The sequence below is a fragment of the Streptomyces sp. NPDC026500 genome (assembly GCF_055567635.1).
This window is the reverse complement of sequence record NZ_JBVHQB010000005.1, coordinates 455741-513205: the sequence shown is the minus strand read 5'-3', so window position 1 is coordinate 513205 and position 57465 is coordinate 455741. Positions and strand designations below refer to the sequence as shown.

Below are 57465 nucleotides of genomic sequence, written 5' to 3'. Positions count from 1 at the left end.
CAGTTCCGCACCGGTGCCGACGGCATCACGTTCCCCGCCGTCCGGCGCACCGCGCACTTCTCCGACAGCCAGGTCGTCACCGCGCTGACCACCGCCAAGGACTACCTCGTCGAGTCGTCCCTCGACCCGAGCGTGCTGACCGGAGGCGCCACCCGGCCCGTGCGGATCCTGCTCGACCCTCGGCAGCTCGACCAGTTCGACCAGAGCTTCGACCGCCCGACCGCCGACGGACGGCACGCCCCGACCGGCTGGCTGGTCCGCTTCGACGCGACCCGGGCGCAGCTCGCCGACAAGGGGATCCGGGTGCAGGGCACCCTCCAGGCCGCCGAGTTCGACGCGAACACCCTGGAGGTCGTCGCCGACCACACCTTCGTCTACGCGCTGAAGCCGACCGGCGCGAACGCCCAGGCCAAGGCCTCCCTGTTCACCGTCCGGCGTGAGCTGACCTTCCGCTTCGACCGCGACGACCTGCGCATGCACCAGGCCGAACTGGCGGTGTCCTACGTCCAGGCCGGCCCGCTCGCCTGCTCCGACGACTCGGTGAGCAGGCTCCGTCCGCTGCTCGCGGGCGAGACGGCCAAGGCGGGCGGCCCCGCCGACACCGACCCGTACGCCACCGGCAGCGCGACCGCGCTGTGCGGTTCGCTGGCCAAGAGCGCGCAGCCGAAGCTGTAGCCGGACCGCCGGACGGGCCGGGCCGCCGGACGGCGCCGCGGGGTCGGGGCGGCGGTACCCGGCGGGGCGATCAGTCCCTGCCGTCGGCGTCCTCGTCGTCGGAGCGGCCCTCACGCGGCGGCTGCTCGGCACCGGCTTCCGTGGCGTCCGTGGCGTTCCCGGTGTCCTTGGGCGCGCCGCTCGCGAAGCCCCCGAAGCCGCGCCGTACCCGGCCCCCGAGGTCGCCCGCGCCGCCCGCGATGTCGCTGACCAGCTTCATCAGCGGATCCTTGGAGTTCTTCATGTCGCTGGCGTAGCTGGCAGCCGACTGCCGGAACGAGTCCGACACCGAGGTGTCCTTGTCCGCGTCGCGCCGCGGGTAGTGGCCGTCCATGATCCGCTGGTAGTCGCGGGACTCCGCCCACTTCTTCAGCTCGGCCGCGCGGACCGCGGTGAAGGGGTGCGTGCGCGGCAGCACATTGAGGATCTTGAGCACGGAGTCCCGCAGGTCGCCCGCCGACTCGTACTCCTCGGCCTGTTCGAGGAACGCGTCCACGTTCATCTCGTGCAGATGATTGCCGCCCGCGATCTTCATCAGGCCGCGCATCGAGGCCCGCAGGTCTTGGCCGACCAGGAGCCCGGCACGGTCCGCGGACAGCTCCGACTTGCGGAACCACTCGCGCAGTGCGGTCACGATCGCCATGATCGCGAGGTTCCCCAGCGGGATCCAGGCGACCCGGACCGCGAGGTTGGTGAGGAACAGCAGGATCGTGCGGTAGACGGCGTGACCGGACAGCGCGTGGCCGGCCTCGTGGCCGATGACCGCCCGCATCTCCTCCTCGTCCAGCAGCTCGACGAGCCCGGTCGTCACCACGATGATCGGATCGTCCAGGCCGATGCACATCGCGTTCGGCTGCGGGTCCTGGTTCACGTACATCGGCGGGACCTTCTCCAGGTCCAGGATGTAACAGGCGTCCCGCAGCATGTCGTTGAGGTGCGCGAACTGGGCGTCCGAGACGCGCACCGAGTCGGACAGGAAGAGCAGCCGCAGGCTGCGCTCGGGCAGCAGGCCGCTCAGCGCCTTGAAGACCGTGTCGAAGCCGCTGAGCTTGCGCAGGGCCACCAGAGCCGAGCGGTCCGCCGGGTGTTCGTACGCCCGCGAGGAGATCCCCGCGAAGCGCCTGCGCTGCCTGCTCGGCACCTTCTCGTGCCCGTTCTGGTCGTGGCCGTCGTCGGACATGTGTTCCCCCATGTGCGTCTGAGTGCCCTATGTGCCCCCAAGGCAGAGCCCAGCCTAGGCGGAGATACCGTTGACGGGCAGTACAGAGAAGGAGTCGTACGACATGGAGCACATCCCCGCGGCCGCATGGCTCACGGAAGCCGCCGACGCGGCAGGCAAGCAGGGTCCGGGCGATCTGCTCCGCGTCGTGCTGATCGTCATGATCATCGGCGTGGTCCTGACCGCCTGGTTCCTGCTGCGCGGCTACAAGCGCGACGACTGAGCCGTCGGCGCCGGCGGTCGGGTGAGGCAGGGCGAAGGCGTCGGCCGGAGCGGTCGCCGCAACCGGCGTCCCCAACGGCGGAGTCGGCGTGTTCACGGCCGAGGCGCCCGCATACGATGGGCCGACGTCTTCATCCCGCGTCCCCACTCTCGACTTCGCGCGAGCGGGGGACCCCCATCGGATAGGTCCTGCCGAGATGAGCTTCCAGCACACCGCCGCACAGTTGGTCACCGTCGCCGCCGAGGGCGAGAACGGCGGCAACCACGAAAGCCTCAGCCCGTACCTGACCGGCGGCGGGGCCCTGTTCATCCTGCTTCTGCTGCTGTGGATCACCACGCGCTTCAACCGCGACCGCTGAGCCCCCACAGGGCCCGCTCGGGGCCCCTGTCGGCCGGAGCCCGTCGGCCGGGCCGGTAGGGTCTGCACGCATGGGAGAGCAGGACATGCCTACCGGTCCGGCGAGTGACACGGAGAGCGGCGCCGTCGGCGGCGCCACGGGCAGCGCGAGCGGCACGGCCGGCGGTACGGCGAAGCGTCTGACGACCGGCCCCGGCAACGGCCCCTCGAATCCGGGCAAGCGCCGGCTCGGTGTCATGGGCGGCACCTTCGACCCGATCCACCACGGACACCTGGTCGCGGCGAGCGAGGTCGCCGCGCAGTTCCACCTCGACGAGGTGGTGTTCGTGCCGACCGGGCAGCCGTGGCAGAAGACCGACCGCAGGGTCACCCCGGCCGAGGACCGCTATCTGATGACGGTCATCGCGACCGCCGAGAACCCGCAGTTCTCGGTCAGCCGGATCGACATCGACCGCGGCGGCCCGACCTACACGACGGACACGCTGCGCGACCTGCGCGCGCTCAACCCGGACGCGGACCTCTTCTTCATCACCGGCGCCGACGCGCTCGGCCAGATCCTCACCTGGCGCTACACGGAAGAACTGTTCTCCCTTGCGCATTTCATCGGGGTCACCCGGCCCGGTCACACCCTGACCGACCCGGGACTCCCGGAGGGCGGTGTCTCGCTCGTCGAGGTTCCCGCGCTCGCCATCTCGTCCACAGACTGCCGTGCGAGAGTCGCCAAGGGCGACCCCGTCTGGTACCTGGTGCCGGACGGTGTGGTGCGCTACATCGACAAGCGTGAGCTGTACCGCGGCCAGTGAGCCGAGAGGGGCACCCGGTGAACGACCGATACGACGGATACGCGGGCGGCGACCCGTACGAGCTCGTCGGCTACGACGAGTTCGGGCAGCCTGTGTACCGACAGGTCCCGCAGCAGCCTGCCCAGGGGTACGACGGCTACGGCGCCCAGCAGCAGGGCTACGGCTACGACCCCTATGCGACGGGCCGTCAGGAACCTGTCCAGCCCTACGACACAGGCCGGCAACCGCCCGTGTCGCCCTATGACACCGGACAGCACGAAACGGTGTCGCCCTATGACACCGGACAGCACGAAACCGTGTCGCCCTATGACACCGGCCGGCAGCCGTCCGTCCCTTCCTTCGACCCGTTCGGCACCGGTGCGCCCCGAGCCGGCGGGACCGGGACCACCTCGACGCCGTACGACCCCTACGGGCGGACCGCCGACACGGCGGGCAACGCGAGCACCGGCCGGCAGCCCCGGGCCGCCGAGCAGACCGCTTACATCCCCCAGCAGGCCGGGCCGCAGCAGGCCCGACCGCAGGCGCAGGACGGGCCGGCGAAGGACGGCGCTCCCCGGGCCGACCGGGACTACCGCACCGAGCAGTTCGCCTTCGTCGAGGAGCAGGAAGCCGAGTCCGAGGACGTCATCGACTGGCTGAAGTTCACCGAGAACCGCACCGAGCGCCGCGAGGAGGCCAAGCGCCGCGCCCGCAGCCGGGTCGTGTCCCTGGTCGTGGTCGTCGCCCTGGTCGCGGTCGGCGGCGCGGGCTACCTCTGGTACGCGGGCAAGCTGCCCGGCACCGCCTCGCACGCCAAGCCGGGGACCACGCCGGCCGTCACCGCGCAGAAGCGCGACGTGATCGTCGTCCACCTGCACAACACCAAGGGCGGCGGCACCTCCACGGCCCTGCTGGTCGACAACGCCACCACCGAGCAGGGCACCACCGTCCTGCTGCCCAACTCCCTCGCCCTGACGGACGACGACGGATCGACGACCACGCTCGCCAAATCCGTCGACGGCGACGGCTCGTCCGGGACGCGGGACGCGCTCGACACCGTGCTCGGTACGAACATCCAGGGCACCTGGCGGCTCGACACCCCCTACCTGAACAACCTTGTCGAGCTCGTCGGCAACATCGAGGTCACCACCAACACCGAGGTGCCGGACCCCGACGCCAAGAAGAAGAGCGACCCCCCGCTCGTCAAGAAGGGCACGGACCAGACCCTCAGCGGCAAGATGGCCGTCGCCTATGCCACCTACCGGGCTTCCGGCGAGGCCCAGAACGCGCAGCTGGAGCGGTTCGGACAGGTCATGCAGGGAGTGATGCGCAAGCTGTCCTCGGACAAGCAGGCCGCGACCACCACCGTGCAGACGCTGGCCCAGATCCTCGACCCGTCCCTGACCGACCAGGACCTCGGCGCCTTCCTCGCCAAGCTCGCCGACCTCGCCAAGGGCGGCGACTACAAGACCGCGCTGCTGCCCGTGCAGCAGGACGGCACACTGAGCGCGAGCGGCTCCAGCAGCGTGATCAAGGACGTCCTGGGCGGTACGGCGAAGAGCCCCGACGCCGGCTCCGCGGTCCGCGTCGGCATCGAGAACGCCACCGGCGTCAAGGCGGCCACCAACCAGGCCCGTATCGTCCTGGTCAACGGCGGCTACACGTTCCTGGACTCCGGTACCGCCGGTGCCGCCCGGAGCGTGTCGCAGATCACCTACGGCGATCCCGCCAAGAAGGCCGACGCCGTCGAGGTCGCCAAGACCCTGGGTCTGCCCACCAGCACGGTGAAGAAGGGCACGGTCACCAGCAGCGCGGACGTGTCCGTCGTTCTCGGCCAGGACTACAAGGTCAGCAGCGGTTCGAAGGGGTGACCGGCATCACGCCCCGGGGTCACCCGGGGCGTGGCCGGAGAAACGCGTGGGGTGTCCTCGGCGGTCCGTGAGACCCTTGAGTCATAACTGACCGCCGACGGAAAGCCGCGTAGTGACCGCCACGGACCGCTCCATCGAGCTCATCAACACCGCCGCACAGGCGGCCGCAGACAAGCTCGCGCACGACATCATCGCCTACGACGTCAGCGATGTTCTCTCCATCACCGACGCCTTCCTGCTGGCGTCCGCGCCCAACGACCGCCAGGTCAAGTCGATCGTCGACGAGATCGAGGAGCGCCTGAACAAGGAGCTCGGCATCAAGCCGGTGCGCCGCGAGGGCGACCGCGAGGCTCGCTGGGTGCTGCTCGACTACATCGACATCGTCGTGCACGTCCAGCACAGCGAGGAGCGCGTCTTCTACGCCCTGGAGCGGCTGTGGAAGGACTGCCCGGAGCTGGACCTGCCGGACGAGGCCAAGGCGACCCGCGGCAAGGGCGCCGAGCACGCCAAGTTCCAGGCCGAGGAGGACTCCGCCGACATGGGGGAGCTGCGGTGAGCGCCGAGGCCCGGAAGACGGCGGGCGCGAAGGGCGAGCGGAAGCCGGGCAGGGGCCGTCGCGTCATCCTGTGGCGGCACGGCCAGACCTCCTGGAACGTGGACCGCCGCTTCCAGGGCTCGACGGATGTCGAGCTGACCGAGACGGGCGTCGGGCAGGCCCGGCGCGCCGCCCGGCTGCTCGCCTCGCTGAGGCCCGACGCCATCGTCGCGTCGGACCTCCAGCGCGCCGCCGCCACGGCCGCCGAGCTGGCCGAGCTCACCGGCCTGGACGTCACCCACGACGAGGGCCTGCGCGAGACCTACGCGGGCGTCTGGCAGGGGCTGACGCACGAGGAGATCATCGCCCGCCACGGCGAGGAGTACGCCGCGTGGAAGCGCGGCGAGCCGGTGCGCCGCGGCGGGGGCGAGCTGGAGACCGAGGTCGCCGACCGCGCCGCCCCCGTGGTGCTGCGGCACGCGGAGAAGCTCCCCGACGACGGCACCCTCGTCGTCGTCAGCCACGGCGGCACGATCCGCACCACCATCGGCCGTCTGCTCGGCCTGGAGTCCCAGCACTGGGAGAGCCTCGGTGGCCTGTCCAACTGCTGCTGGTCCGTCCTCGGCGAGGGCGCCCGCGGCTGGCGGCTCCTGGAGCACAACGCCGGCACACTGCCGGAGCCGGTGCTCGGCGACGACGACTGAGCGGCGCCGGGCGGCCTTCCGTCCGGTCGCGCGGGCCCGGCGGGACCGGATTTCACTTTCCGGCTGGTCGCAGGCTAAAGTTCTTCTTGTTCGGCCCGCAGGGCGGGAAGAACGCAAGGGGCTATAGCTCAGTTGGTAGAGCGCCTGCATGGCATGCAGGAGGTCAGGAGTTCAATTCTCCTTAGCTCCACAAACCGACTCTCTGTCGAGTTGTCGGACATTGCTGAAGAAAGATCCCGTTCCCGTCAGGGAGCGGGATCTTTCGTTGTTCATCCCCGAGTTGGGGACCTCGGTCGTGAAGAACGCGCGGGGGCGGGCGCAGTTGGAGGCCGGCCCGGCCCACGGGTGCCGTGGTCTTCGGCACACTCTTCTTGGACCGGCTTGAGTCACTTGGGGCCCCCGGGGCGTATACCTTTGCGGACGCGCTCCTGGCGTGCGTGTATGCGCCGGCCGCAACAGCCGCGCCAGGTGCCTGTGTCCGGACTGGTACGCAGGCGTCGCTGACCGTATTGCTCCGGCCGTGGCAGAATCAAACGGCCGGAAGGGGGCGCGGCCCGACGGGAGGGAGTAGCGATGCCTGCCAGCATCCTCGAGGAGGTCGACGATCTCCTCGAAGTGGCACTGAACCGTAAGAAAGCCACCCTCCTCGACTGCCCTTCCTGCGGATCGGTCCACGTTGCCCAGGTTCTCGGTGACAACGGTGGAATCTCCTACGTGTGCACGGCCTGCGGCCACAGCTGGAGCTGATTGATGGGTGCGCACAGGCGGAAATGCGATTGGTGCGGCAGTGGTACGCCGATCGTCCGCGACATGGAGCCGGTCAACCACGACTACCAGTACTGGTGTGAGGAGTGCGCGCGGGCGCTGATCATAAAAGGCGACCCCATCGAGACGTACCGCGAGCTGGAGGGTGAGCCGATCTACGCACGGCTCCTCGACGAGCACTGCACCCTCAAGCGGTTCTACTCGTTCGCCACGGCCTGACCCCGAGGACGCCCGGGGAGGCGCAGCCGATTCCCCGGAGCGGGCCGGCAACGTCAATCCGGCGCCGTTCCGCTGCAGTTCCTGCTGCCCGGCCTCTGTGACGCCCGCCACGGCGCATACGCGCGGGCGGACACCACGGCCGCCCTGGAGCGATGTCCGCGCATGAGCGGCCGACGGGCCGCCGTGAGGCCCGAGAGGCCCGCCAGGGGCCGTGTGACGGCCCGGGGGAGTCATCCCTGCCCATTCCCTCCCCGTGCCCCCGCAGTCCCGCGCGGGTGCGGCGGCCCCCGGAGCCCCGTTCGGCCCAACGGGCCTATCCGGGCAGGCGGGAGGGTGCGACAAAGCCTATAAAGTGCGACATGAGCCCTGAATCGGGACAGACGGGAAACGATTTGGTGGTGCACCAGGGGGACCGTGTAATGTTGGCGTCGCCGCCGGGGAAACCGGGCGACACGGTGAATATGCGGCCTCGCCGCGTGGCCACTAGGGGCTATAGCTCAGTTGGTAGAGCGCCTGCATGGCATGCAGGAGGTCAGGAGTTCAATTCTCCTTAGCTCCACAGACGTTGAAAGCGGGCCACCCGATCAGGGTGGTCCGCTTCTTCGTTCTCGAGCGCCCTCGCGGAACGGTCGCACCGCGCCCTCGCGGCACGTGTCGAAGGCGGGCCACCGTTCCTGGTGGCCCGCTCCTTCGTGTCAGCGGCCGCTGCCGAGCGCGCGACGACCGCGCCCCTGGGAGAGGACCGGCAGATTGCGCGCCGGAGCGGAGGACCTGGTGTCCTCCTCGAGGCGCAGGGCGAGCGCCGGGCAGCGACGCACCGCGCGCAGGGCCTTCGCCTCGGCGTACGCGGGCACCGGGGCCTGCGCGACGGTCGGGAAGCCGTCGGCGCCCAGTTCGAAGACCTCGGGGAGGAGATCGGCGCACAGGCCGTGCCCGCGGCACAGCGTCCAGTCGACGAAGATCTTCTGGCGGCTGGGACCCGCCTCCTGCTCGCCAGGGCCGCTCAGGACGCCCATGGGCACCTGACCGTCCTCGAAGAGCGGCAGAACGCCCTCCACGGGCCTTCCGCAGCCGTTTCCGAGGACATGCGCGGCCAGGTCGTCCGTGAACGCCTTCAGGGTCGACTCGATGAACATCGCCGAACCGTCCGGGTGGGAGCAGGCACCGCGCCGCTTCACGGACTTGGCGACCTGCTTCACGGCCTCCAGCGCGGCCGGGCCGCCGCCGTTGAGGATGTCCGCCAGACCGCGCGCCGCGGCGGGCAGACCCAGGTAGCAGGGGCCGCACTGTCCCGCGCTCTCGTCGGCCAGCCACTGCGCCACGCGCAGCGACTCGCCGAGGGGGCAGGTCTCCTGGGTGATGGGGAGGATCGCGCCGGCACCGAGCGCACCGCCCACCGCGGCCAGGGAGTCCCGCGAGACGATCGCCTCGTTGACCGTCGCCGCGTCCAGCCACTTGCCGTGGTAGCCGCCGGTCAGCACGCCCTGCGGCATCGCCGGGGCGCCGGCCAGCTGGAGCACGTATCGCAGGGGTACGCCGGTGGGGACCTCGATCACCATGGGGCGCGCGACCGCGCCCGAGACGGTGAGCATGACGGTGCCCGGCTCGTCGTACAGGCCCGTGTTGCGGTAGCGGTCGGGGCCGATGCGGGCGGCGATGGCCAGCTGCGCGAACGTCTCGGCGTTCGACAGCAGGGTGGGCGCGCCGCCGACACCGGTCTGGGACGCGCTGACCTTGCGGCCCGGCGGTACCGCCGGGCCGCCGTCGATCGAGCGGATCAGGGAAGCGGCCGCGCCGGTCACCATGCGCACCGGATTGCGCTGCACCCGCGCGCGGAGGGGCGATCCCCGCCGGTTGCTCAGCCCGCGCTCGGCCAGCGCGGCCTCCATGGAGCGCTGCGTGGACTCGCGGGTCACGCCGATCACGAGCGTGCGGGCGCCCATGGCCTCGGCGGCCAGCAGGGCGCCGTCGAGGATGAGGTGCGGGGCACGGTTGATGAGCACTGTGTCCTTGCGGCAGGCCGGTTCGTCCTCGCTCCCGTTGACGACCACGACCGGGCGGATGCCCTTCTTGATGGCCGATTCCGCGACTGAGCGCAGCTTCTTCGCGAAGGGGAAGCCCGCCCCGCCGCGGCCCTTCAGATTGATGGCTTCGGCAAGGCCGGCGAGTTGTTCTCCGCCCAGGGGTTCGAGCGGCCCATGCACCTTGAGGTGCATGGGTAGATCAAGACGTTCAACCAGGTCGAAACCCGACGTGAGCTGCGGAAGTCCGACGACGCGGACTTCCGGGACGTCGGGCAGGGCCTCGTTCACTTAAAGCCTCCGGAAGGGGCATTCCATGATTCACCGGAGCCAGGAGCGTCGAAGGCGCCCGGCAGTACGTCAGTCGTGGGACCGCTGTCGTACGTGTCGTTGGTGTTGTACGTGCGGTAGGACGCGTTCGTCTCACCGGTGTTGTACACATCACTCGTGCCGTAGCCGTTGGCGGCCGAATTGCCATAGACCGGAACGGTGTATCCGGTGTCGTTCAGCGGGTCGTACGCCGACGCCGGTGCCTCGCCGACGGGGGGCGGCGAGGGGACGGGCCAGCTGCTCGGGGCGCCGCCGTTGTCGACGCCGGGGAACATCTGGGTGGGCTGCATGTTCACGGGCATCTGGAACTGCTGTGTCCCGGGGGCCGAGGGGCCGTCGCCGGGCGGTGTCACGGCCCGGTAGGCCGCCGCGAAGCCGCCCGTGTCCGCGGGGTCGGGCGCGCCACCGTACTGCGGGGAGGCGGGCTCCGTGCGCTGGGAAGGGACGAAGTTGTCGCCGGCGGACTGCTGGGCGGAGCGCGGCTGCGGCGACTCCATCGCGGCGGCGCGGGAGGCGTCCAGGTCGTCGCGGAACCCGCGGGCACCGGGGCCGCCCCCGCCGATGAGCGCCAGGACCCGCATCGCGACCTTGCGCTTGAAGGGGGCGGGCGAGGTCCTCAGGGCAAGAGCCGCCATGACCGCGAGCAGGCACAGGCTGTAGAGGATCGTGAAGATCGGCTTCGCCGCGCGACCCGCGTAGAGGCCGTGGACGAGTGCCGCGCACCAGGCCGGGTAGGCCAGCATGTGCATCGCGCGCCAACGGGCCGCGACCGGGGCCGGCGAGGCGAAGGCGCTGCGCAGCGCGCCGGTGACGGCCGTGAAGATCATGAGCAGACCGGCCAGGGAGCCGAGGCCGATGAGCCCGGCCGTGCCGGTGAGGCCGAGGCTGAAGGGGATGAGGGCGGAGATCAGGCTCGTGTGGTCGAGCGCCACCTTGACCGTGATGTGCAGAAGCAGGAAGGCGACCGAGGACACGGCGGTCGTCCGGTGCACGGCCTGCGCCACCAGTCGCTGGCGGGTGTTCAGGAAGATCCGGTCGGTCGCGACCAGCCCCCAGATCACGGAGCAGGACAGGGCGACCAGCGACAGGACGCCGGCGCCGAAGTTCAGGAAGTCCTGGACTGCGTTGCCTCCCACCAGCACGATCACGGGTATGAGGAGCAGGACGACAGCCGTAGCCGCCCCGTAGGCCGAACGGCCCACCCGGGGAAGCGAGCTGTTGTTACGACGAGGGTCCATGAGGGGGTACTCCCAAGGGTTCGGGGAAGCGGTCCCGAAGGCGCACTCTAAGTCGAGAAATACCGACGAGTTCCAGGTTTGAGTTATTGCGTTGTTACCAAAGGGCAATGAGGTCTTTGTGTTGTCCGTAAGCGTCCGTTAAGCGAAGTAAAATTTGAACATCGTTCAACGTTTTCCATGGCTGCCGCGGGTGCCGCGGGGTGCCGACCGGCCCCCAAAGCTCGTCGCGGCCCGCGGGGGCACTGCTGTACCCTGACGCCATGCGTGCCGTACGCCTTCTGCTTAGTGAGCCGCGCTGATCAGTCCCGACCGCTGACGAATCGTGGTCGGCATCGGCGCGGCGTCCCCTCCTGTGCGAGGGGTTTTTTCATTTCCGCTGGCAGAGACGATCGATGGAGCTTTGAGGATCATGAGCGAGACGAACACCGCTGCCACCGCCGAGGTGGCCGCGCCGCACCGCTACACGGCCGCCCTGGCCGCTGACATCGAGGCACGCTGGCAGGACTTCTGGGACGCCGAGGGGACGTACGAGGCTCCGAACCCCACGGGTGACCTGGCCGGCGACCCCGAGCTGGCGGCCAGGCCCAAGAAGTTCATCATGGACATGTTCCCCTATCCCTCGGGGGCGGGCCTGCACGTGGGCCACCCCCTGGGCTACATCGCCACCGATGTGTACGCCCGGTACCAGCGCATGACGGGCCACAACGTCCTGCACACCCTGGGCTTCGACGCCTTCGGCCTGCCCGCCGAGCAGCACGCCGTGCAGACGGGCGAGCACCCTCGGATCACCACCGACGCGGCCATCAACAACATGAAGTCCCAGCTGCGCGCGCTGGGCCTGGGCCACGACAAGCGCCGGTCGTTCGCCACGATCGACCCGGAGTACTACAAGTGGACTCAGTGGATCTTCCTGCAGATCTTCAACTCCTGGTACGACGAAGAGGCCGGGAAGGCCCGTCCCGTCTCCGAGCTGGTCGCCCAGTTCGAGAGCGGTGAGCGCGCCGTCCCCGCCGCCGTCTCCACCACGCGCGCGTGGAACGAGCTGAGCGCCACCGAGCGCGCCGACGTCCTGAGCGGCTACCGCCTGGCGTACGCCTCCGACGCGCCGGTCAACTGGTCCCCCGGCCTGGGCACCGTCCTGGCCAACGAGGAGGTCACCGCCGACGGCCGTTCCGAGCGCGGCAACTTCCCCGTCTTCAAGGCCAAGCTGCGCCAGTGGAACATGCGCATCACCGCCTACGCGGACCGCCTGCTGGACGACCTGGACGCGCTGGACTGGCCCGAGGCCATCAAGCTGCAGCAGCGCAACTGGATCGGCCGCTCCGAGGGTGCCCGGGTCGACTTCCCGATCGACGGCGAAGCGATCACGGTCTTCACCACCCGCCAGGACACCCTGTTCGGCGCCACCTACATGGTGCTGGCACCGGAGCACCCGCTGGTCGAGAAGTTCACCCCGGCCGCCTGGCCCGAGGGCACCCACGAGGTGTGGACCGGCGGTCACGCGACGCCCGCCGAGGCCGTCACCGCCTACCGCGCGCAGGCCGCCTCGAAGTCCGACGTCGAGCGGCAGGCCGAGGCCAAGGACAAGACCGGCGTCTTCACCGGCACGTTCGCGACCAACCCGGTCAACGGCGAGAAGGTCCCGGTCTTCATCGCCGACTACGTACTGATGGGCTACGGCACCGGCGCGATCATGGCCGTCCCGGCGCACGACACCCGCGACTTCGCGTTCGCGCGCGCCTTCGAACTGCCCATGCGCTGTGTGGTCGAGCCCTCGGACGACCGCGGCATCGACGCCTCCACCTGGGACGACGCCTTCGCCTCCTACGACGCGAAGATCGTCAACTCCACCGGCGACGACATCTCCCTGGACGGCCTGGGTGTGGTCGACGCCAAGGCGCGCATCACGGAGTGGCTGGAGCGCCGGGGCATCGGCGAGGGCACCGTCAACTTCCGGCTGCGCGACTGGCTGTTCAGCCGTCAGCGCTACTGGGGCGAGCCCTTCCCGATCGTCTACGACGAGGACGGCGTCGCCCACCCGCTGCCCGAGTCGATGCTGCCCCTGGAGCTGCCGGAGGTCGAGGACTACTCGCCGCGCACCTTCGACCCGGACGACGCGAACACGTCCCCGGAGACCCCGCTGTCCCGCAACGAGGACTGGGTCGCCGTCACCCTGGACCTGGGCGACGGCCGTGGCCCGCAGAAGTACCGCCGAGAGACCAACACCATGCCCAACTGGGCCGGTTCCTGCTGGTACGAGCTGCGCTACCTGGACCCGCACAACGACCAGAAGCTGGTCGACCCGGCCATCGAGCAGTACTGGATGGGCCCCCGCGAGGGTCGGCCGACCGGTGGCGTCGACCTGTACGTCGGTGGCGCCGAGCACGCCGTGCTGCACCTGCTGTACGCCCGCTTCTGGTCGAAGGTCCTGTTCGACCTGGGTCACATCTCGTCGGCCGAGCCGTTCCACAAGCTGTTCAACCAGGGCATGATCCAGGCCTACGTGTACCGCGACAGCCGCGGTATCGCGGTACCGGCGGCCGAGGTGGAGGAGCGCGACGGCGCCTACTTCTACCAGGGCGAGAAGGTCTCCCGGCTGCTGGGCAAGATGGGCAAGTCCCTGAAGAACGCGGTCACCCCCGACGAGATCTGCGCCGAGTACGGAGCGGACACCCTGCGCCTGTACGAGATGGCGATGGGTCCCCTGGACGTGTCCCGGCCGTGGGACACGCGCGCGGTGGTGGGCCAGTACCGGCTGCTGCAGCGGCTGTGGCGCAATGTCGTCGACGAGGCGACCGGCGAGGTCACGGTCGTCGCCGCCGAGCCGGACGAGGACACGCTGCGTGCCCTGCACAAGGCCATCGACGGCGTACGCCAGGACCTGGAGGGCATGCGCTTCAACACCGCCATCGCCAAGGTCACCGAGCTGAACAACCACCTGACCAAGGTGGGCGGCCCGGTCGCGCGCCCGATCGCCGAGGCGCTGGTGCTGATGGTGGCGCCGCTGGCCCCGCACATCGCCGAGGAACTGTGGCGCAAGCTGGGCCACAGCGACTCGGTCGTCCACCAGGACTTCCCCGTCGCCGACCCCGCGTACGTCGTCGACGAGGCCGTGACCTGCGTCGTACAGATCAAGGGCAAGGTCAAGGCGCGCCTGGAGGTCTCCCCGTCGATCTCGGACGAGGAGCTGGAGAAGGTGGCGATGGCCGACGAGAAGGTCGTCGCGGCGCTGGACGGCGCGGGCATCCGCAAGGTGATCGTGCGCGCGCCGAAGCTGGTGAACATCGTTACGACGTAGTCGTCACGGCGTGAGAGGCACCGGGCCTCGGTCCGGTGCCCGTGCAGGTCCGGGCCGTGCGACGGCTCGGGGTAGTCCCCTACGGGCAGGTTCGGGGTTCTTCTGGAACTCCGAACCTGCCCGCAGCGTTTACCGTTGAGAGCGCGGCGACAGTTGCCGCGACCGGTCGGAGGAGGAGTGTGATGGGTACCGTGATCACCGTAATCGCCTTGCTCTTCCTGCTTTTCGTGGTGTTCGGCGCGTACGCGACGGTCAAGGTGATCGGCGCCGCCAAACGCGGCGTGGACCGCACGATCTCGCAGGCCCGCCGCACGGTCGAGGACACCACCCTGCGCGCGAAGACCTTCGCCCAGCCCGGCCCACAGGGCGAGCTCGCGCAGCTCAGGCTGTCGCTGCGCACATCGATGCGGGCCACCCAGGACGCGCTGCAGGCGAGCGTGGCGGAGGACGAGTCCCTCAAGGAGTCCCTGAGCCTCTTCGAGCGGCTCAGCGCGCACGGGCGAGAGCTGGACGCCGAGCTGAAGCGCCTGGAGGCCGAGCCCGACCGAAGCACGCTCGCCACCCGGCTGCCGGGCCTGCGCGAGCGCACCCGGCGGATCACGCAGTCGGCGGACTCGCTGCGCTGGGCCGCCCGCGACCGGGCCCACCGCTTCGCTGGGGACGACCTCGACACCCTGAGCGCGCAGATCGACGTGGAGGCCGGCGCGCTGCGTCACTGGACCAAGGAGGCGGGGCCCGCCACCTCCTGGCCCGATGCTCCGACGGCGGACGCGGGCACCTCCGGCGGACAGACCCGGCCCCAGGGTCCGGACTCCCGTCCGGCGGACCAGCCGGGGCGTTCCGCCATCACACCGCCCGGCCAACGGCCCACCTACCCTTGGCAGAAGAAGCCCCGCCCCGAGAGCACGACATGATCCGGCCGCCCCGACCGCAGGTGGAAGGGGCCGGGCTGCCGCCCACCCGCCCCGCCAGGTAACCTCCAGCTCATGTCCCGCCATGTCGCGATCGTCACCGATTCAACGGCCTACCTGCCGCCGCGGACGATGGAGCGCCACAGCATCACGGCGGTTCCCCTGACCGTGGTCCTCGGGGACCAGGCACTCGAAGAGGGCACCGAGATCTCGGCCCGCTCCCTGGCCCAGGCCCTGCAGAAGCGGCGCCCCGTCACGACGTCCCGGCCCAGTCCCGAGACGTTCGCCGCGGCCTACCGCAAGGTCGCCGAGTCCGGCGCAACCGGCATCGTCTCCCTGCACCTGTCCTCCGAGTTCTCGGGCACCTACGACGCCGCGGTGCTCGCGGCGCGCGACGCTTCGCTGCCGGTGCGAGTCGTCGACACCGGGATGGTCGCGATGGCCCTCGGGTTCTGCGCGCTGGCCGCCGCCGAGTCCGCCGAGGCGGGCGGGACCATCGACGATGCGGTCACGGCCGCGGAGAAGAGGGCCGCGGGCACGTCCGCGTACTTCTACGTCGACACCCTCGACTACCTCCGCCGTGGCGGCAGGATCGGGGCCGCACAGGCTCTGCTGGGTTCCGCGCTCGCGGTGAAGCCGCTGTTGCAGCTGAACGACGGCCGCATCGAACTTCTCGAAAAGGTCCGGACGGCGTCCAAGGCGATCGCCCGCCTGGAGGAGATCGTCGCCGACCGGGCGGGCAGCGCACAGGTCGACATCGCCGTTCACCATCTGGCGTCCCCCGAGCGGGCGTCGGCTCTCGCGGACCGTTTGCGGGCACGGGTGCCCGGGCTCGCCGCACTGCATGTGAGCGAGGTGGGTGCGGTGATCGGAGCCCACACCGGACCAGGACTGCTCGGGGCGGTTGTCTCGCCTCGGTGAAATCGCCTCGGTTTGAGGCCGGCCCCTGTGTTGCCCGTGCGCCTCGCTCGTGCGGGTGACGGAGTTATCCACAACTGGGCCGCTTTCCACCGGAATTGAGCAAGATCATCGCGAGGGCGCCGGGATGCCGGATCCTCGTCGCATGGCAATTCGATCAAGCTCACGCACCGCCACACCGACCAGCGGCCCGGGCCGCGGCCCCCTCTCCGACAGCCGCAGTCGCCATCGCCGCCGCGATCAGCGAGGCCGGGCCCGCCGCCACGAGGCATCGGCCGCGGCCCTCCGCCTGCGTGCCGACGCGCTCTTCACCGAACGCACCCAGGGACGGCGGGAGTTGGGGAACGCACCACCGGGTGCGGACCACGATGTCGGGGTTGGCCCCAGGGCGAACACGGCTGTGGGTACGGGCGTTGTGACCGATGTCAGGGGACCTTGGAACCACCAGGCCGGGTCCTACGGCCTCGGGACCGGACCGGACACCGACCGAACCCCGCGGGCAGACCGCTCGACGGCCGGTGGGTCGGCGACCGCGAGTGCGCCGACTGCGCGTGGGCCGGCCGCGAGTGGGCCGGCCGTTGAGCCGGGCACGTGGCGGGACCGGGCCGGGCTTGCCGTGCGGGAGCGGCTGCCGTTGTGGCTGCAGTCGAGATGCGGTCTGGAGCGCAGGAGCGTGGCCGCGCTGACCGTGCTGCTGGTGGTGGCCGCGGTCTTCGCCGTGCAGCACTTCTGGTCCGGCAGGACGCAGCCGGTCCGGGCTCCCGAGGTGATGGGCGCTGCGGCACCGTACGGCGAGAAGCGCGGACCGGACGAGCGGCCGGGCGTGCGATCCGGTACCCCGGCCGGAGCTTCGGGTCCCGCCGGTGCCGCAGGGCCCGCCGGCGTCGCCGGGAGCGTGATCGTCGTGGACGTGGGCGGAAAGGTGCGCACCCCCGGACTCCAGCGGTTGCCGGCCGGTTCCCGCGTCGAAGACGCCCTGCGAGCCGCCGGCGGCGTGCGGCCCGGTACGCACACCGACGACCTCAACCGCGCGCGTCTCCTCGTGGACGGCGAACAGATCGTGGTCGGCGCATCCGCGCCCCCGACAGGAGCCGGCTCGGGCGGTCCGGGGCCGGTCGGCACCGGCGGCTCCCCGGCGGATGCGGCGCCCTCCGCGCCGATTCCCCTCAACACGGCCACCGCCGACCAGCTCGACGGCCTGCCCGGCGTCGGTCCCGTCCTGGCCCGGCACATCATCGACTACCGCACGGCGCACGGCGGTTTCCGCTCGGTCGACGAACTCCACGAAGTGACCGGAATCGGAGACCGCCGCTTCGCCGATCTCCGGAACCTGGTGCGGCCATGAGCCGCTCCGGGAGGAGGGCTGGCCGGGCCCGACCGGTGATGAGCCTGCGGAGTGGCGGGCCGGTGATGAGCACGCGGCGGGGCGGGCCTCTGACCAGGAATGGACCCGACGGGTCTGCCGGGCCTGCAAGGACGGTCCGACCGGGAGGACCGGTAGCCGCGCGAGGGCTGCGAGGGCCCGATGGGGTGCGAGGCCCGCGACGGCCGGTGAGGACGCGAGAGGAGTGCGAGCCCGAGGGGACGGAGGAGCTCGGTGAGCCGGAGGGTTCCCTGACGCAGCCGGCAGGTCTCCCCGGCGCTGTAGGCCGGAGGTCCGTGCACGCCGCCTCCGGGAGTCGGCTCGGGGCCTCGCACCCCAGGGTGGAGGGGGCGACCGATCTCCGGCTCGTGGCGCCCGCCGCGGCGGTCTGGCTCACGGCGGCCGTGACGGTCGGGGTGTCGCCGGGCTGGGCCACGGGCGTCGTGACCGTGTCGCTGGTCGCGGGTGGCGTACTGCTGACGGCGGGGCGGAGAGGCGCGCATACGCGGCGGAGAGGGGCGGGCACGGGGCGGAGAGGCGCGCGCACGGGGCAGGGGCGAGAGGCGGCGCGGCCGGGGTCGTGGCCGTGGGTGTCCGTCGCCGCGGTGCTGCTCTGTGTCGGCGCGGCCGCGGCCTCCGCGGGGCTGCACGGGGCGGACCTGCGACGCGGACCGGTTCCCGCGCTCGCGGAGCGGTTCGCCAACGTTACCGCCGAGGTGGAGATCACCTCCGATCCCCGGCTCACCCGGCCCCGGACCAACGGGGACCGCATCGCTCCGACTGCCGCTCCGACGGCTCTGCTGTTCGACGCCGAAGTCACGCGGGTCACACAGGCGGACGGCACGATGCTGGCCACCCGGACGCCGGTGCTGGTGATCGTCGACTCGCGCTCTCGACGAGGCTCGTCCAGGGAGACCGGTGGGCGCTCGCTCTGGTTGTCACTGCTGCCGTCCACCCGGCTGCGGGTGGCGGCCCGGGTCGTGCCCGCCCTGTCGGACGGGGACGACATCGGGGCGGTGTTGCGGGTGCGGGGGAGCGCGCCGCCTGAGGTGGTGGGAGAGCCGTCCGGTCCGCAGCGGTTCGCAGGCCGGCTGCGCGATGGGCTGCGTCAGGCGACCGACGGCCTGGACGCGGACGCGCGGGCGCTGCTGCCGGGGCTGGTGGTGGGGGACACCTCACGCGTGACGCCGGAGCTGGACGACGCCTTCAGGGCCACAGATCTCACCCACCTCCTCGCTGTCAGCGGAGGCAACCTCGTCATCATCCTCGCGTTGTTCATCGGGCCACCGGGTCTCGCCCAGAGAGCCGAGCGCAGGGGCCTCGCACCCCGGCTCGGTGTCCCGCTCCGGGCGACCGCCCTGCTCGGCGGAGCACTCACCCTCGTCTTCGTGATCGTGTGCCGACCGGACCCGAGCGTGCTGCGGGCGGCGGCCTGCGGATCGATCTCGCTGCTAGCCATCGCGACCGGGCGCCGCAGATCTCTGATTCCGGCGCTGGCCGCCGCGGTTCTGCTCCTCGTGCTGTACGACCCCTGGCTCTCGCGCAGTTTCGGATTCCTGCTCTCCGTCCTCGCGACCGGAGCCCTGCTCACGCTCGCCCCGCGTTGGAGCGCGGCCCTCCAGCGACGTCGTGTGCCTCCGCGTCTGGCCGAGGCGCTCGCCGCGGCCGCCGCGGCACAGGCCCTGTGCGCGCCGGTGGTCGCCCTGCTGTCGGCCCGGGTGAGTCTGGTGGCGGTGCCGTGCAATCTGCTCGCGGAGTTCGCGGTCACGCCGGCCACGGTGCTGGGGTTCGCGACCCTGGCGACGGCCTCCCCGGCGATGCCCGTGGCCAAAGCCCTTGCATGGTCCGCGAGTTGGCCCGCCCGGTGGATCGCGGGCATTGCGCGCACAGGGGCGGCTCAGCCCGGTGGGGGAGTGGACTGGCCGGGCAGTTGGACGGGCGCCCTTCTGCTGGGCCTCGTCACGGTGGTCGTCGTGGCCGTCGGTCGACGGCTGCTGAGGCATCCGGTGCTGAGTGCTGTCTGCGCGGTGCTGTTCCTGCTGGTCGTGGTGCAGCCGCCGCCGCTCACCAGAGTGATCACGGGATGGCCGCCGCCCGGCTGGCGGTTCGCGATGTGTGATGTGGGGCAGGGCGACGCGACCGTGCTCGCGGTGGGTGACGGCAGCGCGGTGGTGGTGGACGCGGGGCCCGACCCGGTGTTGGCCGACCGCTGCCTGAGCATGCTCGGTGTCACCAGAATCCCGCTCGTCGTTCTGACGCACTTCCACGCAGACCATGTCGCGGGGCTGGCGGGCGTGCTCCATGGGCGTTCGGTGGGCGCGATCGAGACGACCGGCTTCGAAGAGCCTTTGGAGCAGGCCGAGTTCGTACGAACGGAGGCGGCCGCACGGCACATTCCCGTGACCCGGGCCGTGGCGGGGGAGCGACGGTGCGCGGGAAGCCTCGACTGGCGGGTGCTGTGGCCGCCGCCGGATCCGGCTCCGCCTCCGGACGGTCCGAACGACGCCAGTGTCACCCTGCTCGTACGGTCCGCGGGGCTGCGGCTGCTGTTGCTCGGCGACCTGGAGCCGCCCGCGCAGCAGGCCTTGTCGAGATCGCCGGTGGCTGCGGAACTGGACGGCGTGGACGTGCTCAAGGTCGCTCATCACGGTTCGGCGTACCAGGATCCGGAACTCATACGCAGGGTGGCTCCGCGGCTCGCGCTCATCTCGGTCGGCAGCGACAACCCCTACGGTCATCCTGCCCCGAGTACGGTCGCGGCACTGCGGGCCGGGGGCGCGGTGGTGCTGCGTACCGACGAGGACGGTGATCTCGCTGTCACCGGTGCGGGCCAGGGGCTGAGTGTGGCGCGACACTGAAGGCATGAAATCCGCACAGGCCGACGCCTACCTTCGCCGTATCGGGGCCCAGCACCCGGCATGGCCCACGTCCGATGTGCTTCGCGAGCTTCAACTGCGCCATCTGCAGACAGTGCCGTTCGAGAACCTGTCGATCCATCTCGGTGAGCAGATCGTGCTGGAGGAGAAGAGGCTGCTGGAGAAGGTGGTGGGCGCTCACAGAGGGGGTTTCTGCTACGAACTGAACGGCGCGTTCGGGGCGTTGCTGGCGTCGCTGGGCTTCGATGTGACCTATCTCGCGGCGCGGGTGTACGGGGACGAGGGAAAGCTCGGGATTCCCTACGACCATCTCGCGCTGCGGGTGCGGACGGTGGACGGGGGTGACTGGCTGACCGACGTCGGTTTCGGGGCGCACAGCCACTACCCGTTGTCGTTCATGGAGCGAGGCGAACAGCGGGACCCTGGCGGGACGTTCCGGGTCGTGGAGTCGGGGCCGGACGCGGCGGGAGTGCGGGGTGCCGGCGGATCGCGGGAACGCGAGGACCTCGATGTCTTCCTGGGAGACAAACGCCAGTACCGCCTGGAGGTACGGCCGCGGGTGCTCGGGGACTTCGTCGTCGGGGCCTGGTGGCACGGCACCTCGCCGCTGTCCCACTTCACTCGGTCACTGGTCTGTTCGCGGGTCACCGAGGACGGAGGGCGGATCACGCTCAGCGGCCGCAAGTTCACCGTGTCGACGGCGGACGGCATCAAGGAGGTGTCGGAACTGGCCACCGACGAGGAGGTGCTCGCCACTTATCGGGAGCGCTTCGGAATCGAACTGGACCGGGTGCCGGAGGTCGAGGGGGCTCAGTAGCCCGGTCGGACAGGTCGCACAGGTAACACCGCTCACACAGGTGCCACCATTCGTTCTGGTCGCACGGGTCGCACAGGTCGCACAGGCCGACCCCGGCGTCGGACGCGTCGCGCGTAGTCGGAAAATGTTCAGGTGAGCGATGTGAGACATGTACTGGTGCTGCCCGACCGTGATGCCGCGGAAGAGGCGGCGGAGGCCGTCGGCGACCGGTTCGGGCTCCTGGAGGAGCCGCAACTCGTCCGGGACGCGCTGGCGGGCGAGGACGATGCCGAGGACGCGCAGTGGCTGGTGGTTCTGACGGACCCCGAGGCGCGGCTGGACCCGAAGGAGCTGGACGAGTTCGCGGCCGCGTGGGACGGCTGGCACGAGGAGCCATAGCCCAAGCTCGGCGAGGGCGAGGGCGAGGGCAAGGCAAGGCAGGGCAGGGCAGGGGAGGGGCAGGGCCAGGGGGCGGGGGCTCACCGGAGATCGTGGCTCGCGGCACGTGTTGTCAGTGGCGCGTGGGATGCTTTCGGTGATGGCCAAGAAGACCGCACAAGACGACCCTCTCGCTCCTGTCACGCTGGCAGTGGGCCAGGAGGATCTCCTGCTCGACCGTGCCGTGCAGGAGGTGGTGGCCGCCGCCAGGGCCGCCGACGCCGACACGGATGTCCGGGACCTCACCCCGGACCAGTTGCAGCCGGGCACGCTCGCAGAACTGACGAGTCCCTCGCTCTTCTCCGAGCGCAAGGTCGTGGTCGTACGCAACGCGCAGGATCTGTCGGCCGACACGATCAAGGACGTCAAGGCGTATCTCGGGGCGCCCGCCGAGGAGATCACCCTTGTGCTGCTGCACGCGGGTGGGGCCAAGGGCAAGGGGCTGCTCGACGCCGCGCGCAAGGTGGGGGCGCGGGAGGTCGCGTGTCCCAAGATGACGAAGCCGGCGGACCGGCTGGCGTTCGTGCGGAGCGAGTTCCGGGCGCTGGGCCGGGCGGCCACTCCGGAGGCCTGCCAGGCGCTGGTGGACTCCATCGGGAGCGATCTGCGGGAGCTGGCGTCCGCCGTGTCGCAGCTGACCGCGGATGTCGAGGGGACGATCGACGAGGCCGTCGTCGGGCGGTACTACACCGGGCGGGCCGAGGCATCCAGCTTCACCGTGGCCGACCGGGCCGTGGAGGGGCGGGCCGCGGAGGCGCTGGAGGCGTTGCGATGGTCGTTGTCGACCGGCGTGGCTCCCGTCCTGATCACCAGTGCGCTCGCACAAGGGGTACGGGCGATCGGAAAGCTGTCCTCGGCGCGGGGCGGCAGGCCTGCCGACCTGGCCCGTGAGCTGGGGATGCCGCCGTGGAAGATCGATCGCGTACGGCAGCAGATGCGGGGATGGACACCGGACGGGGTCGCCATGGCGCTCACGGCGGTCGCGGCGGCGGATGCCGGGGTCAAGGGCGGCGGGGACGATCCCGAGTACGCCCTGGAGAAGGCGGTCGTGGCCGTCGCGCGGGCAGCTCGCTCCGGCCGGCGCTAGCCGCACACAGGATCGGCCCGACCGAACTGCCGCGCACGCAGGGTCGGCCCACCCGGACTTCCGCGGGCGAGGGTCGGCCTGACCGAACGGCCGAACGGCCGAGGGCCCCGCGCGGCACGCGGCCGGCGTTCTGGTCCTGCCCTGGGTCGTGTTCCCGCCTTCGGCCCTGTTCCGTCCCTGGTCCTGGACACATCCCTGCCCCGAGCCCTGCCCGGACGACACCAGCACCGTCGGCTTCACCGCACACCGAAGGCCCCGCTCGTTCTCCCGGGGAAGGGAGGGGCGGGGCCTTCGGTTCAAGCTGTTGGATTCACGCCCGCGTGGCGAACGCAGATCGTGCGTGAATCCGGGGGTGTCGGTCGGGAGCGGGAGAGAGGGCCTGCTCGGGTCCGGCCGACGGTCAAGTCAGGGGTCGAGCTCCGGAGAGCTCAGCCGACTCAGCCCTTGAGGGCGGCGACCTTCGAAGCAAGCGCCGACTTCTTGTTGGCGGCCTGGTTCTTGTGGATGACGCCCTTCGAGACGGCCTTGTCGAGAGCGCGCGACGCGGCGCGCGTGTACTCGGTGGCCTTCTCGACGTCACCCGCGGCAGACGCCTCGCGGGCCTTGCGGATCGCGGTCTTCAGAGAGGACTTGACGGCCTTGTTGCGCAGCCGGGCCTTCTCGTTGGTCTTGATCCGCTTGATCTGGGACTTGATGTTCGCCACGAATGAGCCTTTACAGGTTCAGGCGCGCGAGACAGCACGTCTCGCTCGCCGTTTGATTTTCTTGGGTGCGTCTCCTGCTGAGAGGGCACGAGACACAGCTACCCAGGCTACCAGTCCCCGTACGACCGGCCCAAACCGGTCGCCCGCCCCGGTCGAGAGGCCCCCGAACCGGTCGCGGACGGCCCCGCTCACACAGCCCAAACCGGGCGCAGCTCCCCGCGCGTGGGACCATGGAACCTACGTATCGATCCGACCCGAGGCGACAGGCGCCTCAAGAGACAGGACCCTGCGTGCCCGCGACCCCTAACAATGTGCCCGAGCCGAGCCGTACCGCCCCGGCTCTGATCCGCAATTTCTGCATCATCGCGCACATCGACCACGGCAAGTCCACGCTCGCCGACCGCATGCTCCAGCTGACCGGGGTGGTCGACCAGCGGCAGATGCGTGCTCAGTACCTCGACCGTATGGACATCGAGCGCGAGCGCGGCATCACGATCAAGTCCCAGGCGGTCCGGCTGCCCTGGGCGCCGACCGAGGATCCGGGCAAGACCCACATCCTCAACATGATCGACACCCCCGGGCACGTCGACTTCACGTACGAGGTGTCCCGGTCCCTCGCGGCCTGTGAGGGCACGGTCCTGCTCGTCGACGCGGCCCAGGGCATCGAGGCGCAGACTCTCGCCAACCTCTACCTGGCGATGGAGAACGACCTCAAGATCATCCCCGTACTGAACAAGATCGACCTGCCGGCCGCCCAGCCGGAGAAGTTCTCCGAGGAGCTCGCCAACCTCATCGGCTGCGACCCCGAGGACGTTCTCAAGGTCTCCGCCAAGACGGGTCTGGGTGTCGAGGCGCTGCTCGACAAGGTCGTCGCCGAGGTCCCCGCTCCGGTCGGCGTCCAGGACGCCCCCGCCCGCGCGATGATCTTCGACTCGGTCTACGACTCCTACCGCGGTGTCGTGACGTACGTGCGTGTCATCGACGGGCAGCTCAACAAGCGTGAGCGCATCCGGATGATGTCCACCGGCGCCACGCACGAGCTGCTGGAGATCGGGGTCTCGGCCCCGGAGATGAAGGCGGCCGACGGGCTCGGTGTCGGTGAGGTGGGTTACATCATCACCGGTGTGAAGGACGTCCGTCAGTCCAAGGTCGGTGACACGATCACCACCCTGCACAAGGGCGCGACCGAGGCGCTCGGCGGGTACAAGGACCCCAAGCCCATGGTCTTCTCGGGTCTGTATCCGCTGGACGGGTCCGACTACCCCGAGCTCCGCGACGCCCTGGACAAGCTCCAGCTCAACGACGCCGCGCTGGTGTACGAGCCGGAGACGTCGGCGGCGCTGGGCTTCGGCTTCCGCGTCGGTTTCCTCGGGCTGCTGCACCTCGACGTGATCCGTGAGCGGCTCGAGCGCGAGTTCGGGCTCGACCTGATCGCGACGGCGCCGAACGTGGTCTACCGCGTCGAGATGGAGGACCGCAGCGAGCACATCGTCACCAACCCGAGCGAGTTCCCCGAGGGCAAGATCGACAAGGTGTACGAGCCCGTCGTGCGGGCGACCGTCCTCGCGCCCTCCGAGTTCATCGGCGCGATCATGGAACTGTGCCAGACCCGGCGCGGCACCCTGCTCGGCATGGACTACCTCTCCGAGGACCGGGTCGAGATCCGCTACACCCTGCCGCTCGCGGAGATCGTCTTCGACTTCTTCGACCAGCTGAAGTCCAAGACCCGCGGCTACGCCTCGCTGGACTACGAGCCCACCGGCGAGCAGACCTCCAGCCTGGTCAAGGTCGACATCCTGCTGCACGGCGACAAGGTCGACGCCTTCTCGGCGGTCACGCACAAGGACGCGGCGTACGCGTACGGGGTCCGGCTGGTCGCCAAGCTGCGCGAGCTGATCCCGCGGCAGGCCTTCGAGGTGCCCATCCAGGCTGCCATCGGCTCCCGGGTCATCGCCCGCGAGACCATCCGCGCCATCCGCAAGGACGTCCTCGCCAAGTGCTACGGCGGTGACATCTCCCGTAAGCGGAAGCTGCTGGAGAAGCAGAAGGAAGGCAAGAAGCGCATGAAGATGGTGGGCTCTGTGGAGGTTCCGCAAGAGGCCTTCATCGCCGTGCTGTCCAGCGACGACAGCGGTCCGGCGGCCAAGGGCAAGAAGTAGGCACGCCTAATCCCGGTTTTCAGGGCCCGTCGCGCTTCGGCGCGGCGGGCCCTGTGCTTGTCTCATGGGTGTGTCCTGGAGGAAGAGACGGACCGTCGCCTCTTACGCACCGGCCGGACGCGCTCTAGTCTGATCTCTGCTCGGTAGTTACTCGCGAGTTAAACAACAGCCGCAATTGAGCCAGCCGCACTGCCGCGGGCCCCGGAGGATGTCGTGAGCGACACACAGACCCTGATCGAGAACCGTCCGCCGTCCGTCGCGGCCCTCTTCCTGGAGCGCGTGGCGGCCACACCCGACGCCGAGGCATACCGCTACCCGGTACCGGCCTCGGGCGGCCGGGACGAGTGGAAGTCGCTGACCTGGGCGCAGTCCGCCGAGCGGGTCTACGCCATCGCGGCCGGTCTGATCGAACTCGGCGTAGAGCCGGAGCAGCGCGTCGCGCTCGCCTCCTCGACCCGGGTCGAGTGGATCCTGGCCGACCTCGGCATCCTCTGCGCGGGCGCGGCCACCACGACCGTGTACCCGCAGACCAACGCCGAGGAGTCGGCGTTCATCCTCTCCGACTCCGCGAGCAGGGTCCTCATCGCGGAGGACGCGGCCCAGCTAGCCAAGGCCCGGGAGAAGCGCGCGGAGCTTCCCGAGCTCACGCGGGTCGTCGTCATCGACCCGGAGGGCGTGGAGACCGACGACTGGGTCCTCACGCTCGCCGAGCTGGAGGCGCGCGGTACCGCGTACCTGGAGAAGCACCCTGAGCTGATCAAGGAGCGCGTCGGCGCGATCACCGCCGATCAGCTCGCTACCCTCATCTACACCTCCGGCACCACGGGCCGTCCCAAGGGCGTCCGGCTGCCGCAGGACAACTGGTCGTACATGGCGAAGGCGATCGCCGCGACCGGCCTGGTCGGCCAGGACGACGTCCAGTACCTGTGGCTGCCGCTCGCGCACGTCTTCGGCAAGGTCCTCACCTCCGGCCAGATCCAGGTCGGGCACGTCACCGCCGTCGACGGCCGCGTGGACAAGATCATCGAGAATCTGCCGGTGGTGCGGCCGACATACATGGCCGCCGTGCCGCGCATCTTCGAGAAGGTCTACAACGGGGTCGCGGCCAAGGCACGGGCCGGCGGCGGCGCCAAGTACAAGATCTTCCAGTGGGCCGCCGGGGTCTCCCGCGAGTACGCGAAGGCCAGCCAGGACAACTTCCGTCGTACCGGCTCGGCCTCCGTGCCCTTCGCGCTCGGCGCCAAGCACAAGGTCGCCGACGCGCTCGTCTTCGCCAAGATCCGCGAGGCCTTCGGCGGCAACCTGCGCGCCTGTGTCTCCGGCTCGGCCGCGCTCGCGCCGGAGATCGGCTACTTCTTCGCCGGCGCCGGCATCCACATCCTGGAGGGCTACGGGCTCACCGAGTCCTCCGCCGCCTCCTTCGTGAACCCGGGCGAGGCCTACCGCACCGGTACGGTCGGCAAGCCGCTGCCCGGCACCGAGGTGCGCATCGCGGACGACGGCGAGATCCTGCTGCGCGGCCCCGGCATCATGGAGGGCTACCACGGGCTGCCCGAGAAGACCGCCGAGGTCCTCGAGGCGGACGGCTGGTTCCACACCGGCGACATCGGTGAGCTGTCCCCGGACGGCTATCTGCGGATCACCGACCGCAAGAAGGACCTCATCAAGACCTCGGGCGGCAAGTACATCGCGCCCGCCGAGGTCGAGGGCCAGTTCAAGGCCGTCTGCCCGTACGTCTCCAACATCCTCGTGCACGGCGCCGACCGGAACTTCTGCACGGCGCTCATCGCCCTGGACGAGCCGTCCATCCTGGAGTGGGCGAAGGACAACGGCCTGGCGGGCAGGTCGTACGCCGAGGTCGTCGCGGCGCCCGTCACGGTCGCCCTCGTCGAGGGCTATGTGAAGGAGCTCAACGCGGGCCTCCAGCGCTGGCAGACCATCAAGAAGTTCCGCTTGCTGCCCCGCGACCTGGACGTCGAACACGGCGAGATCACTCCGAGCCTCAAGCTGAAGCGCCCGGTCGTCGAGCGGGAGTACAAGCACCTGATCGACGAGATGTACGCGGGCAGCCGCGAGGCATAGCCCTCGGCCCCGGTCCGTACGGGGGCGGTGGCGCGCAGGACTTCTCCGCGACCGAGCGGTGGAACCCCTCGCGTCCCTGCCCCCGGCGCTGCTCCTGTGCGCTCCGTGTACGCAGGTGGAGCACTGGCCGGGCTTGCTCGCCAGGGCGACGTCCCGCGCCCGGCCGTCGGTCCGGACGCCGTCGTGTGGACCGCCTCGGCCATGCCTCGCCAACTCCCGGACAGCCGCGTCACCTTGGCCCGGCCGCCGGATGCTCGTCGCGCCGCCCGTGCCGGGCCGGCTCCGTGCGGACCCTCTCCAGCCCGGAGCCGAAGCGGGAGCTCCGGTCCATGATCTGGTCGAACAATGCGCCGAGTTCGGCGACCGGTCCGTGGTCTGGTCGAACGTCGTGCTGAGTTCGGCGACCGGTCCGTGGTCTGGTCGAACGTCGTGCTGAGTTCGGCGACCGGTCCGTGGTCTGGTTGAACACCGCGCCGAGTTCGGCGACCGGTCCATGACCCGCCTCGGACGCCCTGCCGAAGTCGCCGTCCCTCGCCGCGGTCGTCGCGGCGAGCGGCGGACGCAGGTCGGATGCTCGAATCTGTCCGTCTTCGAGTACATCCATACCACTGTTCTCACTCATGGCGGCCCACTTCGGTGACTCGGTGCTTATAAGTGCCGCCGGTCTGTCACCCTGGCCGCATCGTCCGAGGTGTATTTCGTCCGAACTGCCCAGGGAGCCGCACAGTGGGGGCCATTCCGACGCAACGGGAGTCCATGGCGTGCGCCCCGGACGCGCCCGCGCACCACCGCGCCGGCCGGGACGTCGTGTCACGTACATCACTGCCGGGCACTCCGCTCGCCCCCGGAGCCGCCCGCCGTTTCCTCCGTGACACGCTCGTGAGCTGGGCCGAACTGGCGCTGCCCGGCGCCGAGATCATCGACGACCGGCTCACCGAGGACGCCGCCGTGGTGGTCAGCGAACTCGTCACCAACGCCGTCGTGCACGCGGGCACCGACGTCGAGCTGCTGTGCCGCCTGGAGTGCGCGGCCGACGGCCCGCCGGGCCCGCTGGTCGTCGAGGTGTCCGACCACCACCCCTCGCGTGCGATACGGGAGGACGGCACCGAACACCCCTACGGAACACCGGAGTACGGGCGTGGCCTGCGCCTCGTCTCCGCACTCTCCGAGGCCTGGGGGATCACCTACCGTCCCGGCGTGAAGACGGTGTGGTCGAGGCTGCTGGTCGACGGGAGCGCCGGCGCGCCGTCCGGTGCGGATGTCTTCGCGGACGCGGGCGACCTGCACCGGTCGGGCGGATCGGCGGAAGCCGAACGTCTCCCCGGAACCGCCGCGTTCGCGGATGCCGAAGACCTTCCCGGATCGGGTGGGTTCATGGACGGCGGCGGTCTCCGGGGACCGGGTGCGTCGGGGGACGGCGACGGGCTCATGGGCGCGGTGGGCGGGACGGAGGGGGCCTGGGCCGACGCGTACGCCGAGGGGCCGGCCACGGGGTACTGGCGACCGAGGGCCGGCGGCGAGTCGTATCCCGCGATATCCGCCTCCGGGGCGCCCCGGGGCACGGCGCGGAGTCACGACTGGCTGGACCGGGGAGCCCTCTCCTTTCTCGCCGAGGCCTCCGACCTGCTCGCCGGGCAGCTCGACGAGGACCTGGTCGCCGCGCTGGCCGGGCAGCTCCTCGTCCCGCGCCTCGCCGACTGGTGCGCTGTGTGGCTCGAGGACGAGGCCACCGACCGGGCGGGTGGTCTCGGCCTCGCGCTCGGCCCCCGCCTCGCCCGCGTCTGGCACGGCAGCGAGAGCCTCATCGAGGGGCTGCGCGGCACCCTGGAGAAGGACCCGCCGCGGCTGCCCGACGCGGTGCGGTCCCGTGCCGTCCCTGTGCCCTGGCCGGGCGAGGCGCTGGGCGCCCGCGGGGCGAGCGGGGCGGCGCTGGCGTACCGGCTGATCGCGGGCGGCCGCCCGCTGGGCACGCTCGTCATCGGGCGGGCCGGACTGCCCGACTTCCCCGACGAGGTCACCGGGCTCGTCGAGGATCTCAGTCGCCGGATCGCCCTCGCCATCGGCGCGGCCCGCCAGTACGCGCGCCAGGCCACCATCAGCCGGGTCCTGCAACGGGGACTGCTGCCGGGCGCGGTCGCCGAGATTCCCGGGGTGCGCAGCGCCCTCGTCTACGAGCCGCTCGACAAGGGCGGGCCGAGCGGCGACTTCTACGACGTGTTCCCGGCCGGCGACGGACGCTGGTGCTTCGCCGTCGGCGATGTCCAGGGAAAGGGCCCCGAGGCCGCCGTCGTGATCGGTCTGGCCCGGCCCTGGCTGCGGCTGCTGGCCCGCGAGGGCTACGACGTCGCGGACGTCCTCGACCGCCTCAACCAGCTCCTCCTCGACGACGCGACAGAGGCGGCGGACGCGGCGGCCCGTGCGCTCGTGGCCGCGGGCGGACCAGGGCTCGGCACCGACCTCGGCCCGCAGACACGTTTCCTTTCCATGCTCTACGGCGAGCTGGTCCCCTTCGACGGCGGAGTGCGCTGCACCCTGGCCTCGGCGGGACATCCGCTGCCGCTGCTGCTGGGCCCCGACGGCGACGTACGGGAGATGGCCCGGCCGCAGACCCTGCTCGGTGTCTTCGAGGACCCCGAGTACACCGCCGAGTCCTTCGAGCTGTACCCCGGCGACACCCTGCTGTGCGTCACCGACGGCGTGACGGAGCGGCGCGACGGGTCCCGCCAGTTCGACGACGACGACGGTCTCGCGCATGCCCTCGCGGGCTGCGTCGGCCTGAACGCCGAGCTGATCGCGGAACGGATCCGCGGGCTGGTCCACGAGTTCGGCACGCGCCCGCCTGAGGACGACATGGCCCTGCTGGTGCTGCAGGCGGAGTAGCCATTGCGTGCCCGCACCTCGGCGTCCCCGCGTGCCCGCACCCCGCTGTCCCGGGCGCTCCGCAGCCGTCCCTTGACTGCCCTGCGCCACGCGCCGGTCCGGGGCCGGTGGCCGGTGCGGCGTGCTGCCCGATCGGTCCGACGGGGCAGCGGCATGGTCGGTCAGGCATAGGACGGCCCGGTCCGGGCAAGGGTCGGCCCGGCCCGCTCCGGGCGGGGGTCGGTCCGGTCCGGGCGGGGTCGGTCCGGTCCGGGCACGGGACGGATAGGTCCGAGCGCGGGACGGAGGGGTCCGAGCGCGGGACGGAGAGGTCCGAGCGCAGGACGGAGAGGTCCGAGCGCGGGGCGGAATCGTGCACCGCGCCCGTACTGGACAATGGATGGCATGCCTTCCGCACTTCCCGACGGTGAGCCCGTCCCCGATGACGGGGCGCTGCCCGCGCACGCCCTGGCCGGGGCGGCCGAGCGGCCCCTCGGGTTCTACCTCCATGTGCCGTACTGCGCGACCCGCTGCGGCTACTGCGACTTCAACACCTACACGGCGACCGAGCTGCGGGGCAGCGGCGGTGTGCTCGCCTCCCGCGACAACTACGCGGACACCCTGACCGACGAGGTCCGCCTCGCCCGCAAGGTCCTCGGCGACGACCCCCGCCCCGTCCGCACGGTCTTCGTCGGAGGCGGTACGCCCACCCTGCTGGCCGCCGACGATCTCGTACGGATGCTGGGGGCGATCCGTGACGAGTTCGGGCTCGCGGACGACGCGGAGATCACGACGGAGGCGAACCCCGAGTCGGTCGACCCGGAGTACCTCGCGACGCTGCGCGCCGGCGGCTTCAACCGGATCTCCTTCGGCATGCAGAGCGCCCGGCAGCACGTCCTGAAGGTGCTCGACCGTACGCACACCCCGGGCCGCCCCGAGGCCTGTGTCGCCGAGGCCCGCGCGGCCGGCTTCACACATGTGAACCTGGATCTGATCTACGGCACCCCGGGGGAGTCGGACGACGACTGGCGGGCATCGCTCGAAGCGGCCCTCGGCGCAGGCCCCGACCACATCTCCGCGTACGCGCTCATCGTCGAGGAGGGCACGCAGCTCGCGCGCCGCATCCGCCGCGGCGAGGTCCCCATGACGGACGACGACGTGCACGCGGACCGCTATCTCATCGCGGACGAGGTGATGTCGGCGGCGGGCTTCGACTGGTACGAGGTGTCGAACTGGGCCACCTCCGAGGCCGGCCGCTGTCTGCACAACGAGCTCTACTGGCGGGGCGCCGACTGGTGGGGCGCGGGCCCCGGCGCCCACAGCCACGTGGGCGGTGTTCGCTGGTGGAACGTGAAACATCCGGGGGCGTACGCGGCCGCGCTGGCCTCGGGCCGCTCGCCGGGCGCGGGGCGTGAGCTCCTCTCCGACGAGGACCGCCGGGTCGAGCGGATCCTCCTCGAACTGCGGTTGCGCGAGGGCTGCCCGCTCTCCCTGCTCCGCCCCGACGGGCTGGCGGCCTCCCGCCGCGCCCTGTCCGAAGGGCTCCTCGAAGCCGGTCCGTACGACGCCGGTCGCGCCGTTCTCACCCTGCGCGGGCGACTGCTGGCGGACGCGGTCGTCCGGGATCTGGTGGACTGAACACCGTCGGCCCGCCCGGTCCCGGCACACCATCGCTCCGGGCTCCGGGCTCCGGGCTCCGGGCTGCCGACGGTCGGCGCCGGAACGCCGGCCCGGCGGTGAGCGCATACCGTCCGTGCGGCGGCACCCCCCCCGGCTCCAGCGCCCCAGTTCCGGCTTCCGGTTCCGGTACCTCCGGCTCTGGACTTCCACGGTCCCGGCGCCCCGGTTCCGGCACCCCCGGTTCCGGTACCTCCACCTCCGTGGTCCGGCGCCTCCGTGGTCCGGCACCCTCACGCTCCGGCACCCCCGCGCTCCGGCTCCCCGGCTCTGGCGGCTCCCGCAGCCCTGGCGGCTCCGGAGCCCCCGTCACTCCGGCGCGGTGACGAAGTCGATCAGTTCCTCCACCCGGCCCAGGAGTTCCGGCTCCAGGTCCTTGTAGGAGTGGACCCGGGACAGGATGTGCTGCCAGGCCGCGCCGGTGTTCTCCGGCCAGCCCAGGGCACGGCACACGCCCGTCTTCCAGTCCTGGCCGCGCGGGACCCGGGGCCAGTCCGGGATGCCCACGGAGGACGGCTTCACGGCCTCCCAGACGTCGATGTACGGGTGGCCGAGCACCAGGGCGTGCGCGCTCGTGACCGCCTCGGCGATGCGGGACTCCTTCGAACCCTGGACCAGGTGGTCGACGAGTACGCCGAGCCGGGCGTCCGGGCCCGGGTCGAACGCGGCGACGATCGCCGGGAGGTCGTCGACGCCCTCCAGGTACTCCACGACGACGCCCTCGATGCGCAGATCGTCGCCCCAGACCCGCTCGACCAGTTCGGCGTCGTGGCGGCCCTCGACGTAGATGCGTCCGGCCCGCGCCACCCGGGCGCGGGCGCCGGGCACCGCCACCGAGCCGGATGCCGTACGGCTGGGGTGTACGGGCGCCGAGGCCGTCGGGCGCACCAGCGTCACCACCCTGCCCTCCAGGAGGAAGCCGCGCGGCTCCAGCGGGAACACCCGGTGCTTGCCGAAGCGGTCCTCCAGGGTCACCGTGCCCGCCTCGCAGCGGATCACCGCGCCGCAGAAGCCGGTGCCGGGCTCCTCGACCACCAGACCGGGGTCCGCCGGGACCTCGGGCACGGGCTTGGGCTTCTTCCACGGCGGGGTCAGGTCCGGAGAGTACTGGCGCATTCGGATGACGATAGGAGAAGCCCGGCGGTGATCACCGCGACACGCCGGAACCCGCCGTGCCGGAACCCGCCGTGCCGGAACCCGCCGTGCCGGAACCCGCCGTGCCGGAACCCGCCGTGCCGGAACCCGCCGTGCCGGAACCTGTCGTGCCGGAACCCGCCGACCCGAAACGCGCGGCCAGGGCATCCCGCTGGGACCGTACGAACCCGGCGTCCACGACCGCCCCGTGACCGGGCACGTACAGCGCGTCCTCGCCGCCGAGGCCGAGCAGCCGGTCGAGGGCCGCGGGCCAGCGCGCCGGTACGGCGTCGGGGCCCGCCTGCGGCTCGCCGGACTCCTCGACCAGGTCGCCGCAGAACACCACCGTCGGGTCGCCCGGCACGACGACCACGAGGTCGTGGGCGGTGTGGCCCTCACCCGTCCGTACCAGCCGCACCTCGATGCCGCCGCCGAGGTCCAGGTTCGTGGTGCCCCACACGGACCGCCGGGGACGCACGAGGGTGTCGGCCGCCTCCTCCGCCGCCCGCGGGTCGAGACCGTTGCGCACCGCGTCCGCGCACAGCTCCCCGCGACCGTTCTCGTACACCTCGGACGAGCCGCCCGCGACGAGGATCTCCGCGCCCGCGAACGCCGCGGCGCCGAAGACATGGTCGAAATGAGGGTGGGTGAGCGCGAGAAGGGTCACACGGTGCCCGACGAGAACCTGCGCCTCCCGGCGCAACCACGCGCCCTCCGCGAGACTCGATCCCGCGTCGATCATCAGCGCCGCGCCCTCGCCGACGACGAGCCCGACCGTGCAGTCCCAGTCCGGAAGTCGCCGCCGCCCGACCCGGGGCGCCACCCTTTCCCACCCCAGCTCTTCCCAAGTCAGCCTCATGCGGCGACGCTAACGGTGACCGGGTGCCGTGCACGACATCGCAGGCCCGCCCTTGCCGGGGTCGTGCCTCACCGCCGTACACTGGGCCGGGGAACGCTGGCACTCCCGTGTGCTGAGTGCCAGACGAAAGCCACGAAGGCCACGAAGACCACCGAGTCGACTTCTGGAGGTGTGCGCGATGCTCAGTGAACGCAGGCTCGAGGTGCTCCGCGCCATCGTCCAGGACTATGTCGGCACCGAGGAACCGGTCGGTTCCAAGGCGCTCACCGAGCGGCACCGGCTGGGCGTCTCGCCCGCCACCGTCCGCAACGACATGGCCGCCCTGGAGGACGAGGGCTACATCGCCCAGCCGCACACCAGCGCCGGGCGCATCCCTACGGACAAGGGATACCGGCTCTTCGTCGACAAGCTCGCGGGCGTCAAGCCGATGACCGCGCCCGAGCGACGGGCCATCCAGAACTTCCTGGACGGCGCCGTCGACCTCGACGACGTCGTCGGGCGGACCGTGCGGCTGCTCGCGCAGCTCACCCGGCAGGTCGCCGTCGTGCAGTACCCCTCGCTGACGCGCTCGACCGTGCGCCATGTGGAGCTGCTGTCACTCGCCCCCGCGCGGGTGATGCTCGTACTGATCACGGACACCGGCCGGGTCGAGCAGCGCATGATCAACTGTCCTGTGCCGTTCGGTGAGACGTCGCTGGCGGATCTGCGGGCCCGGCTCAACAGCCGGGTCGCAGGGCGCCCCTTCGCGGACGTCCCGCAGCTCGTCCAGGACCTCCCGGACGCCTTCGAGTCGGAGGACCGGGGTACGGTCTCGACGGTGCTCTCCACACTGCTGGAGACACTCGTCGAGGAGACCGAGGAGCGGCTGATGATCGGCGGTACCGCCAATCTCACGCGATTCGGACATGACTTCCCTCTCACCATCCGGCCGGTGCTCGAAGCGCTGGAGGAGCAGGTAGTGCTCCTCAAGTTGCTTGGAGAGGCCGGGGATTCGAGCATGACCGTGCGAATCGGGCACGAGAACGCGTACGAGGGACTCAACTCCACGTCCGTGGTCTCGGTCGGCTACGGTTCGGGCGGCGAGGCAGTAGCCAAACTCGGCGTGGTCGGCCCGACCCGCATGGATTACCCGGGAACGATGGGAGCGGTACGAGCGGTGGCACGGTACGTCGGACAGATCCTGGCGGAGTCTTAAGTGGCCACGGACTACTACGCCGTACTCGGCGTGCGCCGCGACGCGTCCCAGGACGAGATCAAGAAGGCGTTCCGGAGGCTCGCTCGCGAGCTGCACCCGGACGTCAATCCCGATCCGAAGACGCAGGAGCGGTTCAAAGAGATCAACGCCGCGTACGAGGTGTTGTCGGACCCGCAGAAGAAGCAGGTCTACGACCTCGGTGGCGACCCGCTGTCCCAGCAGGGCGGCGGTGGCGCCGGCGGCTTCGGCGCGGGCGGCTTCGGGAACTTCTCCGACATCATGGACGCCTTCTTCGGCACGGCGTCGCAGCGCGGACCGCGCTCGCGCACCCGCCGGGGACAGGACGCCATGATCCGGCTGGAGATCGAGCTCGACGAGGCGGCCTTCGGCACCACGAAGGACATCCAGGTCGACACGGCCGTCGTCTGCGCCACCTGCAACGGCGAAGGCGCCGCGCCCGGGACCTCCGCGCAGACCTGTGACATGTGCCGCGGTCGCGGCGAGGTGTCCCAGGTGACGCGGTCGTTCCTCGGCCAGGTCATGACCTCACGGCCGTGTCCGCAGTGCCAGGGCTTCGGCACCGTGGTCCCGACCCCGTGCCACGACTGCGCGGGCGACGGCCGGGTCCGGTCCCGTCGCACCCTCACGGTCAAGATCCCGGCCGGTGTGGACAACGGCACGCGGATCCAGCTCGCGGGCGAGGGCGAGGTCGGCCCCGGCGGCGGCCCCGCCGGCGACCTGTACGTCGAGATCCACGAGCTGCCGCACTCGACCTTCCAGCGGCGCGGCGACGACCTGCACTGCACGGTCACCCTCCCGATGACGGCGGCGTCCCTCGGCACCAAGGTGCCGCTGGAGACGCTCGACGGCATGGAGGAGGTCGACATCCGTCCGGGCACACAGTCCGGCCAGTCGATCCCGCTGCACGGCAGGGGTGTCACGCACCTGCGCGGCGGCGGCCGAGGCGACCTCGTCGTGCACGTCGAGGTCACCACGCCGACCAAGCTCGACGCGGAGCAGGAGCGGGTGCTGCGCGAGCTCGCCATACTGCGCGGCGAGGAGCGCCCCACCGGTCAGTTCCAGCCCGGTCAGCAGGGGCTCTTCTCCCGGCTGAAGGACGCCTTCAACGGCCGCTGACCCAGGCCGGACGCGGGGTGGCCGTGCCACCCCGCGTCCGACCGTCCCGGCGGCCCGTCCCGGGCGGACGACCGGATTCGGACTTGTCCTGGGGACGTGACAACATGCCGTCATGTCCTCCGCGCTGACCGATCTCTTCCCTCACCCGATCGTGCAGGCCCCCATGGCGGGCGGCGTCTCCGTCCCGCAGCTCGCGGCCGCCGTGTCCGAGGCCGGCGGGCTCGGATTCCTCGCCGCCGGGTACAAGACCGCCGACGGGATGTACCAGGAGATCAAGCAGCTGCGCGGGCTGACCGGCCGTCCCTTCGGCGTCAACCTGTTCATGCCGCAGCCGGAGTACGCGGACGCCGGCGCGGTCGAGGTGTACGCCAACCAGCTCGCGGGTGAGGCCGCCTGGTACGAGACCGAGCTCGGTGATCCGGACAGCGGCCGCGACGACGGCTACGACGCCAAGCTCGCCGTCCTCCTCGACAACCCGGTGGCCGTGGTCTCCTTCCACTTCGGCGTCCCGAGCAAGGACGTGCTGGACTCCCTGCGCCGTGCCGGCACCTTCACCCTGGTCACCGCCACCACCGCCGAGGAAGCCCTCAACGTGCAGCGGGCCGGCGCAGACGCGGTCATCGCGCAGGGCATCGAGGCCGGCGGACACCAGGGCACCCACCGCGACAACCCGGAGACGGACGGCGCGGGCGTCGGTCTGCTCTCCCTGGTCGCCCAGGTCCGCGAGACCGTGCGGATCCCGGTCGTCGCGGCCGGCGGCATCATGCGCGGCAGCCAGATCGCCGCCGTCCTCGCCGAGGGCGCGGACGCGGCCCAGCTGGGCACCGCCTTCCTCGCCACCCCCGAGTCCGGCGCGAGCGCCGTGCACAAGCACGCGCTGACCGACCCCCTCTTCGTCCGCACGGAGCTGACGCGCGCCTTCTCCGGGCGCCCGGCGCGCGGGCTGGCCAACCGCTTCATGCGCGAGCACGGCCCGTACGCCCCAGCCGCCTATCCCGAGATCCATCACCTCACCCTGCCGCTGCGCAAGGCGGCCGCCAGGGCGGGCGACGCGCAGGGCATGGCGCTGTGGGCGGGACAGGGCCACCGCATGGCGCGCGACCTGCCCGCCGGACAGCTGGTAGAGGTACTGAACGCCGAAACAGCGGCCGCCAAGACAGCGTTGTCGGCCGCCGACGAGATCCCGGAAGAGGGTGCGGCCCGATGACGGCACCGGTGTTCCTGGTCGAGCACTTCAAGGCGGCCGGCGGAGGACGCTATGTCCTCGACGGCCCCGAGGGACGGCACGCCGTCTCCGTGAAGCGGCTGCGGGCCGGCGAGGACGTCGTGCTCACCGACGGGGCCGGTCGCTGGGCGGACTGCGTGGTCCTCGACACCGAGGGCAAGGACCGGCTGATCGTCCAGATGGACTCGGTGTCCGAGGAAGAGGCGGAGGAACCGCGCATCACGGTCGTCCAGGCCCTGCCCAAGGGCGACCGGGGCGAGCTGGCCGTCGAGACCATGACCGAGACCGGCGTGGACGCGATCGTCCCCTGGGCCGCCTCCCGCTGCATCACGCAGTGGAAGGGCGACCGGGGTCTGAAGGCGCTCGCCAAGTGGCGCGCCACCGCCCGGGAGGCCGGCAAGCAGTCCCGCCGGGTGCGCTTCCCGGAGGTCGCGGACGCGATGACGACCAAGCAGGTTGCCGCACTTCTGGCCAAAGCCGATCTCGCCGCCGTACTCCACGAGGACACCGAACTCGGCACCGAGCCCTTCGCGACCGCCGCGCTGCCCGGCTCCGGGGAGATCGTCCTGGTGGTCGGCCCCGAGGGCGGCATCTCCCCCGAAGAGGTCGCACTCTTCACCGAGGCCGGCGCGAAGACCTTCCACCTGGGGCGCACGGTGCTGCGCACCTCGACGGCCGGGACCGTGGCCACGGCACTGCTGCTGGCCCGCACCGGCCGCTGGTCCTGACCCCACCACCCGCCGGTCCCGACCCGTCACCCGCACATCCACCGGGGAATTCATGGAACTCGCTCAGGTACGGCTGCTCGTCTCCGACTTCGCCGCCTGCTATCGCTTCTACTCCGAAGTCCTCGGCCTCAGGCCCCAGTCGGGCGCGGCCGAGGGCCCGTACGAGAAGTTCAGTCCCGTCGCCGGATCGGCGGGCATCGCCCTCCAGGACCGCGCGATGATGGCCGAGATCCTGGGGGAGCTCGGTGACGTGGTGACCGGACACCGGTCGCTGGTGGTGCTGCGGGTGGACGACCTCGACACCTACTGCGAGCAGGTCGTCTCGCGCGGCGCGACCCTGCTGCACGGCCCGGCGCCCATGACGGACCGCATGCGCGTCGCCCATCTCAAGGACCCCGAGGGCAACCTGGTGGAACTCCAGGAGTGGCAGCTGCTGCTCGGCTGACGAGCGGCCCGGGGCCCGCCCGAGCGGGGGACGAGGAACTCCTTCGTCGCCCGACCCTCGCGGGCGGGCAACTCCTTCGGGTGGTTGTGCCCGCGATGGCCGCATGCGGTCTACCGCGCCGCGCCGTGCGGTGGCACGCTGCCGTCCATGGGGGCTTCGAGGCATATCAGGCGCCGGACGGGGCGCAGGCGGGCACTGATGGCCGTCGGGCTGGGCGCGGCCGGAGTGTTCGGAGTGACCGCGTGCCAGCCGGTGGACGGACTCAGCACCGCCACCGTGGCCTACACGACCGACCAGACGGCGACCAGGCAACTCGAACGACAACACGTGGACGTGCGCTGGCTCACCTGCACCGCCCACTACGGCAATGCCAACAAGGCCTACACGCCCGGGAAGTCGCCCTCGCCGACCGAGAACACCGTGGCGACCGTCGACTGCCGGGGCCAGACCGGCGACGGCCGGGCCATCGTCGTCAAGGGCAAGGTCACCCGGGCCGTCAACGGCGCCTGCGTACGCGGCGACCTGCGCGCCACCGTCGGCGGCAAGCAGTGGTTCCACGTGAACGGCCTGGGCGACTGCAACGCCGCGGGCGGGCCCACCCCGCCGGTCACCTACCACCCCACGAACGGGCAGCCCAACCCCACCGTCACCGTCACCGTGACGAAGACCATGTGGTGCAAGGGCGACCCCACCTGTTGGCCCTCGCAGGGCAAGTGACCTGCCGGACCGTACACGGATCAAGTGATCCAAACCCCTGTCGGGGCGCGCGTCCGCTGCATAGGGTGATCGGGTGACTGAGTCCGCACCCTCCGCGTATCTCCGGTTTCCGCATCTGCACGGCGAGTTGGTCGTCTTCACGGCCGAGGACGACATCTGGGCCGCCTCCCTCGAGGGTGGCGGCCGCGCCTGGCGGGTCAGCGCCGACAACGTACCGGTCAACCATCCGCGCATCTCCCCGGACGGCACGACCGTCGCCTGGACGTCGACGCGTGACGGAGCCCCCGAGGTCCACACCGCCTCCCTGTCCGGCGGGCCCGCCAAACGGCTGACGTACTGGGGCAGTTCGAAGACCCAGGTACGCGGCTGGACCCCCGACGGACAGGTACTCGCCCTCAGTACCCAGGGCCAGGCCAGCCTGCGCCGCACCTGGGCACGGTCCGTCCCGCTCGACGGCGGCCCCGCGACGACCCTGCCGTACGGCCCCGTCGGCGATGTCGCCCACGGCGCGCCCGGCGTCGTCCTGCTGTCCGCCCCGATGGGGCGCGAGGCCGCCTGGTGGAAGCGCTACCGGGGCGGCACGGCGGGCAAGCTGTGGATCGACCGGGACGGCGACGGCGAGTTCGTCCGGCTGCTCGAGGACATCGGCGGGAACCTCGAATACCCCTTCTGGGTGGGCGAACGGATCGCCTTTCTGTCGGACCACGAGGACGTCGGGGCCCTGTACTCCTCCCTCGCCGACGGAACCGACCTGCGGCGCCACACCCCCCATGGGGGCACCTCCCGCTCGAGCGAAGCCGAGAGTGGGGGATCCTTCTACGCCCGCCACGCGGCCACCGACGGCACCCGCGTCGTGTACTCCTCCGCCGGCGAACTGTGGCTCCTGGACGACCTCGACGGCGCCGAGCCCCGCCGGCTGGACATCCGGCTCGGCGGCCAGCGCGTCGACCAGCAGCCGCACCCGGTGAGCGCCTCGCGCTGGTTCTCCGCCGCCGCGCCCGACCACACCGGACGCGGCAGCGCGATCTCCGTGCGCGGCGCCGTCCACTGGGTCACGCACCGCTCCGGACCGGCCCGCGCGCTCGCCGCCGAGCAGGGCGTCCGCGCCCGGCTGCCCCGCACCTTCCGCGCCGAGGGCGAGGAGCACGTGGTCTGGGTGACCGACGCGGAGGGCGACGACGCCCTCGAATTCGCCCCCGCCACCGGCGTCGCCCCCGGAGCCACCCCGCGACGGCTCGCCGCCGGCGCGCTCGGCCGGGTCCTCGGCCTCGCCATGGCGCCCGACGGAAGCCGCGCCGCCGTCGCCTCGCACGACGGGCGCGTGCTGCTCGTCGAGCGCGAGAGCGGCGAGGTCCGCGAGGTCGACCGGAGCGAGGACGGCGACGTCACCGGCCTCGTCTTCTCGCCCGACTCGGCGTGGCTCGCCTGGTCGCACCCTGGGCCGCGCCCGCTGCGCCAGCTCAAGCTCGCCAACACCACCGACCTGTCGGTGACCGAGGCGACCCCGCTGCGCTTCCGGGACTACGCACCGGCGTTCACCCTCGACGGCAAGCACCTCGCCTTCCTGTCGGCACGCGCCTTCGACCCCGTCTACGACGAGCACGTCTTCGACCTGGCCTTCGTCGGCGGCTCCCGGCCGTATCTGATCACCCTGGCCGCGACGACCCCGTCCCCCTTCGGACCGCAGCGCCACGGCAGGCCCTTCGAGGCCCCCGACAAGGACGAGACACCCGACAGCGAGGGCACCCCCAGCACCCGTATCGACCTGGACGGACTCGCCGACCGGATCGTGCCCTTCCCCGTCGAGGCCGCCCGCTACTCGACGCTGCGCGCCGCCAAGGACGGCCTCCTGTGGCTGCGCCATCCGGTACGGGGCGTGCTCGGCTCCTCCCGCGCCACCCCGGACGACCCGGACCCGAAGACCGAACTGGAGCGGTACGACCTCGCCCAGCAGCGCATCGAGCATCTCGCCGCCGACGCCGACCACTTCACCGTCACCGGCGACGGCAAGCGGGTCCTGCTGTGGACCGACGGCAAGCTCAAGGTCGTCCCCAGCGACCGGCGCGCCTCGAACGACGACGAGAGCGACACGAACATCACCGTCGACCTGTCGCGGGTGCGCCAGACCGTCGACCCGCCCGCCGAATGGCGCCAGATGTACGACGAGATGGGCCGCCTCATGCGGGACAACTTCTGGCGGCCGGACCTGGGCGGCGTCGACTGGGACGCGGTCCTCGACCGGTACCGGCCGGTCCTGGAACGGGTCGCCACCCACGACGACCTCGTCGACCTGCTGTGGGAGGTGCAGGGCGAACTCGGCACCTCGCACGCGTACGTCACCCCGCGCGGCGGACACCGCGGCGGCGACCTCGCCCAGGGGCTCCTCGGGGCGGACATCTCCCGCCACGAGGACGGCAGTTGGCGCATCGACCGGATCCTCCCCTCGGAGACCTCGGACCCGGACGCGCGGGCCCCGCTCGCAGCGCCCGGCGTCGCGGTGCGCGCCGGGGACGCGGTCGTCGCCGTCGGCGGCCGGCCGGTGGACCCGGTGGCCGGGCCCGCACCCCTGCTCGTCGGCACGGCGGGCAAACCGGTCGAGCTGACCGTCTCGCCCTCCGGCGGCGGAGATCCGCGCCACGCGGTCGTCGTACCGCTCGCCGACGAGGAGCCGCTGCGCTACCACGCGTGGGTGGCCGACCGGCGCGCCTACGTCCACGAGCTGTCCGGCGGACGCCTCGGCTATCTGCACGTGCCGGACATGGTCGGCTCCGGGTGGGCGCAGCTCCACCGCGACCTGCGGATCGAGGTGGCCCGCGAGGGCCTTGTCGTGGACGTCCGTGAGAACCGCGGCGGCCACACCTCCCAGCTCGTGGTGGAGAAGCTCGCCCGGCGGATCGTCGGCTGGGACCTGCCCCGCGGCCTGCGCCCCTACAGCTACCCGGAGGACGCGCCGCGCGGCCCCGTGGTCGCCGTCGCCAACGAGTTCTCCGGATCCGACGGCGACATCGTCAACGCGGCGATCAAGGCGCTGGGCATCGGACCCGTGGTCGGCACCCGCACCTGGGGCGGCGTCATCGGGATCGACAGCCGCTACCGCCTCGTCGACGGCACCTCCGTCACCCAGCCCAAGTACGCCTTCTGGCTGGAGGGTTACGAGTGGAGCGTCGAGAACCACGGTGTCGATCCCGACGTCGAGGTCGTCCAGGCACCGCAGGACCACGCGGCCGGCCGCGACACCCAGCTCGACGAGGCGGTCAGGATCGCGCTGGCCGCGCTGGAGGAGAACCCGGCGAAGACCGCGCCCACGCTGCCGCCGCTGTGACCTTCGCCCGGTGGGGCGGACGGCGGCGGCGCGAGCCACACGCGAGCCGTCCGCACCGCCGGGCCGCTAGCATGCGGAGGTAATGATCGGCTGGCGTGAGGAGGCACACGCATGGCGCAGGAGCCGAGGCGGGACGAGGGCGGGGAACCGCAGGACGACTGCCTGTTCTGCAAGATCGTGGCGGGGCACATTCCGGCGACGCTGGTGCGCGAGAGCGACACGACCGTGGCGTTCCGCGACATCAACCCGCAGGCACCGACCCACATCCTGGTCATTCCCAGGGTGCACTACACGGACGCGGCCGCCCTGGCCGCCGCCGAACCCGCCGTCGCCGCGGACCTGTTGCGCGAGGCGGGCGAGATCGCGGGCGAGGAGAAGCTGGAGAGCTACCGCATCGTGTTCAACACGGGCAGCGGTGCCGGACAGACCGTCTTCCACGCGCACGCCCACCTCCTGGGCGGCCGTGGCATGCAGTGGCCGCCGGGATAACCCGCCTTGTCCGCACGTGAACTGGTGGTCCTCGGCACCGCCAGCCAGGTTCCGACCCGGCACCGCAACCACAACGGCTACCTGCTCCGCTGGGACGGCGAGGGTCTCCTCTTCGACCCCGGCGAGGGCACCCAGCGGCAGATGCTGCGTGCCGGGGTCGCCGCGCACGACCTGCACCGCATCTGCGTCACCCATTTCCACGGCGACCACGCGCTCGGGCTCGGCGGGGTGATCCAGCGCATCAACCTCGACCGCGTACCGCACGAGGTGACCGCGCACTACCCGCTCTCCGGACAGCACTTCTTCGAGCGGCTGCGGTACGCCACCGCCTACCGTGAGACCGCCCGGCTGACCGAGGCGCCGGTCGCGGACGACGGCGTCGTCGCGACGACCCCCGCGTACACCCTGGAGGCCCGCAGGCTCTCCCACCCCGTCGAGTCCTTCGGATACCGGCTGGTCGAACCGGACGGGCGGCGGATGCTGCCGGAGCGGCTCGCCGAGCACGGGATCAAGGGATCCGACGTCGGGGTGCTGCAACGGGAGGGTTCGCTGCGGGGCGTCACGCTGGACGACGTCAGCGAGGTGCGGCGCGGACAGCGGTTCGCGTTCGTCATGGACACCCGGCTGTGCGAGGGCGTGGACGCGCTCGCCGAGGGCTGCGACCTGCTGGTCATCGAGTCGACCTTCCTCGACGGTGACCATCAACTCGCCACGGACCACGGCCATCTGACGGCAGGTCAGGCGGGCCGGGCGGCCAAGGAGGCGGGCGTGCGGCATCTTGTGCTCACCCACTTCAGCCAGCGCTACTCCGATCCCGCGGAGTTCGAGCGCGAGGCCCGCGCGGCGGGGTTCGACGGGGAACTGACAGTGGCGCACGACCTGGTGAGAGTGCCGGTTCCGAAGCGACGGTGAGGGCGCCGGGACCCGGGGTCGGCTTCGGGTCCGGCGCAGGGTCCGTGACACCGGCGCCGGTGCCGGGGGCGTCCGGGTATCGGCGCCGCGGTGCCGGGGTGTCCCGGTGTCGGGAAGTTGCCGGTGTCGGGGTCCCGGTGTCGGGAAGGTGCTGGTTTCGGTGGGCCCGGGAATCGACCGTACGATGCTGCGATGTCCCTCCCCAAGGCTGAACTGCACCTCCACATCGAAGGCACCCTCGAACCCGAGCTGGCCTTCGCGCTCGCCGCGCGCAACGGCGTCACGCTGCCGTACGCGGACACCGAAGAGCTGCGCAAGGCGTATCTCTTCGACGACCTCCAGACCTTCCTGAACCTGTACTACGAGCTCATGGCTGTCCTCCTGACGGAAGCGGACTTCGCCGACCTGGCCGACGCCTATCTCGCGCGTGCCGCCGCGCAGGGCGTACGGCACGCGGAGATCTTCTTCGACCCGCAGGCGCACATCGCCCGGGGCGTGCCGATGGGGACGGTCGTCGAGGGGCTGTGGCGCGCGCTCGGGCGGAGCGAGGGGACCCACGGCGTCTCCACCCAGCTGATCATGTGCTTCCTGCGGGACGAGTCCGCCGAGTCCGCCATGGACACGCTTCAGGCCGCGAAGCCCTACCTCGACCGGATCGTCGGCATCGGCCTCGACTCCGCCGAGGTCGGCCACCCGCCGGTCAAGTTCCGCGCGGTGTACGAGGCCGCCGCCGAACTGGGTCTGCGCCGTGTCGCGCACGCCGGCGAAGAAGGGCCGCCCGCGTACATCACCGAGGCCCTCGACATCCTCGGCGTCGAGCGCATCGACCACGGGCTGCGCTGCATGGAGGACCCCGAGCTCGTCGAACGGCTCGTCCGGGAGCGCGTACCGCTCACCCTGTGCCCGCTGTCGAACGTACGGCTGCGCGCCGTCGACGTCCTGGCGGACCACCCGCTGCCCGCCATGATGGACGCCGGACTGCTGTGCACGGTCAACTCCGACGACCCCGCCTACTTCGGCGGTTACGTCGGCGACAACTTCCACGGGGTGCGCGAGGCCCTCGGTCTCGGCGAGGAGCGGCTGCGGGAGCTGGCGCGCAACTCGTTCGAGGCGTCCTTCCTGGAGCACGACGAGGAGCGCCGGGCGCGCTACATCGCCGAGGTCGAGGCGTACGAGTTCGGGTAGCCGAGCGAGCGACTGCCCGTCCGCCCGCCCGTCCGCCCGGTTGGACGGTTGGAAGGTTGGAAGGGCGGTCAGGGGACGGGCGTCAGACGGTCACGGCACCCGGCGCGGACATGGTGGCCGCCGTGTGCCGGGGCCCCGCCGTGCCGTAGGCCTCCCGCTGGGCGGGCACGCCCTCCAGGGGGATCTCCACGACGGCGCTGTCCACGTCCGGGATCGGCGCCACGGAGATTTCCACGAGGGGGATCTCCACGACAGGGATCTCCACGAGGGGGATCTCGACGACGGGGATCTCGACGATCTGGGTGGTGCGCCGTGGCCGCAGGGCCACGAGGGTCATCGGGACGCCGATGAGCAACAGGCCGACCGCCAGGACCGTTCCCATCGCCGGGTAGCCCGCCCGCGCGGACAGCAGACTGCCGGTGAGCGGGCCGCACGCCGTGCCGAGCGAGGAGGCGGAACCGACGAGGACCGCCCATCGGCCGCGCGGGTCCATGGACGCGGCGAGGCCGATCACATACGAGAGTACGACCGGGTACAGCGCGTTCCAGGCGATCTCGCCCGCCGCGAAGGACGTCAGATCGGTGGCCGCCGCGCTCAGCGCGATACAGCCCGCGATCAGCGCCGTGCCCACGCCGATCGGCAGCGCCCGGCCGAGCCGCGGGCCGAGGGCGCCCGCGCCGATGGTCCCGAGCAGTCCGGCGCCGAGCGCCACCGCGAAGACCGCGCCGACCTCGACCTCGGTGAGGCCCGCCTGGGTCAGACCGATCCGGCCGCTCACGCCCCACAGGGAGTTCTGCGCGAGGGACCAGAAGAGCATCGCGCCGGCGAGGAGCAGGCCGGAGCGGCGGTGCGGGAGCGGGGTGGCGGCGCGCGGGGTGTGCGCGGCCGGGGTGCGCGCGGGGAGCCGTCCCGTCAGGGTCAGCGCGAGCAGCGCCGTGCAGGCGATCGCGGCGAGCGGGACACCGTGCGCCGGTCCCAGATGGGGGATCGTCAGATACAGGGCGCCCGCCAGGCCGGAGACGCCGAGCAGACCCAGGGTGGTGACCCGGTGCGGATCGTGCCGGCCGGCGATTCCGGTCGCGGCGACCGCGGTGGCCGTACCGGAACCGAAGCCGCCGACGATCGCGCCGGCGACGACGAGCGGGACGGCCGCCGAGAGCGCGGCGGTGCCGTAGCCGACGGCCGCGAGGAGCAGGCCTGCGCGGGCCAGCCTGCGCGGGCCGAAACGGTCGACGCGGGAGGCGAGCAGGAAGCCGGCCGAGGCCGAACCCAGCAGCAGGACACTGCCGACGGCACCGGCCTGGGTGGCCGACAGCGGGAGTCCCGCGTCGAGGCGGCCGACGGTGGTGGGGAGCAGATACGCGGCGAGGTAACCGGCCGTGAAAAGGGCGACGAGGGGCCAGGGCGTGGGGGTGCGGGCGGACACGGGCGTTCCCAGGGCAGGCGAGAGCGGCTCAAGAAGAGGGGGGATTGGGGCGGCTGTCGACGGACAGGAACGCGCGGGCAATTTGTATCAAGGTGGGGGGTCCGCGAAGAAGGCGTAGCGGTGTGATCTGGGGCACTCTTCGTTTGCCGTGGGGGTCTCGGGGTAGGAGCGCGCACCTTTCGAGCGCCGGGCGGAGCCGGGTGCCCGACCGGTGCCGGTGCCGCGCGTGCGGGCGAGGGTGTTCGGGCAGGTGGGGGGACCGGGGATCGCACCCGGACGCGGGCGCTGGGCGGGCGAGTGGCGGTGGGGAAGGCCTGCCCCGCCACGGGACAGGTGGGGGTCGGTTTCCGTACACGGCGCGGGCGCGGGGCGGACGAGTGGCGGTGAGGGAAGGCCTCCCCCGCCACGAACGGACACGGGGGATCGGTCTCCGGACACAGCGCGGACGCTGGGCGGACGTGCGGCGGACGTGCGGCGGGCGTCGCGAGGCGGGCAAGTGGCGGACGCCGGGAGGGCGCGGGGCCTCACCGCACCGCGAGGCCCGCCCCGCGCCTGCGGAGAAGGCCTTTCCCGCCACGGACGGACACGAGGGGGTCGGTTTCCGGACACGGCGCGGGCGCGGTCGCGGGCGGGGAAGGACGTGCTCCACCCGCACCACGGACTGCGGCCGCCCCGGCGTGACCCACGGCCCCGCGCGGCCCGTGTGGTGCACACTGGCCAGATCCGGACCACCCCAGGGAGCGCACCGTGATCGACGGCGAGGGACCGTTCCGCCAGGCCCATGTCGACCCGCTCGCCGGGCTGCGCACGGCCGATGACCCGCCCTGGGACGTCTACCTCACGGGCACCGTCTTCCTGGACATCATCTTCACCGGGCTCGACTCCGCCCCCGTGCGCGGCACCGAGTCCTGGGCGCGCGGCATGGGTTCGAGCCCCGGCGGCGTCGCGAACATGGCGACCGCCCTCGCCCGGCTGGGCCTGAAGACCTCCCTCGCCGCCGCCTTCGGGGACGACCACTACGGGGAGTACTGCTGGGACGCCCTGGAACAGGGCGAGGGCATCGATCTGGCGCCCTCGCGGACCGTGCCCGGTTGGCACTCGCCGGTCACCGTGTCGATGGCGTACGAGGGCGAGCGGACCATGGTCAGCCACGGGCACGAGCCGCCGCACGAGGAGCCCGCCCCGGACTGCCCGCCGCGCGCGCGTGCCGCCGTCGCCTCGCTGACCCCGGGAATCCGCGCGCCCTGGATCGCCCAGGCCGCGAGCCGGGGCACCCGGATCTTCGCGGACGTCGGCTGGGACGACACAGGCCGCTGGGACCTGGCGGGGCTCGCCGATCTGGCGCACTGCGAGGCGTTCCTGCCGAACGCCGAGGAGGCCATGCGGTACACCGGCGCCGACTGTCCCCGCGCGGCGGCGCACGCGCTGGCCGAGCACGTACCGCTGGCGGTCGTCACCCTCGGCTCCGAAGGCGCCTACGCCGTGGACGGCCGTTCCGGGGAGAGCGCCGAGGTCCCGGCGATCGCCGTCGAGGCGCTGGACCCCACGGGGGCGGGTGACGTCTTCGTCGCCGGGTTCGTCATGGGGACGCTGGCCGACTGGCCGCTGGCCGACCGGCTGGCCTTCGCCGGGCTGACCGCCGCGCTCTCCGTCCAGGAGTTCGGCGGTTCGCTGTCGGCGCCCGGCTGGTCGGAGATCGCCGCATGGTGGCGCCGGGTCCAGTCGGTCGACGACCAGGATCCGGCGGCGCTCAGCCGGTACGCCTTCCTGGAGGGCCTGCTCCCGGAGGTCACCCGCCCCTGGCCGCTGCGCCGGGCGGTACCGACGATCGGTTTCGGCCGCTCGGCATGAGACCACCTGGTCATGAGGTCGGTTCGTCCTGGGGTCCCGGCGTGGCCTGAGGTCACGACCTGGTGACCTGAGGAAAAGCCCTACGGCTCCGTGAGTGCCGCGACGTACGCTGGGGAGCGCAAGGCTGCCCGTGTGGCAAGCGTGCCGACCGAGGAGGATACGCAGGCCTACAGAGCCGGCCCATGACTCAGACACCCACAGCTCACGGCCCCGCTCAGGGGCAGGCGCGCGCGCACTTCACCGTCCCGGCCAAGCACCCCATGGTGACTGTTCTGGGTTCCGGAGACGCCTTGTTGCGCGTGATCGAGAAGGCCTTCCCGGCGGCCGACATCCACGTCCGGGGAAACGAGATCAGTGCGGTCGGCGACGCCGGTGAAGTCGCTCTCGTCCAGCGCCTGTTCGACGAGATGATGCTGGTGCTCCGCACGGGGCAGCCCATGACGGAGGACGCAGTGGAACGCTCGATCGCCATGCTCAGGGCGAGCGAGAACGGGGAGGGCGACGGCCAGGAGACTCCGGCCGAAGTGCTCACGCAGAACATCCTGTCCTCGCGAGGCCGCACCATCCGCCCCAAGACGCTCAACCAGAAGCGCTACGTCGACGCCATCGACAAGCACACGATCGTGTTCGGCATCGGTCCCGCCGGTACCGGCAAGACGTACCTCGCCATGGCGAAGGCCGTTCAGGCGCTCCAGCTCAAGCAGGTCAACCGGATCATCCTGACCCGCCCGGCGGTCGAGGCCGGCGAGCGTCTCGGCTTCCTGCCCGGCACGCTCTACGAGAAGATCGACCCCTATCTGCGCCCGCTCTACGACGCGCTGCACGACATGCTCGACCCGGACTCGATCCCGCGCCTGATGGCGGCGGGGACGATCGAGGTCGCGCCGCTGGCTTACATGCGCGGCCGAACCCTCAATGACGCGTTCATCATCCTGGACGAGGCCCAGAACACGAGCGCCGAGCAGATGAAGATGTTCCTCACCCGGCTCGGCTTCGACTCGAAGATCGTGGTCACCGGTGACGTGACGCAGGTCGACCTCCCGAGCGGCACGAAGTCGGGTCTGCGGCAGGTCCAGGACATCCTGGAGGGCCTCGACGACGTCCACTTCTCGCGGCTCACGTCCCACGATGTCGTACGGCACAAGCTGGTCGGCCGTATCGTCGACGCGTACGAGAAGTACGACAGCGAGAACGGCACCGAGAACGGCTCCCACAAGAGCCGGGGCCACAAGGGGAAGTAGACCAGCACCGCCATGTCGATCGACGTCAACAACGAATCCGGAACCGAGGTCGACGAGCAGGCGATCCTCGACATCGCCCGCTACGCGCTCGCGCGGATGCGCATCCACCCGCTCTCCGAGCTCTCGGTGATCGTCGTGGACACCGACGCCATGGAGCAGTTGCACATCCAGTGGATGGACCTGCCGGGACCGACGGACGTCATGTCCTTCCCGATGGACGAGCTGCGTCCGCCGTCGAAGGACGACGACGAGCCGCCGCAGGGACTGCTCGGCGACATCGTGCTCTGTCCCGAGGTCGCCGAGCAGCAGGGCAAGGACGCCCCGACGCAGCACTCCATGGACGAGGAGCTCCAACTGCTCACCGTCCACGGTGTGCTGCACCTGCTCGGTTACGACCACGAGGAAGCCGACGAGAAGGCCGAGATGTTCGGCCTGCAGGCCGCCATCGTGGACGGCTGGCGCGCGGAGAAGGGCATCACGGGTCCGTCTCCGGCCCCGACCGTGTCATGAGCCCTCAGCTGGTCATCGGTGCCATCACCCTGGTCGTGGTCGCCTGGCTCGCCGCCTGCGCGGAGGCGGGCCTGGCGCGCGTCTCCAGCTTCCGCGCCGAGGAGGCGGTCCGCAGCGGCCGACGCGGCAGCGCCAAGCTCGCGCAGGTCACCGCGGACCCGACGCGCTATCTGAACGTGGCGCTGCTGGTCCGTGTGGCCTGCGAGATGGCGGCCGCCGCGCTCGTCGTCTTCGCCTGCCTGAAGGAGTTCGACCGGACCTGGCAGGCCCTCGCCGTCGCCATCGCGCTGATGGTCCTCGTGTCGTATGTCGCGGTCGGTGTCTCGCCGCGCACCATCGGCCGCCAGCACCCGCTGAACACCGCGACGGCGGCGGCGTACGTCCTGCTGCCGCTGGCCCGGATCATGGGCCCGATCCCGCCGCTGCTGATCCTGATCGGCAACGCGCTGACACCCGGCAAGGGGTTCAGGCGCGGCCCGTTCGCCTCCGAGGCGGAGCTGCGGGCGATGGTCGACCTCGCCGAGAAGGAGTCCCTCATCGAGGACGACGAGCGCCGCATGGTGCACTCCGTCTTCGAGCTCGGCGACACCCTCGTGCGCGAGGTCATGGTGCCCCGCACGGACCTCGTCGTCATCGAGCGTTACAAGACCATCCGGCAGGCACTCACCCTGGCCCTGCGCTCGGGCTTCTCCCGCATACCCGTCACCGGGGAGAACGAGGACGACATCGTCGGGATCGTCTACCTCAAGGACCTGGCCCGCAAGACGCACATCAGCCGGGACGCCGAGTCGGAGCTGGTGTCCACGGCCATGCGGCCCGCCAGTTTCGTACCCGACACCAAGAACGCCGGAGATCTGCTGCGCGAGATGCAGCAGGAGCGCAATCACGTCGCCGTCGTCATCGACGAGTACGGCGGCACGGCCGGCATCGTCACCATCGAGGACATCCTCGAGGAGATCGTCGGCGAGATCACCGACGAGTACGACCGCGAACTGCCGCCCGTCCAGGAGCTCGGCGGCGACAGCTTCCGGGTGACCGCCCGCCTCGACATCGGCGACCTCGGCGAGCTGTACGGCTTCGAGGCCTACGACGACGAGGACGTGGAGACCGTCGGCGGACTGCTCGCGAAGGCACTGGGACGGGTCCCCATCGCCGGTGCCTCCGCGGTGGTCGAACTGCCCGACGGGCGCGAGCTGCGGCTGACCGCGGAGGCCGCGGCCGGGCGCCGGAACAAGATCGTCACGGTCCTCGTCGAGCCGGTCGAGACGGCCGGCCCGGCCGGGCCGGCCGAGGAGGAGAAGCCGGAGTGACCCCGCAGCGGCTGCGCGCGTTCTGCCTGTCCTTCAACGCGACCGTCGAGGACTTCCCCTTCAACCCCGAGACCTCGGTCTTCAAGGTGCTGGGCAAGGTCTTCGCCCTGACGAACCTGGACGCGCGCCCCCTCACGGTCAACCTGAAGTGCGACCCGCAGGACGCGATCCGGCTGCGCGAGCAGCACCCCGGGCTGATCATCCCGGGCTACCACATGAACAAGCGGCATTGGAACACGGTGACCGTCGACGGCGAGCTCCCGGACCGCCTGGTCCGGGAGCTCATCGAGGATTCGTACGATCTCGTCGTGGCCGGTCTGCCGCGAGCCGAGCGACTGCGCCTCGACCGTCCCTGACCCGGGGCCGACCGCTGTGGGAGCTGCGGGACATCGAGGACGCCGGGCAGATCCGCAAGGAGCTCGACCATCCGCTGGTGGGTCTGCTCGCCGTGGAGTCCACCGCGATGAAGGTGCCGGTCCGGCCGGACCTCACGATCGTGCTCCACACGCCACTGCCGGAGGCGAACACGGCCTCGAAGCTGGAGTGGCTCGCCTCGCCGGAGGGGCGCCGCGGGTCGATGTATCCGGTGGCCGGGTGACCCTTCGGCGGGGGCTCGCGCCGGGACTTCGTATGCTCTGGTCATGACCGACAGCAGCGCGCTCGACCCCGAGGACCGCAAGATCGTCACCCTGGCCCGTTCCACGCGGGCCCGCAACGGTGTGCCAGAGGGCGCGGCCGTACGCGACGAGACGGGGCGTACGTACGTCGCCGGGACCGTGGAGCTGGAGTCGCTGCGGCTGAGCGCCCTGCAGACGGCCGTGGCGATGGCCGTGGCGTCCGGTGCGAAGTCCCTGGAGTCGGCGGCCGTGGTGTCCGAGGCGGAGGCCGTCACGGACGCGGACCGTGCGGCCGTACGGGATCTGGGCGGGCCGGGGACTCCGGTGCTGCTGGCCGGACTCGACGGCGTCGTACGCGTGACGGTGACGGCGGGCTGAGACCGACGTGACGGGCGGCCGGGGCCGACGGTGACGGTGGGCTGGGGCCGGCGGTGACGGTGGGCTCCGGCTCACGGTGACCGCGGGCTGAGAAGGCTTCCTCCGCCCTTGCACGAACTTCTCCCGCCCCTGGACGAACGGACGGCCCGGAGTCCGGGCCGTCCGCCCGTTGACCGGGCCGTCTTCAGTGCGCGCCTTCAGGGGCGCCGAGGTTCCTCAGAAACCGAGCTTGCGCAGCTGCCGGGGGTCGCGCTGCCAGTCCTTGGCGACCTTCACATGGAGGTCGAGGAAGACCGGCGTGCCGAGCAGCGCCTCGATCTGCTTGCGGGACTTGATGCCGACGTCCTTCAGGCGCTTGCCCTTGGGGCCGATGATGATGCCCTTCTGGCTGGGGCGCTCGATGTAGACGAAGGCGTGGATGTCGAGGAGCGGCTTGTCGGCGGGGCGGTCCTCGCGCGGCAGCATCTCCTCGACCACGACGGCGATGGAGTGCGGAAGCTCGTCGCGGACGCCCTCCAGGGCGGCCTCGCGGATCAGCTCCGCGATCATGACCTGCTCCGGCTCGTCCGTCAGGTCACCCTCGGGGTAGAGGGCGGGCCCCTCCGGCAGCAGCGGGACGATCAGGTCGGCCAGCAGACCCACCTGCGAGTCGCCCACCGCCGACACCGGAACGATCTCGGCCCACTCGAACCCGAGCTCCCGGCCGAGCTGGTCGATCGCGATGAGCTGCTCGGCGAGCGTCTTGCTGTCGACGAGGTCGGTCTTCGTGACGATCGCGATCTTCGGCGTCTTCTTGATCGATGCCAGTTCCTTCGCGATGAAACGGTCACCCGGGCCGAGCTTCTCGTTCGCGGGCAGGCAGAAGCCGATCACGTCGACCTCGGCCCAGGTGGTGCGGACGATGTCGTTGAGCCGCTCGCCCAGCAGGGTGCGCGGTTTGTGCAGGCCAGGGGTGTCGACGAGGATCAGCTGCGCGTCGGGCCGGTGCACGATGCCCCGCACGGTGTGCCGCGTGGTCTGCGGCTGGTTCGCGGTGATCGCCACCTTCTGGCCGACCAGAGCGTTCGTGAGGGTGGACTTGCCCGCGTTGGGGCGGCCCACGAAACAGGCGAAGCCGGCGCGGTGGTTCCCCACTGCCTCGGACGGCTCGGATGACTGGTTGCGAACGCTCATGGCGCCCATTCTCCCTGATCGTCGGGCGCCTGCCGTACCAAGCTGTTCGATACCCCGGAGGCGGGCATTCCGATACCTGTGCACGGGGCGTCGAGGACTCGCCCGCCGGGCGTTCACACGCCGGGCCGCGGACACCTCATCTGTGAGGATTCGGAAATCGCGGCGCAATGAAACACATCGGAAACGCGGGTGTGCGCAACCGGAAATGCGCGCCCGTGACGCTCTGACGACGCCCCCACCCCGTTGGAGAGACCGTGACTCTGGCCGCTGCCCGGATCGACACCGGCGACACAGCCTGGCTGCTCGCCGCCACCGCGCTCGTCCTCCTGATGACGCCCGGCCTCGCCCTGTTCTACGGCGGCATGGTCCGCGCGAAGAGCGTGCTCAACATGCTCATGATGAGCTTCGTGTCGATCGCCCTGGTCACGGTGGTCTGGCTGATGGCCGGATACTCCCTCGTGTTCGGGCAGGACGCGTTCGGCGGGCTCATCGGCGGGCTGCGGCACGCGGGGATGGCCGGGCTCGGGCCGGACAGCGTGCAGGGCACCGTCCCCACTCTGCTCTTCGCCACCTTCCAGCTCACCTTCGCGATCATCACCGCCGCGCTGATCAGCGGGGCGGTCGCCGACCGGGCGAAATTCGGGGCCTGGCTCGTCTTCGTGCCCGTCTGGGCGCTCCTCGTATACGTTCCCGTCGCGCACTGGGTGTGGGGTCCCGGCGGCTGGATCCGCGACGGTCTCGGCGCGCTCGACTTCGCGGGCGGTATGCCGGTCGAGATCACCTCGGGTGCCTCCGGGCTCGCGCTGTGCCTGGTCCTCGGGCCGCGGCTCGGCTTCAAGAAGGACGCCATGCGCCCGCACAACCTGCCCATGGTGATGCTCGGCGCCGGTCTCCTCTGGTTCGGCTGGTTCGGCTTCAACGCCGGGTCCGCCCTAGGCGCCAACGGTCTGGCCGCCGCCGCCTTCCTCAACACCCTCACCGCCGGCTGCACGGGCCTGCTCGGCTGGCTCCTCGTCGAGCAGCGGCGCGACGGCCACCCGACCACGCTGGGCGCCGCCTCGGGCGCGGTCGCCGGTCTGGTGGCCATCACCCCGTCGTGCGGGTCGGTGTCCCTGCTGGGCGCGCTCGCCGTCGGGCTCGCCGCCGGCGTCGTCTGCTCGTACGCCGTGAGCTGGAAGTTCAAGCTCAACTACGACGACTCGCTGGACGTCGTCGGCGTCCACCTGGTCGGCGGTGTCATCGGCACGCTGCTCATCGGGGTCTTCGCCGTCCACGGGATGACGGGCGGGATCGACGGGCTGCTGTACGGGGGCGGGCTCGGCCAGCTCGGCCGGCAGCTGGTCGGTGTGCTGGCCGTCGGGGGGTACGCGTTCGCCGCCACGTACGGCATCGGCAAGGTGCTCGACCGGCTCATCGGCCTGCGCGCGGACGAGGAGCACGAGCAGACCGGCCTGGACCTTACGGTGCACGCCGAGAGCGCCTACGATCACGGGGTCCTGGGCCACGGGGCCCCGGTGTCGTCGTCCCTTCCCACCGCGCAGAAGGTCAAGCACCAGGCATGAAGCTCATCACCGCCGTCGTCAAGCCGCACCGCCTCGACGAGGTCAAGACCGCCCTGCAGGAGCTCGGTGTGCACGGGCTGACCGTCACCGAGGCCAGCGGCTACGGGCGTCAGCGCGGGCACACCGAGGTGTACCGCGGCGCCGAGTACCGGGTCGACCTGGTCCCCAAGGTCCGGATCGAGGTCGTCGTCGGGGACGCGGAGGCCGACGCGGTCATCGACGCGGTGGTGAAGGCCGCGCAGACGGGGAAGATCGGGGACGGAAAGGTGTGGTCCGTACCCGTGGAGACGGTCGTACGGGTACGGACGGGCGAACGCGGGCCCGACGCACTCTGATCGTCACCACCGCCGCGGCGAACGCGGCTCCCACCAGCACGGCCACCAGCCACGGCAGCGCCAGGAAGGACACGCTCGCCGACTCCGTGGTCCCGGGCGCGCTGGCCGTCAACGTCACATCGCCCCAGTCGAGCTGGGGCGCCCCGTGCCAGGGCGCGGTGAGCCGGACCCGCTGGCCCGGGAGCAGTTCCGAGGGGATGCCCGTGAGGCCGCGGGACAGCAGGGTCCGCCCGAAGAGGCCCTCGGCCCTCAGCCGCACCTTCGGGTTCAGTGTCACGTTGCCCGTGTTGTGGAGGGTGTACGAGACGGTGGCCGTGCCGGTGCGCGTGCCGGGGATCAGCGGCTGGTGGTGGGTGAGGCGGACCTTCTCCACGGCGAGGGCGGGGACCGTCGGACCGCCGACCCTGAGGTAGACCCGGGCGGCCACGGCTCGTTGCACCCCGACCGAGAGGGAGCCCGAGCCCGTCTCGATCCGTTCGTCGAGTGCCACCAGCGCGCCCGGATGGTCGCCGGGTTCGGCCCGCTCCGGGACCCGGAGCGTGAACGGCACGGTGACCTCGCCGTGCGCGGGCACGGTGACCCGGGAGCGGTCGGGCCGCGCCCATGCCCCCACCCCGTGCTGCCTCTCCCTCAGCGTGCGCACGGCGAAACCGCCGTCGCGCGCGGTGTTGTAGGCGTCGGCCGCGTACAGCCGGAACGTCAGGGGGCCGCCGGTCTTGTTGGCGACGGTGACCTTGTCCCGGAGGGTCTGGCCGGGGTCGGCGGAGAGATAGAAGTACGGCCGTGCGGCGATGCGCGAGGACACGGGGTAGACCGACCAACTGCCGTTGTCGGCCGCGTACGAGGGCGTCGCCAGGAAGGCCGAGACGGCCGTGAGGACGGAAAGCAGGGTCAGGAGGAGGGCGTACGGCTTGCGCATGGGTGCGGACCCCCGCGGACGGCATGGGCGACGTGGGCGGACGAGGTGGACGGGCGGGTGCGCGCCCGGCCACCGGGGTGCGGATGGACCGGTCGAGTGGCTGACCGGTCAGCTGAGCGTCAGCGTGAGCACACCGGAGTAGGAGCCGGGGGGCGTGAACTCCGGTACGTTCAGCGACAGTCCGGCGTCGACGGTGAACTCACCACCGGTGAGCGTCCCGTTGGGGGTGGACGCCAGTGTCGCTCCCGAGGTGCCCACCGCGCCGGACGATCCGGCCCGGCAGGTGCTCGGGCTGCCGGCCTTGGTGGCGCAGGCCGGGGTCCAGCTCAGCGCACCGGCATCGATCTTCGCGCCGGGGCCGGTGAAGTCGGTGACCTTGCCCGTCAGGGACCAGCCCGCGGGTCCGCCGCGGAAGTCCTTGACCGTCACCGTCTGCAGGGCGCCCGTGGAGGCACCGCCCCTGCCGTAGTCGACCGCCGACAGCGCGACGGCGTCCCCGGCCTGGGTCATCGACAGCGTTCCCGCCTTCACCGTGGTGGTGAGCCTCTGACTGCCGTCCGGGACGGGCGTGTTGTCGTTGACGACATACGCGGCGGGACCCGCGCCGGTGTCCGCGTTCCAGCTTCCTCCCTCGTACGCGACCACGCCG

The 57465-nt window shown here is 71.4% G+C and carries 47 protein-coding genes, 2 tRNA genes and 5 pseudogenes (2 of these 54 only partly in view); 43 read left to right on the top strand and 11 right to left on the bottom strand.

Translation table 11 applies throughout. The features are described from left to right. Positions 1–675, top strand: partial view of an SCO2583 family membrane protein gene (locus ACZ4N5_RS12900; RefSeq protein ID WP_467757104.1) — the 3' portion only. It extends 393 nt beyond the left edge of the window; the window shows 675 of its 1068 coding nt (coding positions 394–1068); its start codon lies off the left edge, out of view; its stop codon occupies positions 673–675. Between the two features lie 70 nt (positions 676–745). Here the strand turns inward: ACZ4N5_RS12900 and ACZ4N5_RS12895 are convergent, their stop codons facing one another. Continuing rightward, positions 746–1894 (bottom strand): M48 family metallopeptidase, encoded by a 1149-nt coding sequence (locus tag ACZ4N5_RS12895; protein ID WP_467757103.1) that lies wholly within the window; start codon positions 1892–1894, stop codon positions 746–748. Positions 1895–1964: 70 nt separating this feature from the next. Between ACZ4N5_RS12895 and ACZ4N5_RS12890 the strand changes: the two genes are divergently transcribed. The 11 genes and pseudogenes from ACZ4N5_RS12890 to ACZ4N5_RS12840 all read left to right on the top strand — a co-directional run bounded on the left by ACZ4N5_RS12890 (position 1965) and on the right by ACZ4N5_RS12840 (position 7948). Continuing rightward, positions 1965–2156: a hypothetical protein gene (locus tag ACZ4N5_RS12890; RefSeq protein WP_467757141.1), complete on the top strand. Its 192-nt coding sequence runs from the start codon at positions 1965–1967 to the stop codon at positions 2154–2156. 196 nt (positions 2157–2352) lie between these two features. After that, the gene (locus tag ACZ4N5_RS12885) at positions 2353–2514 is read left to right on the top strand and encodes a hypothetical protein (RefSeq protein WP_261702681.1); all 162 of its coding nucleotides are present in this window, start codon (positions 2353–2355) and stop codon (positions 2512–2514) included. A gap of 70 nt (positions 2515–2584) precedes the next feature. Then, the gene (nadD, locus tag ACZ4N5_RS12880) at positions 2585–3316 is read left to right on the top strand and encodes a nicotinate-nucleotide adenylyltransferase (protein ID WP_467757102.1); all 732 of its coding nucleotides are present in this window, start codon (positions 2585–2587) and stop codon (positions 3314–3316) included. Positions 3317–3333: 17 nt separating this feature from the next. Continuing rightward, positions 3334–5166, top strand: a complete 1833-nt coding sequence (locus tag ACZ4N5_RS12875) for an LCP family protein (protein WP_467757101.1) — start codon at positions 3334–3336, stop codon at positions 5164–5166. 112 nt (positions 5167–5278) lie between these two features. Continuing rightward, complete coding sequence (gene rsfS / locus ACZ4N5_RS12870) at positions 5279–5722, top strand: ribosome silencing factor (RefSeq protein ID WP_467757100.1); 444 nt, start codon at positions 5279–5281, stop codon at positions 5720–5722. Then, positions 5719–6405, top strand: a complete 687-nt coding sequence (locus ACZ4N5_RS12865) for a histidine phosphatase family protein (RefSeq protein WP_467757099.1) — start codon at positions 5719–5721, stop codon at positions 6403–6405. Before rsfS ends, ACZ4N5_RS12865 begins: the two co-directional genes overlap by 4 nt. A 117-nt stretch (positions 6406–6522) precedes the next feature. Next, a tRNA-Ala gene (locus tag ACZ4N5_RS12860) sits at positions 6523–6595 on the top strand. A gap of 154 nt (positions 6596–6749) precedes the next feature. Continuing rightward, a pseudogene (locus ACZ4N5_RS12855) lies at positions 6750–6909 on the top strand (MFS transporter); the annotation flags it as partial. Between the two features lie 69 nt (positions 6910–6978). After that, the gene (locus tag ACZ4N5_RS12850; RefSeq protein WP_261702676.1) at positions 6979–7152 is read left to right on the top strand and encodes a hypothetical protein; all 174 of its coding nucleotides are present in this window, start codon (positions 6979–6981) and stop codon (positions 7150–7152) included. 3 nt (positions 7153–7155) lie between these two features. Beyond that, complete coding sequence (locus ACZ4N5_RS12845) at positions 7156–7389, top strand: DEAD/DEAH box helicase family protein (protein ID WP_037618755.1); 234 nt, start codon at positions 7156–7158, stop codon at positions 7387–7389. Positions 7390–7875: 486 nt separating this feature from the next. Further along, a tRNA-Ala gene (locus ACZ4N5_RS12840) sits at positions 7876–7948 on the top strand. A gap of 136 nt (positions 7949–8084) precedes the next feature. Here ACZ4N5_RS12840 and ACZ4N5_RS12835 read toward each other — a convergent pair. Both ACZ4N5_RS12835 and ACZ4N5_RS12830 read right to left on the bottom strand, forming a co-directional pair. Beyond that, positions 8085–9701, bottom strand: coding sequence for an NADH-quinone oxidoreductase subunit NuoF family protein (locus ACZ4N5_RS12835; RefSeq protein ID WP_261702674.1), 1617 nt, complete (start codon positions 9699–9701; stop codon positions 8085–8087). After that, complete coding sequence (locus ACZ4N5_RS12830; RefSeq protein WP_467757098.1) at positions 9698–10978, bottom strand: cytochrome b/b6 domain-containing protein; 1281 nt, start codon at positions 10976–10978, stop codon at positions 9698–9700. The genes ACZ4N5_RS12835 and ACZ4N5_RS12830 overlap by 4 nt, the downstream gene beginning before the upstream one ends. Positions 10979–11387: 409 nt before the next feature. Here ACZ4N5_RS12830 and leuS point away from each other — a divergent pair, with 409 nt between their 5' ends. The 8 genes from leuS to holA all read left to right on the top strand — a co-directional run bounded on the left by leuS (position 11388) and on the right by holA (position 22665). Next, positions 11388–14276, top strand: a complete 2889-nt coding sequence (gene leuS, locus ACZ4N5_RS12825; protein ID WP_467757097.1) for a leucine--tRNA ligase — start codon at positions 11388–11390, stop codon at positions 14274–14276. Positions 14277–14458: 182 nt separating this feature from the next. Next, complete coding sequence (locus ACZ4N5_RS12820) at positions 14459–15190, top strand: hypothetical protein (RefSeq protein WP_467757096.1); 732 nt, start codon at positions 14459–14461, stop codon at positions 15188–15190. Between the two features lie 72 nt (positions 15191–15262). Beyond that, positions 15263–16108 carry a DegV family protein gene (locus tag ACZ4N5_RS12815; RefSeq protein WP_467757095.1) on the top strand — a complete coding sequence of 282 codons (846 nt, stop codon included), beginning with the start codon at positions 15263–15265 and terminating at the stop codon, positions 16106–16108. 142 nt (positions 16109–16250) lie between these two features. Then, positions 16251–17450 carry a ComEA family DNA-binding protein gene (locus tag ACZ4N5_RS12810; protein ID WP_467757094.1) on the top strand — a complete coding sequence of 400 codons (1200 nt, stop codon included), beginning with the start codon at positions 16251–16253 and terminating at the stop codon, positions 17448–17450. Positions 17451–17764: 314 nt separating this feature from the next. Next, positions 17765–20326 carry a ComEC/Rec2 family competence protein gene (locus tag ACZ4N5_RS12805; protein WP_467757093.1) on the top strand — a complete coding sequence of 854 codons (2562 nt, stop codon included), beginning with the start codon at positions 17765–17767 and terminating at the stop codon, positions 20324–20326. 4 nt (positions 20327–20330) lie between these two features. Further along, on the top strand, positions 20331–21161 hold the full coding sequence (locus tag ACZ4N5_RS12800; RefSeq protein ID WP_467757092.1) for an arylamine N-acetyltransferase family protein: 831 nt from the start codon (positions 20331–20333) through the stop codon (positions 21159–21161). A 132-nt stretch (positions 21162–21293) separates the two neighbouring features. Then, a complete protein-coding gene (locus ACZ4N5_RS12795; protein ID WP_467757091.1) occupies positions 21294–21539 on the top strand; it encodes a hypothetical protein in 246 nt (81 codons plus the stop codon). Positions 21540–21678: 139 nt separating this feature from the next. Beyond that, positions 21679–22665 (top strand): DNA polymerase III subunit delta, encoded by a 987-nt coding sequence (gene holA / locus ACZ4N5_RS12790; protein WP_467757090.1) that lies wholly within the window; start codon positions 21679–21681, stop codon positions 22663–22665. Positions 22666–23102: 437 nt separating this feature from the next. Here holA and rpsT read toward each other — a convergent pair whose 3' ends face one another. Then, a complete protein-coding gene (gene rpsT / locus ACZ4N5_RS12785) occupies positions 23103–23369 on the bottom strand; it encodes a 30S ribosomal protein S20 (RefSeq protein ID WP_261702665.1) in 267 nt (88 codons plus the stop codon). Between the two features lie 290 nt (positions 23370–23659). On the opposite strand from rpsT, the gene lepA reads away from it, so the two are divergent. Both lepA and ACZ4N5_RS12775 read left to right on the top strand, forming a co-directional pair. Continuing rightward, positions 23660–25528 carry a translation elongation factor 4 gene (gene lepA / locus ACZ4N5_RS12780; protein WP_467757089.1) on the top strand — a complete coding sequence of 623 codons (1869 nt, stop codon included), beginning with the start codon at positions 23660–23662 and terminating at the stop codon, positions 25526–25528. Between the two features lie 213 nt (positions 25529–25741). Continuing rightward, positions 25742–27610 (top strand): AMP-dependent synthetase/ligase, encoded by a 1869-nt coding sequence (locus ACZ4N5_RS12775; protein ID WP_467757088.1) that lies wholly within the window; start codon positions 25742–25744, stop codon positions 27608–27610. A gap of 235 nt (positions 27611–27845) precedes the next feature. Here the strand turns inward: ACZ4N5_RS12775 and ACZ4N5_RS12770 are convergent. Next, a pseudogene (locus tag ACZ4N5_RS12770) lies at positions 27846–28232 on the bottom strand (hypothetical protein); the annotation flags it as partial. A gap of 104 nt (positions 28233–28336) precedes the next feature. Here ACZ4N5_RS12770 and ACZ4N5_RS12765 point away from each other — a divergent pair. Both ACZ4N5_RS12765 and hemW read left to right on the top strand, forming a co-directional pair. Next, on the top strand, positions 28337–30490 hold the full coding sequence (locus ACZ4N5_RS12765; protein WP_467757087.1) for a SpoIIE family protein phosphatase: 2154 nt from the start codon (positions 28337–28339) through the stop codon (positions 30488–30490). Positions 30491–30874: 384 nt separating this feature from the next. Beyond that, positions 30875–32107 (top strand): radical SAM family heme chaperone HemW, encoded by a 1233-nt coding sequence (gene hemW / locus ACZ4N5_RS12760; RefSeq protein WP_467757086.1) that lies wholly within the window; start codon positions 30875–30877, stop codon positions 32105–32107. Positions 32108–32455: 348 nt separating this feature from the next. Here hemW and ACZ4N5_RS12755 read toward each other — a convergent pair whose 3' ends face one another. Beyond that, on the bottom strand, positions 32456–33262 hold the full coding sequence (locus tag ACZ4N5_RS12755) for a DUF3097 domain-containing protein (RefSeq protein ID WP_467757085.1): 807 nt from the start codon (positions 33260–33262) through the stop codon (positions 32456–32458). A gap of 163 nt (positions 33263–33425) precedes the next feature. Beyond that, positions 33426–34139, bottom strand: a pseudogene (locus tag ACZ4N5_RS12750) (MBL fold metallo-hydrolase); the annotation flags it as partial. Between the two features lie 178 nt (positions 34140–34317). Here ACZ4N5_RS12750 and hrcA point away from each other — a divergent pair. From hrcA to ACZ4N5_RS12700, 10 genes are all read left to right on the top strand, one after another. Then, positions 34318–35334 carry a heat-inducible transcriptional repressor HrcA gene (hrcA, locus tag ACZ4N5_RS12745; RefSeq protein WP_328555614.1) on the top strand — a complete coding sequence of 339 codons (1017 nt, stop codon included), beginning with the start codon at positions 34318–34320 and terminating at the stop codon, positions 35332–35334. Further along, positions 35335–36471, top strand: a complete 1137-nt coding sequence (gene dnaJ, locus ACZ4N5_RS12740) for a molecular chaperone DnaJ (RefSeq protein WP_467757084.1) — start codon at positions 35335–35337, stop codon at positions 36469–36471. It abuts the gene before it with no gap. Positions 36472–36583: 112 nt separating this feature from the next. Continuing rightward, positions 36584–37678 (top strand): nitronate monooxygenase, encoded by a 1095-nt coding sequence (locus ACZ4N5_RS12735; protein ID WP_467757083.1) that lies wholly within the window; start codon positions 36584–36586, stop codon positions 37676–37678. Beyond that, entirely contained in the window at positions 37675–38424 is a 750-nt protein-coding gene (locus ACZ4N5_RS12730) for a 16S rRNA (uracil(1498)-N(3))-methyltransferase (RefSeq protein ID WP_467757082.1), read from the top strand. The genes ACZ4N5_RS12735 and ACZ4N5_RS12730 overlap by 4 nt, the downstream gene beginning before the upstream one ends. Before the next feature lie 52 nt (positions 38425–38476). Then, entirely contained in the window at positions 38477–38869 is a 393-nt protein-coding gene (locus ACZ4N5_RS12725; RefSeq protein WP_467757081.1) for a VOC family protein, read from the top strand. 198 nt (positions 38870–39067) lie between these two features. Beyond that, a complete protein-coding gene (locus ACZ4N5_RS12720; RefSeq protein WP_467757080.1) occupies positions 39068–39586 on the top strand; it encodes a hypothetical protein in 519 nt (172 codons plus the stop codon). A gap of 73 nt (positions 39587–39659) precedes the next feature. Then, positions 39660–42908 (top strand): S41 family peptidase, encoded by a 3249-nt coding sequence (locus tag ACZ4N5_RS12715; RefSeq protein WP_467757079.1) that lies wholly within the window; start codon positions 39660–39662, stop codon positions 42906–42908. A 111-nt stretch (positions 42909–43019) separates the two neighbouring features. After that, positions 43020–43397 carry a histidine triad nucleotide-binding protein gene (locus ACZ4N5_RS12710; RefSeq protein WP_467757078.1) on the top strand — a complete coding sequence of 126 codons (378 nt, stop codon included), beginning with the start codon at positions 43020–43022 and terminating at the stop codon, positions 43395–43397. A gap of 6 nt (positions 43398–43403) precedes the next feature. Further along, positions 43404–44309: a ribonuclease Z gene (locus tag ACZ4N5_RS12705; RefSeq protein ID WP_467757077.1), complete on the top strand. Its 906-nt coding sequence runs from the start codon at positions 43404–43406 to the stop codon at positions 44307–44309. 192 nt (positions 44310–44501) lie between these two features. Next, on the top strand, positions 44502–45494 hold the full coding sequence (locus ACZ4N5_RS12700) for an adenosine deaminase (RefSeq protein ID WP_467757076.1): 993 nt from the start codon (positions 44502–44504) through the stop codon (positions 45492–45494). Between the two features lie 82 nt (positions 45495–45576). Here ACZ4N5_RS12700 and ACZ4N5_RS12695 read toward each other — a convergent pair whose 3' ends face one another. Beyond that, positions 45577–46920 (bottom strand): MFS transporter, encoded by a 1344-nt coding sequence (locus ACZ4N5_RS12695; RefSeq protein ID WP_467757075.1) that lies wholly within the window; start codon positions 46918–46920, stop codon positions 45577–45579. Positions 46921–47667: 747 nt separating this feature from the next. Between ACZ4N5_RS12695 and ACZ4N5_RS12690 the strand changes: the two genes are divergently transcribed. From ACZ4N5_RS12690 to ACZ4N5_RS12660, 7 genes and pseudogenes are all read left to right on the top strand, one after another. Beyond that, complete coding sequence (locus ACZ4N5_RS12690) at positions 47668–48771, top strand: carbohydrate kinase family protein (RefSeq protein WP_467757074.1); 1104 nt, start codon at positions 47668–47670, stop codon at positions 48769–48771. A 182-nt stretch (positions 48772–48953) separates the two neighbouring features. Then, positions 48954–50012, top strand: coding sequence for a PhoH family protein (locus ACZ4N5_RS12685; protein ID WP_467757073.1), 1059 nt, complete (start codon positions 48954–48956; stop codon positions 50010–50012). 12 nt (positions 50013–50024) lie between these two features. Next, a complete protein-coding gene (ybeY, locus tag ACZ4N5_RS12680; RefSeq protein ID WP_326787904.1) occupies positions 50025–50522 on the top strand; it encodes an rRNA maturation RNase YbeY in 498 nt (165 codons plus the stop codon). Further along, a complete protein-coding gene (locus tag ACZ4N5_RS12675; protein ID WP_467757072.1) occupies positions 50519–51832 on the top strand; it encodes a hemolysin family protein in 1314 nt (437 codons plus the stop codon). Before ybeY ends, ACZ4N5_RS12675 begins: the two co-directional genes overlap by 4 nt. Next, on the top strand, positions 51829–52188 hold the full coding sequence (locus ACZ4N5_RS12670) for an MmcQ/YjbR family DNA-binding protein (protein WP_467757071.1): 360 nt from the start codon (positions 51829–51831) through the stop codon (positions 52186–52188). The genes ACZ4N5_RS12675 and ACZ4N5_RS12670 overlap by 4 nt, the downstream gene beginning before the upstream one ends. 14 nt (positions 52189–52202) lie before the next feature. Further along, a pseudogene (locus ACZ4N5_RS12665) lies at positions 52203–52430 on the top strand (MmyB family transcriptional regulator); the annotation flags it as partial. Between the two features lie 43 nt (positions 52431–52473). Continuing rightward, on the top strand, positions 52474–52827 hold the full coding sequence (locus ACZ4N5_RS12660) for a cytidine deaminase (protein WP_355845648.1): 354 nt from the start codon (positions 52474–52476) through the stop codon (positions 52825–52827). 216 nt (positions 52828–53043) lie between these two features. Here the strand turns inward: ACZ4N5_RS12660 and era are convergent, their stop codons facing one another. After that, positions 53044–54009 (bottom strand): GTPase Era, encoded by a 966-nt coding sequence (era, locus tag ACZ4N5_RS12655; RefSeq protein ID WP_261702641.1) that lies wholly within the window; start codon positions 54007–54009, stop codon positions 53044–53046. Positions 54010–54254: 245 nt separating this feature from the next. Between era and ACZ4N5_RS12650 the strand changes: the two genes are divergently transcribed. Continuing rightward, positions 54255–55562 (top strand): ammonium transporter, encoded by a 1308-nt coding sequence (locus ACZ4N5_RS12650; RefSeq protein WP_467757070.1) that lies wholly within the window; start codon positions 54255–54257, stop codon positions 55560–55562. Continuing rightward, positions 55559–55897 carry a P-II family nitrogen regulator gene (locus tag ACZ4N5_RS12645; RefSeq protein ID WP_467757069.1) on the top strand — a complete coding sequence of 113 codons (339 nt, stop codon included), beginning with the start codon at positions 55559–55561 and terminating at the stop codon, positions 55895–55897. Before ACZ4N5_RS12650 ends, ACZ4N5_RS12645 begins: the two co-directional genes overlap by 4 nt. Here ACZ4N5_RS12645 and ACZ4N5_RS12640 read toward each other — a convergent pair. Both ACZ4N5_RS12640 and ACZ4N5_RS12635 read right to left on the bottom strand, forming a co-directional pair. Further along, positions 55794–56816: pseudogene (locus ACZ4N5_RS12640) on the bottom strand (DUF916 domain-containing protein); the annotation flags it as partial. The gene ACZ4N5_RS12645 and the pseudogene ACZ4N5_RS12640 overlap by 104 nt on opposite strands. Before the next feature lie 108 nt (positions 56817–56924). After that, a protein-coding gene (locus ACZ4N5_RS12635; RefSeq protein WP_467757068.1) for a beta-xylosidase crosses the window boundary here: on the bottom strand, positions 56925–57465 show its 3' portion. Its footprint extends 788 nt past the window's final position; 541 of the gene's 1329 nt are visible here — the last part of the coding sequence; its start codon lies off the right edge, out of view — the gene reads right to left on this strand; it ends in the stop codon at positions 56925–56927.

What these genes read in the sequence shown, in the direction of transcription:
- ACZ4N5_RS12720 (WP_467757080.1), top strand. Translation starts at nt 39,068, where the DNA reads ATGGCCGTCGGGCTGGGCGCGGCCGGAGTGTTCGGAGTGACCGCGTGC.
- ACZ4N5_RS12725 (WP_467757081.1), top strand. Translation starts at nt 38,477, where the DNA reads ATGGAACTCGCTCAGGTACGGCTGCTCGTCTCCGACTTCGCCGCCTGC.
- ACZ4N5_RS12730 (WP_467757082.1), top strand. Translation starts at nt 37,675, where the DNA reads ATGACGGCACCGGTGTTCCTGGTCGAGCACTTCAAGGCGGCCGGCGGA.
- ACZ4N5_RS12660 (WP_355845648.1), top strand. Translation starts at nt 52,474, where the DNA reads ATGACCGACAGCAGCGCGCTCGACCCCGAGGACCGCAAGATCGTCACC.
- ACZ4N5_RS12820 (WP_467757096.1), top strand. Translation starts at nt 14,459, where the DNA reads ATGGGTACCGTGATCACCGTAATCGCCTTGCTCTTCCTGCTTTTCGTG.
- ACZ4N5_RS12755 (WP_467757085.1), bottom strand. Translation starts at nt 33,262, where the DNA reads ATGCGCCAGTACTCTCCGGACCTGACCCCGCCGTGGAAGAAGCCCAAG.
- ACZ4N5_RS12735 (WP_467757083.1), top strand. Translation starts at nt 36,584, where the DNA reads ATGTCCTCCGCGCTGACCGATCTCTTCCCTCACCCGATCGTGCAGGCC.
- ACZ4N5_RS12685 (WP_467757073.1), top strand. Translation starts at nt 48,954, where the DNA reads ATGACTCAGACACCCACAGCTCACGGCCCCGCTCAGGGGCAGGCGCGC.
- ACZ4N5_RS12700 (WP_467757076.1), top strand. Translation starts at nt 44,502, where the DNA reads ATGTCCCTCCCCAAGGCTGAACTGCACCTCCACATCGAAGGCACCCTC.
- ACZ4N5_RS12895 (WP_467757103.1), bottom strand. Translation starts at nt 1,894, where the DNA reads ATGTCCGACGACGGCCACGACCAGAACGGGCACGAGAAGGTGCCGAGC.
- ACZ4N5_RS12885 (WP_261702681.1), top strand. Translation starts at nt 2,353, where the DNA reads ATGAGCTTCCAGCACACCGCCGCACAGTTGGTCACCGTCGCCGCCGAG.
- ACZ4N5_RS12675 (WP_467757072.1), top strand. Translation starts at nt 50,519, where the DNA reads ATGAGCCCTCAGCTGGTCATCGGTGCCATCACCCTGGTCGTGGTCGCC.
- ACZ4N5_RS12845 (WP_037618755.1), top strand. Translation starts at nt 7,156, where the DNA reads ATGGGTGCGCACAGGCGGAAATGCGATTGGTGCGGCAGTGGTACGCCG.
- ACZ4N5_RS12815 (WP_467757095.1), top strand. Translation starts at nt 15,263, where the DNA reads ATGTCCCGCCATGTCGCGATCGTCACCGATTCAACGGCCTACCTGCCG.
- leuS (WP_467757097.1), top strand. Translation starts at nt 11,388, where the DNA reads ATGAGCGAGACGAACACCGCTGCCACCGCCGAGGTGGCCGCGCCGCAC.
- ACZ4N5_RS12645 (WP_467757069.1), top strand. Translation starts at nt 55,559, where the DNA reads ATGAAGCTCATCACCGCCGTCGTCAAGCCGCACCGCCTCGACGAGGTC.
- ACZ4N5_RS12850 (WP_261702676.1), top strand. Translation starts at nt 6,979, where the DNA reads ATGCCTGCCAGCATCCTCGAGGAGGTCGACGATCTCCTCGAAGTGGCA.
- ACZ4N5_RS12830 (WP_467757098.1), bottom strand. Translation starts at nt 10,978, where the DNA reads ATGGACCCTCGTCGTAACAACAGCTCGCTTCCCCGGGTGGGCCGTTCG.
- holA (WP_467757090.1), top strand. Translation starts at nt 21,679, where the DNA reads ATGGCCAAGAAGACCGCACAAGACGACCCTCTCGCTCCTGTCACGCTG.
- ACZ4N5_RS12810 (WP_467757094.1), top strand. Translation starts at nt 16,251, where the DNA reads ATGGCAATTCGATCAAGCTCACGCACCGCCACACCGACCAGCGGCCCG.
- ACZ4N5_RS12800 (WP_467757092.1), top strand. Translation starts at nt 20,331, where the DNA reads ATGAAATCCGCACAGGCCGACGCCTACCTTCGCCGTATCGGGGCCCAG.
- era (WP_261702641.1), bottom strand. Translation starts at nt 54,009, where the DNA reads ATGGGCGCCATGAGCGTTCGCAACCAGTCATCCGAGCCGTCCGAGGCA.
- ybeY (WP_326787904.1), top strand. Translation starts at nt 50,025, where the DNA reads ATGTCGATCGACGTCAACAACGAATCCGGAACCGAGGTCGACGAGCAG.
- ACZ4N5_RS12710 (WP_467757078.1), top strand. Translation starts at nt 43,020, where the DNA reads ATGGCGCAGGAGCCGAGGCGGGACGAGGGCGGGGAACCGCAGGACGAC.
- hrcA (WP_328555614.1), top strand. Translation starts at nt 34,318, where the DNA reads ATGCTCAGTGAACGCAGGCTCGAGGTGCTCCGCGCCATCGTCCAGGAC.
- hemW (WP_467757086.1), top strand. Translation starts at nt 30,875, where the DNA reads ATGCCTTCCGCACTTCCCGACGGTGAGCCCGTCCCCGATGACGGGGCG.
- nadD (WP_467757102.1), top strand. Translation starts at nt 2,585, where the DNA reads ATGGGAGAGCAGGACATGCCTACCGGTCCGGCGAGTGACACGGAGAGC.